This is a genomic window from Streptomyces odontomachicola (assembly GCF_039605595.1).
In the GTDB taxonomy this organism is placed as follows: Bacteria; Actinomycetota; Actinomycetes; order Streptomycetales; family Streptomycetaceae; genus Streptomyces.
Map to the genome: position 1 here is coordinate 57156 of NZ_JBCFOK010000013.1, position 56943 is coordinate 114098.

General features: G+C 72.2%; 49 protein-coding genes (1 of these 49 cut by a window edge). 20 read left to right on the forward strand and 29 right to left on the reverse strand.

The window, feature by feature from the left end; all coding sequences use genetic code 11:
- Window positions 1-92: 92 nt before the first annotated feature.
- From ABEE00_RS23220 to sigE, 4 genes are all read right to left on the reverse strand, one after another.
- Window positions 93-671: a hypothetical protein gene (locus ABEE00_RS23220; protein WP_345747559.1), complete on the reverse strand. Its 579-nt coding sequence runs from the start codon at window positions 669-671 to the stop codon at window positions 93-95.
- Window positions 672-1191: 520 nt separating this feature from the next.
- Window positions 1192-1671 carry a sec-independent translocase gene (locus ABEE00_RS23225; protein ID WP_345747560.1) on the reverse strand — a complete coding sequence of 160 codons (480 nt, stop codon included), beginning with the start codon at window positions 1669-1671 and terminating at the stop codon, window positions 1192-1194.
- Window positions 1672-1886: 215 nt separating this feature from the next.
- Window positions 1887-3062 (reverse strand): anti-sigma factor family protein, encoded by a 1176-nt coding sequence (locus ABEE00_RS23230; protein ID WP_345747561.1) that lies wholly within the window; start codon window positions 3060-3062, stop codon window positions 1887-1889.
- Window positions 3059-3832: an RNA polymerase sigma factor SigE gene (sigE, locus tag ABEE00_RS23235; protein ID WP_345747562.1), complete on the reverse strand. Its 774-nt coding sequence runs from the start codon at window positions 3830-3832 to the stop codon at window positions 3059-3061. Before sigE ends, ABEE00_RS23230 begins: the two co-directional genes overlap by 4 nt.
- Before the next feature lie 163 nt (window positions 3833-3995).
- Here sigE and ABEE00_RS23240 point away from each other — a divergent pair, with 163 nt between their 5' ends.
- Complete coding sequence (locus ABEE00_RS23240) at window positions 3996-4700, forward strand: O-methyltransferase (protein ID WP_345747563.1); 705 nt, start codon at window positions 3996-3998, stop codon at window positions 4698-4700.
- Window positions 4701-4920: 220 nt separating this feature from the next.
- Here the strand turns inward: ABEE00_RS23240 and ABEE00_RS23245 are convergent, their stop codons facing one another.
- A complete protein-coding gene (locus tag ABEE00_RS23245; RefSeq protein WP_345747564.1) occupies window positions 4921-5088 on the reverse strand; it encodes a DUF3117 domain-containing protein in 168 nt (55 codons plus the stop codon).
- Between the two features lie 323 nt (window positions 5089-5411).
- Here ABEE00_RS23245 and ABEE00_RS23250 point away from each other — a divergent pair, with 323 nt between their 5' ends.
- The gene (locus ABEE00_RS23250; RefSeq protein ID WP_345747565.1) at window positions 5412-6203 is read left to right on the forward strand and encodes an enoyl-CoA hydratase-related protein; all 792 of its coding nucleotides are present in this window, start codon (window positions 5412-5414) and stop codon (window positions 6201-6203) included.
- A gap of 22 nt (window positions 6204-6225) precedes the next feature.
- Here ABEE00_RS23250 and ABEE00_RS23255 read toward each other — a convergent pair whose 3' ends face one another.
- Both ABEE00_RS23255 and ABEE00_RS35860 read right to left on the reverse strand, forming a co-directional pair.
- Complete coding sequence (locus ABEE00_RS23255; RefSeq protein WP_451918648.1) at window positions 6226-6825, reverse strand: DNA-3-methyladenine glycosylase I; 600 nt, start codon at window positions 6823-6825, stop codon at window positions 6226-6228.
- Window positions 6815-7408 carry a DivIVA domain-containing protein gene (locus tag ABEE00_RS35860; protein WP_451918649.1) on the reverse strand — a complete coding sequence of 198 codons (594 nt, stop codon included), beginning with the start codon at window positions 7406-7408 and terminating at the stop codon, window positions 6815-6817. Before ABEE00_RS35860 ends, ABEE00_RS23255 begins: the two co-directional genes overlap by 11 nt.
- 182 nt (window positions 7409-7590) lie before the next feature.
- Between ABEE00_RS35860 and folP the strand changes: the two genes are divergently transcribed.
- Window positions 7591-8460, forward strand: a complete 870-nt coding sequence (gene folP / locus ABEE00_RS23265; RefSeq protein ID WP_345747720.1) for a dihydropteroate synthase — start codon at window positions 7591-7593, stop codon at window positions 8458-8460.
- A 60-nt stretch (window positions 8461-8520) separates the two neighbouring features.
- Here folP and ABEE00_RS23270 read toward each other — a convergent pair whose 3' ends face one another.
- Both ABEE00_RS23270 and dapE read right to left on the reverse strand, forming a co-directional pair.
- Entirely contained in the window at window positions 8521-9270 is a 750-nt protein-coding gene (locus ABEE00_RS23270) for an LOG family protein (RefSeq protein WP_345747566.1), read from the reverse strand.
- Window positions 9271-9434: 164 nt separating this feature from the next.
- The gene (gene dapE / locus ABEE00_RS23275; RefSeq protein ID WP_345747567.1) at window positions 9435-10514 is read right to left on the reverse strand and encodes a succinyl-diaminopimelate desuccinylase; all 1080 of its coding nucleotides are present in this window, start codon (window positions 10512-10514) and stop codon (window positions 9435-9437) included.
- Between dapE and ABEE00_RS23280 the strand changes: the two genes are divergently transcribed.
- Window positions 10513-11499, forward strand: coding sequence for a hypothetical protein (locus tag ABEE00_RS23280; RefSeq protein WP_451918650.1), 987 nt, complete (start codon window positions 10513-10515; stop codon window positions 11497-11499). The two genes, dapE and ABEE00_RS23280, sit on opposite strands and share 2 nt — an antisense overlap.
- 351 nt (window positions 11500-11850) lie before the next feature.
- A complete protein-coding gene (locus ABEE00_RS23285; protein WP_345747569.1) occupies window positions 11851-12312 on the forward strand; it encodes an ATP-binding protein in 462 nt (153 codons plus the stop codon).
- 182 nt (window positions 12313-12494) lie between these two features.
- On the opposite strand, the gene dapC is transcribed toward ABEE00_RS23285, so the two are convergent.
- The gene (gene dapC, locus ABEE00_RS23290; RefSeq protein WP_345747570.1) at window positions 12495-13613 is read right to left on the reverse strand and encodes a succinyldiaminopimelate transaminase; all 1119 of its coding nucleotides are present in this window, start codon (window positions 13611-13613) and stop codon (window positions 12495-12497) included.
- A 163-nt stretch (window positions 13614-13776) separates the two neighbouring features.
- The gene (fdxA, locus tag ABEE00_RS23295; protein ID WP_345747571.1) at window positions 13777-14103 is read right to left on the reverse strand and encodes a ferredoxin; all 327 of its coding nucleotides are present in this window, start codon (window positions 14101-14103) and stop codon (window positions 13777-13779) included.
- A 139-nt stretch (window positions 14104-14242) separates the two neighbouring features.
- On the opposite strand from fdxA, the gene ABEE00_RS23300 reads away from it, so the two are divergent.
- A complete protein-coding gene (locus ABEE00_RS23300) occupies window positions 14243-15373 on the forward strand; it encodes a GNAT family N-acetyltransferase (RefSeq protein ID WP_345747572.1) in 1131 nt (376 codons plus the stop codon).
- A 1-nt stretch (window position 15374) separates the two neighbouring features.
- Window positions 15375-16313 carry a transglutaminase-like domain-containing protein gene (locus ABEE00_RS23305; RefSeq protein ID WP_345747573.1) on the forward strand — a complete coding sequence of 313 codons (939 nt, stop codon included), beginning with the start codon at window positions 15375-15377 and terminating at the stop codon, window positions 16311-16313.
- Window positions 16314-16401: 88 nt separating this feature from the next.
- On the opposite strand, the gene ABEE00_RS23310 is transcribed toward ABEE00_RS23305, so the two are convergent.
- The 4 genes from ABEE00_RS23310 to ABEE00_RS23325 form a co-directional block, all read right to left on the reverse strand.
- Window positions 16402-18459, reverse strand: a complete 2058-nt coding sequence (locus tag ABEE00_RS23310; protein WP_345747574.1) for a peptidoglycan binding domain-containing protein — start codon at window positions 18457-18459, stop codon at window positions 16402-16404.
- Between the two features lie 367 nt (window positions 18460-18826).
- Window positions 18827-19327, reverse strand: a complete 501-nt coding sequence (locus tag ABEE00_RS23315; protein WP_345747575.1) for a DUF6113 family protein — start codon at window positions 19325-19327, stop codon at window positions 18827-18829.
- A complete protein-coding gene (gene mshB / locus ABEE00_RS23320; RefSeq protein ID WP_345747576.1) occupies window positions 19324-20262 on the reverse strand; it encodes an N-acetyl-1-D-myo-inositol-2-amino-2-deoxy-alpha-D-glucopyranoside deacetylase in 939 nt (312 codons plus the stop codon). Before mshB ends, ABEE00_RS23315 begins: the two co-directional genes overlap by 4 nt.
- Window positions 20263-20293: 31 nt before the next feature.
- Window positions 20294-20488 carry a hypothetical protein gene (locus tag ABEE00_RS23325; RefSeq protein ID WP_345747577.1) on the reverse strand — a complete coding sequence of 65 codons (195 nt, stop codon included), beginning with the start codon at window positions 20486-20488 and terminating at the stop codon, window positions 20294-20296.
- Between the two features lie 278 nt (window positions 20489-20766).
- Here ABEE00_RS23325 and ABEE00_RS23330 point away from each other — a divergent pair, with 278 nt between their 5' ends.
- A complete protein-coding gene (locus tag ABEE00_RS23330) occupies window positions 20767-23034 on the forward strand; it encodes a S9 family peptidase (protein WP_345747578.1) in 2268 nt (755 codons plus the stop codon).
- An 88-nt stretch (window positions 23035-23122) separates the two neighbouring features.
- On the opposite strand, the gene ABEE00_RS23335 is transcribed toward ABEE00_RS23330, so the two are convergent.
- Window positions 23123-24190, reverse strand: a complete 1068-nt coding sequence (locus tag ABEE00_RS23335) for a hypothetical protein (protein ID WP_345747579.1) — start codon at window positions 24188-24190, stop codon at window positions 23123-23125.
- Window positions 24191-24640: 450 nt separating this feature from the next.
- On the opposite strand from ABEE00_RS23335, the gene ABEE00_RS23340 reads away from it, so the two are divergent.
- The 5 genes from ABEE00_RS23340 to ABEE00_RS23360 all read left to right on the forward strand — a co-directional run bounded on the left by ABEE00_RS23340 (window position 24641) and on the right by ABEE00_RS23360 (window position 30933).
- Window positions 24641-25675 carry an ABC transporter permease gene (locus tag ABEE00_RS23340; protein WP_345747580.1) on the forward strand — a complete coding sequence of 345 codons (1035 nt, stop codon included), beginning with the start codon at window positions 24641-24643 and terminating at the stop codon, window positions 25673-25675.
- An 85-nt stretch (window positions 25676-25760) separates the two neighbouring features.
- Complete coding sequence (locus ABEE00_RS23345; protein ID WP_345747581.1) at window positions 25761-27560, forward strand: ABC transporter substrate-binding protein; 1800 nt, start codon at window positions 25761-25763, stop codon at window positions 27558-27560.
- A 132-nt stretch (window positions 27561-27692) separates the two neighbouring features.
- Entirely contained in the window at window positions 27693-28670 is a 978-nt protein-coding gene (locus ABEE00_RS23350) for an ABC transporter permease (protein ID WP_345747582.1), read from the forward strand.
- A gap of 16 nt (window positions 28671-28686) precedes the next feature.
- Entirely contained in the window at window positions 28687-29760 is a 1074-nt protein-coding gene (locus tag ABEE00_RS23355) for an ABC transporter ATP-binding protein (protein ID WP_345747583.1), read from the forward strand.
- A 24-nt stretch (window positions 29761-29784) separates the two neighbouring features.
- The gene (locus ABEE00_RS23360) at window positions 29785-30933 is read left to right on the forward strand and encodes an ABC transporter ATP-binding protein (RefSeq protein WP_345747584.1); all 1149 of its coding nucleotides are present in this window, start codon (window positions 29785-29787) and stop codon (window positions 30931-30933) included.
- A gap of 60 nt (window positions 30934-30993) precedes the next feature.
- Here ABEE00_RS23360 and ABEE00_RS23365 read toward each other — a convergent pair whose 3' ends face one another.
- The 7 genes from ABEE00_RS23365 to ABEE00_RS23395 all read right to left on the reverse strand — a co-directional run bounded on the left by ABEE00_RS23365 (window position 30994) and on the right by ABEE00_RS23395 (window position 41163).
- A complete protein-coding gene (locus ABEE00_RS23365; RefSeq protein WP_345747585.1) occupies window positions 30994-32160 on the reverse strand; it encodes an ABC transporter ATP-binding protein in 1167 nt (388 codons plus the stop codon).
- A complete protein-coding gene (locus ABEE00_RS23370) occupies window positions 32147-33124 on the reverse strand; it encodes an ABC transporter ATP-binding protein (protein WP_451918657.1) in 978 nt (325 codons plus the stop codon). The genes ABEE00_RS23365 and ABEE00_RS23370 overlap by 14 nt, the downstream gene beginning before the upstream one ends.
- Window positions 33125-33211: 87 nt before the next feature.
- On the reverse strand, window positions 33212-34141 hold the full coding sequence (locus ABEE00_RS23375; protein ID WP_345747586.1) for an ABC transporter permease: 930 nt from the start codon (window positions 34139-34141) through the stop codon (window positions 33212-33214).
- Complete coding sequence (locus tag ABEE00_RS23380; RefSeq protein ID WP_345747587.1) at window positions 34134-35057, reverse strand: ABC transporter permease; 924 nt, start codon at window positions 35055-35057, stop codon at window positions 34134-34136. Before ABEE00_RS23380 ends, ABEE00_RS23375 begins: the two co-directional genes overlap by 8 nt.
- Window positions 35057-36661, reverse strand: coding sequence for a peptide ABC transporter substrate-binding protein (locus tag ABEE00_RS23385; RefSeq protein WP_345747588.1), 1605 nt, complete (start codon window positions 36659-36661; stop codon window positions 35057-35059). Before ABEE00_RS23385 ends, ABEE00_RS23380 begins: the two co-directional genes overlap by 1 nt.
- Before the next feature lie 281 nt (window positions 36662-36942).
- Window positions 36943-38814: a translational GTPase TypA gene (typA, locus tag ABEE00_RS23390; protein ID WP_345747589.1), complete on the reverse strand. Its 1872-nt coding sequence runs from the start codon at window positions 38812-38814 to the stop codon at window positions 36943-36945.
- A gap of 168 nt (window positions 38815-38982) precedes the next feature.
- Entirely contained in the window at window positions 38983-41163 is a 2181-nt protein-coding gene (locus tag ABEE00_RS23395) for an ABC transporter family substrate-binding protein (protein ID WP_451918651.1), read from the reverse strand.
- 544 nt (window positions 41164-41707) lie between these two features.
- On the opposite strand from ABEE00_RS23395, the gene ABEE00_RS23400 reads away from it, so the two are divergent.
- The 4 genes from ABEE00_RS23400 (at window position 41708) to ABEE00_RS23415 (ending at window position 45719) form a co-directional block, all read left to right on the forward strand.
- On the forward strand, window positions 41708-42013 hold the full coding sequence (locus ABEE00_RS23400) for a hypothetical protein (protein ID WP_345747591.1): 306 nt from the start codon (window positions 41708-41710) through the stop codon (window positions 42011-42013).
- A 56-nt stretch (window positions 42014-42069) separates the two neighbouring features.
- Entirely contained in the window at window positions 42070-42909 is an 840-nt protein-coding gene (locus ABEE00_RS23405) for a hypothetical protein (protein ID WP_345747592.1), read from the forward strand.
- Between the two features lie 72 nt (window positions 42910-42981).
- Window positions 42982-44901, forward strand: coding sequence for a fumarate reductase/succinate dehydrogenase flavoprotein subunit (locus ABEE00_RS23410; protein WP_345747593.1), 1920 nt, complete (start codon window positions 42982-42984; stop codon window positions 44899-44901).
- Window positions 44898-45719 (forward strand): succinate dehydrogenase/fumarate reductase iron-sulfur subunit, encoded by an 822-nt coding sequence (locus ABEE00_RS23415; RefSeq protein ID WP_451918652.1) that lies wholly within the window; start codon window positions 44898-44900, stop codon window positions 45717-45719. Before ABEE00_RS23410 ends, ABEE00_RS23415 begins: the two co-directional genes overlap by 4 nt.
- A gap of 42 nt (window positions 45720-45761) precedes the next feature.
- Here the strand turns inward: ABEE00_RS23415 and ABEE00_RS23420 are convergent, their stop codons facing one another.
- The 4 genes from ABEE00_RS23420 to ABEE00_RS23435 all read right to left on the reverse strand — a co-directional run bounded on the left by ABEE00_RS23420 (window position 45762) and on the right by ABEE00_RS23435 (window position 51688).
- Window positions 45762-47588, reverse strand: a complete 1827-nt coding sequence (locus tag ABEE00_RS23420; protein WP_345747594.1) for a SpoIIE family protein phosphatase — start codon at window positions 47586-47588, stop codon at window positions 45762-45764.
- Between the two features lie 313 nt (window positions 47589-47901).
- The gene (locus ABEE00_RS23425; RefSeq protein WP_345747595.1) at window positions 47902-50355 is read right to left on the reverse strand and encodes a SpoIIE family protein phosphatase; all 2454 of its coding nucleotides are present in this window, start codon (window positions 50353-50355) and stop codon (window positions 47902-47904) included.
- Window positions 50356-50465: 110 nt separating this feature from the next.
- Window positions 50466-50678: an SPOR domain-containing protein gene (locus ABEE00_RS23430; protein ID WP_345747596.1), complete on the reverse strand. Its 213-nt coding sequence runs from the start codon at window positions 50676-50678 to the stop codon at window positions 50466-50468.
- 257 nt (window positions 50679-50935) lie between these two features.
- On the reverse strand, window positions 50936-51688 hold the full coding sequence (locus ABEE00_RS23435; RefSeq protein WP_345747597.1) for a GntR family transcriptional regulator: 753 nt from the start codon (window positions 51686-51688) through the stop codon (window positions 50936-50938).
- Between the two features lie 694 nt (window positions 51689-52382).
- Here ABEE00_RS23435 and ABEE00_RS23440 point away from each other — a divergent pair.
- Complete coding sequence (locus ABEE00_RS23440) at window positions 52383-53648, forward strand: MFS transporter (RefSeq protein ID WP_345747598.1); 1266 nt, start codon at window positions 52383-52385, stop codon at window positions 53646-53648.
- Between the two features lie 41 nt (window positions 53649-53689).
- Here the strand turns inward: ABEE00_RS23440 and ABEE00_RS23445 are convergent, their stop codons facing one another.
- Window positions 53690-55129, reverse strand: a complete 1440-nt coding sequence (locus ABEE00_RS23445) for an MFS transporter (RefSeq protein WP_345747599.1) — start codon at window positions 55127-55129, stop codon at window positions 53690-53692.
- A 99-nt stretch (window positions 55130-55228) separates the two neighbouring features.
- Between ABEE00_RS23445 and ABEE00_RS23450 the strand changes: the two genes are divergently transcribed.
- A complete protein-coding gene (locus tag ABEE00_RS23450; protein WP_345747600.1) occupies window positions 55229-55759 on the forward strand; it encodes a winged helix-turn-helix transcriptional regulator in 531 nt (176 codons plus the stop codon).
- 93 nt (window positions 55760-55852) lie between these two features.
- Here the strand turns inward: ABEE00_RS23450 and ABEE00_RS23455 are convergent, their stop codons facing one another.
- Window positions 55853-55996, reverse strand: coding sequence for a hypothetical protein (locus tag ABEE00_RS23455; RefSeq protein ID WP_345747601.1), 144 nt, complete (start codon window positions 55994-55996; stop codon window positions 55853-55855).
- A gap of 339 nt (window positions 55997-56335) precedes the next feature.
- On the opposite strand from ABEE00_RS23455, the gene ABEE00_RS23460 reads away from it, so the two are divergent.
- Window positions 56336-56943, forward strand: the 5' portion of a protein-coding gene (locus ABEE00_RS23460) for a hypothetical protein (RefSeq protein WP_345747602.1). Its footprint extends 202 nt past the window's final position; 608 of the gene's 810 nt are visible here — the first part of the coding sequence; the start codon lies at window positions 56336-56338; its stop codon lies off the right edge, out of view.

Genomic DNA, 56943 nt, shown 5'->3' on the forward strand with positions numbered 1-56943 from the left:
GGGCCGCTCGCGGCCTCGCGCCACGGAAGCCACGAGGGGCGCCCTCCGACACGGAGGGCGCCCCTCGGCTGTCTGTGCGCGCCGCCGTGTGGCTAGGCGGTGCCGCGCTGCTCGTAGCCCGTGATGTCCTTGACCACGGAGAAGCCCAGCCCGTACGCGCTCATGCCGCGCCCGTACGCGCCGATGTGCACGCCCTCCGAGGCCGAGCCCGCGAGCACCCAGCCGTACTCGGACTCGCGGTAGTGGAAGTCGGCCGGCTCGCCGTCCACCGGCAGCGAGAGGCTGGACCAGCCCTGGCCGCCCACGTCGTCCGCCAGCTCCCAGGCGACGCCGGTCTGCTGGTCGAGCCAGTCCTGGCGCAGGCTGCGCTCCATGTCCAGGGGCCAGGTACACGACAACAGACCGGAGCCCGCGAGCCAGGCTGCCGTCGAGACCGAGGTGGCCTCCAGCACGCCCGTGCCGTCGGCGCTGCGCCGCACCGGGCGGCTGGCGACCGTCACCACCACGGCGAACCGCTGCTCGTCCGGGCTGGTCTCGTCCTTGAGCGAGGGCTCCTCCCCGTGCCCCGTCGAACCGTGCTCGACGGTGCCGTCGGCCGCGGCGCCGACCCTCAGCAGCCAACGCGGCCCGGTGAACGCCTCGTCGAGGCCGTACCAGGGGAAAGCGGCCATCAGAAAGCCGTCAACGGTCCGCCGTGCACCAGGAACGCCCGCGGGTCCGGGGGCTGCCCCCGGGGGGACCGCAGCGCTGGCCACCCGACTCGTCTCCATCTGTGCGACGCCTCCTCAGTGCCCTTGCCATGGGAAGCCTGCCCCGCAGAGCGGCGACCCCGGACACAGGGAGGATAGCCATCGAGGTCGGCTGTGTCGGGCATGACAGGAGATCGGGGGGCGTCAAGAGACGTGAAATGGGCCTCACATGGCGTAGAACACCGCTGCTGCGCTCGGCTTATGCGAACCGGTACGGCACGGCCCTTGCGAAGCCGGATGATGCGGAGAAGCGGCGCGTCGGCGGGGTGCGGGAGCCGCACGCGCGGGCGCCGGGAGGCACACACGGGGCGCGCCGGCCTGCGGTGACCGACGGGGGACGCGCCGGGCGGAAGCGCAGGTCGAGAGCCACCGCCGACGGCTGCGGCTTACGGCTTGCGGCTTACGGCTTACGCGGCGGAGGCCGGCGGGCGAGGGGCGAACGTTACGTCGCGTCCGCGTCGAAGGGCGGCGGCTCCGCCTTGGCCTGCGCGCCACGGTCGGAGGAGCCCGCGCCCTCGTCGCTCTCCTTGCTGAGGCTCAGCTTCGCGCCGCCGCCCGCCGCTGCCGCCGCGCCGGCCGAGGTGCCGGCGCGCTCGGTGCCGTTCACGGCGTCGCCGACCTCGTCCAGCTCCTTGCGCAGGTCGAAGCCGTTCCGGATCTCCTTGAGACCCAGGTCGTCCTTGCCGTCCAGCAGGTGCTTGCGCGCGAAGTTCTTGGGGTTGAGGTCCTCGAACTCGAAGTCCTTGAACTCGGGGCCGAGTTCGGAGCGGATGTCGTCCTTGGCGTTGTCCGAGAACTGCCGCACCTTGCGGATGAATCCGGCGACGTCCTGGATCACCTTGGGGAGCTTCTCCGGGCCGAAGACGAGGACGGCCAGGACGACGAGCGCGACCAGCTCCAGGGGTCCTATATCGAAGAACACCTTGCTCCCTCATCCCTCACGACGGTCCCGGGCCCAGTGGCCCGGTGTCACGGTACCCGGAGAGCGGCCCCGGGTGGGAGCCCGGCCGCCCTTCGCGTCCCGGGCCGGGGGCCTACGCGGCCTGCCGCTCCACCGTAAGCCGCGCCGCACCGCCCTCGGGCGCGCTGGGCCGGGGCGGTGCGGTGCGGCGGTCGCCGTGTCGGGGCCGGCCGGTCCTACGGGCTCGGCGAACCGCTCGCGCGCCCGCGCTCCGGCGCCGCTCCGACCAGGGTGCTGCCATACCCGGACGCGCCGTATCCCGGAGGGGTCACCGCTGCCGGAGTGCCGGGGCCGCTCCCCGAGGAGAGCAGCGAGGGCGAGGGCGCGCGGGACGTCGACGCCGAGGGCGACGGCGCGGCCGCGGCGGAGGGGGCGGGTCGCATCACGGGCGAGGTGAACGGCGAGTTGTACCGCGCGCTGTGCAGCAGCGGATAGACGCCGGCGGGCTGCGTGCTGGTGGCCGGGGCCATGGGCGCGGCCGACGCCGAGGCGGTCAGGGTGCTCAGCGGTCCGCGGCCCGCGCTGGAGCGCTGGGCGGGGAACTTCTTCTCGCCGCCGCGGCGCCTGCCGTCCGAGGAGGTGCCCGAGTTGGCCGAACGGGCCGGGCCCGCCGCGGCGTTGTCGCCCGCCGCGCTGGTCAGGCCGCCTCCGGCCGAACCGAGCGCGCCGCCGCCCAGCGCGAGGGCCGCCAGCGAGAAGGCCCCGGCTGCGGCGAAGGCGAACCGGCGCCCGCGCGAGGCGGAGCCGTGCGGAGCGGCCGGCCCGTGCGGGGTCACGGCGCCCTGCGGAGTGGCGGATGTCACGGACGAAGCGGCGCCGGAAGCCGTGGCCCCGGGAGAGCTGATTCCCGAACGGGTGGCCCCGGGGGCGGAGCCGGACGCGCGGACGTCCCGCTCCCTGCCGTGTATCCGGAAGCCGCCGTCGGGGGACAGCGCGCTGCGTCCGCCGCTGCCGCCCGGCAGATACTCGAAGTCCCAGGGCGAGGACCCTGTGGCACCCACGGCCGCCGCGGCGGGGGCCAGGCCGCCGCCCGGCCCGCCTCTGGCGCCGTCACCCGGGCCGTCGTCGCCTGGAAGGGACGGTCCGGCGGGCAGCCCCTGCAGCCGCGCCAGCAGCCCGTCCGAGGGCGCGGGCGGCGGGGAGTCCGCGAAGACGTTCTTCAACCGTCGCTGGGCGTCCGCCTCGGCCTTGCAGTTCTGACAGGTCGCCAGGTGGGCCAGGACGCGCTCGCGCGCGTCGTGCCCCAGCTCCCCGTCGACGAGGGCCGCCAGGCGGTCCCCGAGATGGTGCTCGGCGGGCGTCGGGTCACCGGCCTCCTTCGGTGCCCTGGCGCCCCAGCCTGTGCCGCTCACTCGGCTCCGACCTCCCCACTCCGGGCAGCGGGGATCGCCGCGCTCAGCGCGCGCTGCTGCTCGGCCCTCGCCTCGGGCGAGCGGTGCTGCAGCGCCTTGCGCAGGTGCGAGCGTCCCCGGTGGATGCGGCTGCGCACGGTGCCGAGCTTCACGCCCAAGGTGGCCGCGATCTCTTCGTACGACAGCCCTTCGATGTCGCAGAGCACCACGGCGGCGCGGAACTCCGGCGCGAGGGTGTCCAGCGCCTGCTGGACGTCCGCGTCGAAGTGCGTGTCGTTGAAATGCTGCTGCGGGGTGGGCTCCCGGCTCGGCAGGCGCTCGGCCGCGTCATCGGCCAGCGCGTCGAACCGGATGCGCTGCTTCCGCCGCACCGTGTCCAGGAACAGGTTGGTGGTGATGCGGTGCAGCCAGCCCTCGAAGGTGCCCGGCGTGTAGGTGGAGAGCGAGCGGAAGACCCGGACGAAGACCTCCTGGGTCAGGTCCTCCGCGTCGTGCTGATTGCCCGTCAGGCGATAGGCGAGGCGGTACACCCGTGCGCTGTGTGTGCTGACGATCTCCTCCCAGGACGGAGGAGTCCACGCCTGGGCGTCCGCGTCGGTGTCGAAAGTCGCCGTCGGCGCGGAGTCGGCGGTGTGGACGTGGTCAGCGGTGTTGCTCACGGATTTCGGCTCGCCCGCCGGCCTGCGGAAACGCTCTCGCATTCCGCGGACCCGGGCTGCAGCCGCACCTCCCCTGTCGGCTCTGGTGGTGTCCAGTGGACCACCCACCATAGCCACATCGACCGTTAGCTCCGGATAAGCATTTTTGACCTGCTTTTGAGCCGGTCGCACGGCTTGCTTCATTGACGCCATCGCTCTCCCCCGGGGCACCTTCCATCCCTGCACAACGTGCGGTCCCATCTCCCGGTTCCCGGGGCAGCGGATACAGTCACGGTTGCGTGGACGACGGGGACAGGAGAAGGCCATTACCGGCAACCGGCTGACCAGCTGGGCGTTCGCCGACGCTTACGGCGCCGAGCTCGTCGGGGACGGCGCGAACGCCGACAGCGCGGAGGGCACCGCGCTGCACTGGGCCCGTGAGCGGGCGCGGGAGGCAGGGCTGCGCGCGGTGTCCCCGGGCACCGGTTCGGCGCTGCGGCTGCTGGCCGCCACCGTCGACGCGAAGGCCGTCGCCGAGATCGGCACCGGCACCGGCGTCTCCGGCATCCACCTGCTGAACGGGATGCGCGCCGACGGCGTGCTCACCACCGTGGACGTCGAGCCGGAGCGGCAGCAGTTCGCCAAGGAGGCGTTCCGCGCCGCCGGCTTCGCGGGCAACAGGGCGCGGTTCATCCCCGGCAACGCGCTGGACGTGCTGCCGCGGCTCGCTGACGGCGGGTACGACCTGGTGTTCTGCGACGGCGACCGGCTGGAGTGCCTGGACTATCTCGGAGAATCGTTGCGGCTGCTGCGCGGCGGCGGGCTGGTCTGCTTCGAGGGCGTCTTCGCCGGGGGCCGCACCGTGGACTCGGCCGCGCAGCCCGACGAGGTGCTGCGGCTGCGCGAGCTGCTGCGCGCGGTGCGCGAGCACGGCGCCCTCGTACCGTCCCTGCTGCCGGTCGGCGACGGACTGCTGTGCGCGGTGAAGCGGGACGGCTGAGGGGCGCACGGAGCGAGGGCGTGCGGAGCCGGGTGGCCGGGCCGCGTACGGGCTGGGCGGCTGAGCGGCGTACGGGCCCGGCGCGGGAGAACCGCGGGAGAACGCAGCCCCGGCGCGGAACCTTTCAGCCCGGCGCGAGAACACGGACCCGGCGGGGAAACGCCGCTGCCCCGGAGCGGGGCTCCGGGGCAGCGGGAGGTTCTCGGAAGGGGCGCGCGGGTCAGCCGCAGATCTTCTTGAGCTCCTCGCCCAGCGCGGTCGCCTCGTCCGGGGTCAGCTCGACGACGAGTCGCCCACCGCCTTCGAGCGGAACGCGCATGATGATGCCCCGCCCCTCCTTGGTCACCTCGAGCGGGCCGTCGCCCGTCCGCGGCTTCATGGCCGCCATGCTCGTTCCCCTTCCTGAAACCAGCTAGCTGATCGCAGCCGTCGGCCCCATCACAGGCGCCGTGTCACCGGCATCGAACACATTGCTTCTCCGTCATTATCCCGCATGGCAGGACCCGATGACCAACATCGGTCCGCATCTCTTCGTCGCCGTCCGCGCACAAAACCCCCCAATTCGCCGATCGCACCGCGATACTCCGCCGCTTTGTGTCCGCCTCGTGCCCGTACCGTGCCCTCCCGGGTTGATGGAGCTCACAGTCGCGGCGGGCGCCCTGCGGGGGCCGCCCCTGTCGGTACGGCGGTGAGCGGGTCATGCTGTGCGCCATGGCTGACACCGTGATCTACGACGTTTCCGAGGGCCTGGCGACCGTCACCCTCAACCGCCCCGACGCGATGAACTCCCTCAACACCGAGCTCAAGGTCGCGCTCCGGGACACCCTCCAGGAGGCGGCCGCCGACCCCGGGGTGCGGGCCGTGCTGCTGACCGGCAGCGGCAAGGCGTTCTGCGTGGGACAGGACCTGAAAGAGCACTCGGAGGCGCTGCGGGAACACGGCGGCGGGGGCGCGCTGAACACCGTGGAGGAGCACTACAACCCCATCACCCTGGCGCTGGCCGGGATGCCGAAGCCGGTCGTCGCGGGAGTCAACGGCGCCGCGGCCGGCGCGGGCGCGGGCTTCGCCTTCGCCGCCGACTACCGGGTGGTGGCGGACACCGCGGCCTTCCACACCGCCTTCGCCGGGGTGGCGCTGTCCACCGACTCCGGCATCTCCTGGACGCTGCCGCGCCTCGTGGGCGCGGGCCGGGCGGCCGAGCTGCTGATGCTGCCGCGCCCCGTGAAGGCGCAGGAGGCGCTGGAGCTGGGCCTCGCCAACAAGGTCGTTCCCGCAGGGGAGTTGGCGGCCGAGGCCGAGGCGGTCGCGCGGCAACTGGCGCAGGGCCCGACGGCGGCGTACGCGGCGATCAAGGAGGCGGTCGCCTACGGCAGCGCGCACTCGCTCGCCGACACGCTCGGCAAGGAGGCCGAACTCCAGACCCGCGCCGGGGACTCGGAGGACCACACCATCGCGGTCGAGTCCTTCCTCAAGAAGGAGCAGCCCCGCTTCACCGGGCGCTGAGCCGCCCGCGGCCCGCGCTCCCTCAAGTGGGCAGGCCGCGGGCCCAGCAGTCCGCGAGATGGTCGTTGACCAGGCCGCACGCCTGCATCATCGCGTACGCCGTGGTGGGGCCGACGAAGCGGAGGCCGCGGCGCTTGAGCTCCTTGGCCAGCGCCGTGGACTCCGGTGTGGTCGCCGGGATGTCGGTGTGCGAGCGGGGAGCCGCGCGTCCCGCGGCCTCCGGTGCGTACGACCAGATCAGGGCGTCCAGCTCGCCGTCCGGCCAGTCGGCGAGGACGCGCGCGTTGGCGGTCGCGGCGCTGATCTTGGCGCGGTTGCGGATGATGCCGGGGTCGGCGAGGAGGCGCTCCTCGTCGGCCCCGGTGAACCCGGCGACCTCCTTGATCCGGAAGCCGGCGAAGGCCGCCCGGAAGCCCTCCCTGCGGCGCAGGATCGTCAGCCAGGACAGACCCGACTGGAACGCCTCCAGGCACAGCCGCTCGAACAGGGCGTCGTCGCCGTGCACCGGGCGGCCCCACTCGGTGTCGTGATACGCCGCGTAGTCCTCGGGGGACACGCCCCAGGGGCAGCGCAGCAGCCCGTCGGCCCCGGCCCGGGCGCCCTCCATCGGCTCAGCGGCCATCGGATCCCTCCTCCTGCTCCCCGCCGTACGACGGCTGCTCGGGGCCGCGGTCGTGACCGGGGCCTCGGACCTGACCGGGGCCCTGAACCTGATCGGGGCTCTGGATCTGACCGGGACCCTGGCCCTGCCCGGGCCCCTGGATCTGACCGGCGCCAGTGCCGTCCTGCTCGGCGCCGTGGCCCGCCGCCGGGTGGCTGCCGTGGCCGCCCTGGCCCGCGGCCTTTCCCTGTGCCGCTTCGCGTACCCGGGTGTCCTGGGCCATCGCCGCCGCCTGTGCGCCCGCCAGCGCGGATTCCAGCTCGGCGATGCGCGCGTCGCGCTCGGCCAGCTCGGCGCCGAGTCTGTCCAGGACGTCGTCGACCTGCTCCATGCGATAGCCGCGCAGGCCGACGGCGAGGCGCAGGCCGTCCACGTCGGCGCGGGCCACCGGGCGGTCCGGCGGCAGCGGCTCGTCGAGCAGGTCGGGCGGCGCCTCGGCGAGGCCGCCGCTCGCGGTGTACCGCGGACCGTCGCCGCTGCCCACCACGGCCAGCGTCACCGCCGCGATGACCACGACGAGCGAGACCAGCAGGAACCAGAACACCGTCAACTCCCGGGAGCGGGCCGTACAGCAGGGGCGTTCCCCCTGCTGCCTGTCGGCCTCGATCGTGCCACGCGGGTACGACAGCTAAGGTCGGCGGCGGGCCCGTGTGCCGGCCACGTATGCGGGGCATGCGGCGGGCGCGCGAGCGGAAGAGGCCCGTGGAGCTGCGAGAGGAATGGCGGATGCTGCGCCTGGGGACGCGCGAGTTCGGCGCGAACGAGCCGGTGATCATGGCGATCGTGAACCGGACGCCGGACTCCTTCTACGACCGGGGCGCCACGTTCGCCGACGAACCGGCGCTGGAGCGGGTCGCGCAGGCCGTGGAGGAGGGCGCGGCCGTCGTCGACATCGGCGGGGTGAAGGCGGGTCCAGGCGAGGAGGTCTCGGCCGAGGAGGAGGCCCGGCGCACGGTGGACTTCGTCGCCGAGGTGCGGCGGCGCCACCCCGACGTGGTGATCAGCGTGGACACCTGGCGGCACGAGGTCGGCGAGGCCGTCTGCGAGGCGGGCGCCGACCTGCTCAACGACGCGTGGGGCGGGGTCGATCCGAAGCTCGCCGAGGTCGCCGCGCGGCACGGCGCGGGCCTGGTGTGCACCCACGCGGGCGGCGCCGAACCGCGTACCAGGCCGCACCGGGTGAGCTACGACGGCGAAGACGGCGTGGTCGGCGACATCCTGCGGGTCACCCTCGGGCTCGCGGAGCGCGCGGTGGAGCTGGGCGTGCGCCGCGACGGCATCCTCATCGACCCGGGGCACGACTTCGGCAAGAACACCCGGCACTCCCTGGAGGCCACCCGGCGCCTGGGCGAGCTCGCCGACACCGGCTGGCCCGTCCTGGTCTCCCTCTCCAACAAGGACTTCGTCGGCGAGACCCTGGACCGCCCCGTCAAGGAGCGGCTGACCGGAACGCTGGCCACCACCGCGGTCTCGGCATGGCTCGGCGCGCAGATGTACCGCGTGCACGAAGTGGCCGAAACCAAGCAGGTGGTGGACATGGTGGCGACCATCGCGGGCCACCGCGAGCCGGCCGTCGCGCGGCGCGGGCTGGCCTGAGACCCCGTACGGGATCTGCACCCCGTACGAGGAAGCGGCGCGGCTCCCGCGGCGCGGGGCTCAGCTCTCGGTCTCCTCCGTGACCAGCTTGACCGCCTCGTCGACGTCGTCGGTAAGGTGGAAGAGGTCCAGGTCCTTCGGCGCGGCCTTGCCCTGCGCGATGAGGGTGTCGCGCACCCAGTCGACCAGGCCCTTCCAGTAGTCGGTGCCGAAGAGCACGATCGGGAAGCGGGTGACCTTCTTCGTCTGCACGAGGGTCATCGCCTCGAACAGCTCGTCCAGGGTGCCGAGCCCGCCGGGCAGCACCACGAAGCCGCGCGCGTACTTCACGAACATGGTCTTCCGCACGAAGAAGTAGCGGAAGTTGACCCCGATGTCGACGAAGTCGTTCAGCCCCTGCTCGAAGGGCAGCTCGATGCCCAGGCCGACCGAGGTGCCGCGCGCCTCCAGGGCGCCCTTGTTGGCGGCCTCCATCGCGCCGGGCCCGCCGCCGGTGATCACCGCGAAGCCCGCCTCGGCCAGGGCTCGCCCGATGCGCACCCCCGCCTCGTACTCCGGCGAGTCGACCGGGGTGCGGGCCGAGCCGAACACGCTGATGGCCGGGCCGAGTTCGGCGAGGGCGCCGAAGCCCTCCACGAACTCCGCCTGGATGCGCAGCACCCGCCACGGGTCCTGGTGCACCCAGTCGGAGGGGCCGGTGGTGTCCAGCAGCCGCTGGTCCGTGGTGCCGGGCTGCACCTGGCCGCGGCGGCGCACCACCGGACCCAGATACTGCTCCTGCGGCTCCCGCTGCTGCTCGGGGCTGCTCATACCGTGCTCCCTCCGCTTGCGATCTTTCCGGTTCAGCCTACGCAGGCACGGGTGACGTACGGAAAAAATCAGGCAGACGGTTCAGTTGCCCCAGCCGTACCACCGCAGGTCAGACGGCCCGGCAGCCCGTATCCCGGCACCAAGGGCACCCGGCGCTCGGGCCCTCACGCGGAGAGCCAGGCGCGCAGCCGCTCCTCGCAGTGCAGCACCTTCGCCGTCTCCACCCGCTCGTCCCGCTTGTGCGCCAGGTTCGGGTCGCCGGGGCCGTAGTTGACCGCGGGGACGCCCAGCGCGCTGAAGCGCGAGACGTCGGTCCAGCCGTACTTGGGCTGCGGCTCGCCGCCCACCGCCTCGATGAAGGCGCGCGCCGCAGGGTGCGAGAGCCCCGGGAGCGCGCCGCCCGAGCTGTCGTCCACGGTCAGCTCGAAGTCGCCGCAGTCCGCGAAGACCTCGCGCACGTGCGCGAGGGCCTCCTCCTCGCTCTTGTCCGGCGCGTAGCGGTAGTTGACCGTGACCACGCACTCGTCCGGGATCACGTTGCCCGCGACGCTGCCCTCGACCCGCACGGCGTTCAGGCCCTCGCGGTACTCCAGACCGTCGATGACCACCCGCCGCGGCTCGTACGAGGCGAGGCGCCGGAGGATCGGCGCGGCGTGGTGGATGGCGTTGTCCCCCAGCCACGAGCGCGCGGAGTGCGCGCGCTGTCCGCCGGTGCGCAGCAGCACGCGCAGGGTGCCCTGGCAGCCGCCCTCGACCTGGCCGCTGGAGGGCTCCAGGAGCACCGCGAAGTCGCCGGCCAGCCAGTCGGGGTGGGCCTCGGCGACGTGCCCGAGGCCGTTGAGGTGCGCGGCGACCTCCTCGTTGTCGTAGAAGACGAAGGTGAGGTCGCGGTTCGGCTCGGGCAGGGTCGCGGCCGTCCTGAGCTGCACGGCGACCCCCGCCTTCATGTCGCTGGTGCCGCAGCCCCACAGCAGCCCGTCCTCATCGAGCCTGGACGGCACGTTGTCCGCGATCGGCACGGTGTCGATGTGCCCGGCGAGGATCACGCGCTCGGACCGCCCCAACTGTGTGCGCGCGATCACGTTGTTGCCGTGCCGGTCGACCGTGAGGTGCGGCAGCGCGCGCAGTGCCTCCTCGATCGCGTCGGCCAGCTCCTTCTCGCTCCCGCTCTCCGAGGGGAAGTCCACGAGCTCCGCCGTGAGCCGGGCGGCATCCTGTTGCAGGTCGAGTCCGGTGTGCGCCATGGGGCAACCCTACGGCTGGGCTACCTTTGGGCGCGTGCCCCGCTCCGCTTCCCCCGACCGCCGCGGACGCAGCCGGCTCCTCCGGTTCTCCGCGGCCCTGCTGGCCCTGCTCTGCATAGCCGGCTATGCCCTCGTCCAGTACGTCACGAGCAGGCTCGACGTGGCCCGCTGCACCGTGCGCGCGGCCGACGGACACGGCGAGGACTACCGCCTCGAGCCCCGCCAGGCGGCGAACGCGGCGACCATCGCCGCCGTCGCCTCCCGGCACGACCTGTCCGAGCGCGCGGTGACCATAGCCCTGGCCACCGCCATGCAGGAGTCGGCGCTGCGCAACATCGACCACGGCGACCGCGATTCGCTCGGCCTCTTCCAGCAGCGCCCCTCGCAGGGCTGGGGCACGGCCGACCAGATCCAGGACCCGGTGTATGCGGCGGAGAAGTTCTACGAGCACCTGGCGAAGGTCCCCGGCTACTCCCGGCTCCCGCTGACCGTGGCCGCGCAGCGCGTGCAGCGCAGCGGCTTCCCGCAGGCGTACGCCAAGCACGAGTCCCAGGCGGTGCTGCTCACCGCGGCCCTCACCGGCCGCCGCGCCGCCTCCTTCACCTGCACGACGGGTACGGGGCAGGGCGCGGCCGACACCAGGGCGGGCAGCGCGTCCGAGGTGCGCGAGCGGCTGGTGCGGGAGTTCGGCTCCGGCGTGCTGCCGGACGGCGGCTCCTCCCCCGCCGCCGCGGGCGGCGGCGGGCGCAGGGCGGCACCCGAGTCCCAGGTGGTGATCCCGCCCTCCGGCGCGCAGCGCGAGTGGGAGCTGGCGCACTGGGCGGTGGCGCACGCGACCGAGCTGCGCATCGACCGGGTCGCGGTGCGCGGCCACGTCTGGACCGCCGAGCGCTCCGAGGCCGGCTGGCGGCGCGTCGGCGCGAGCACCCGCGCGGCCGGTGTCGGCGGCTCCCCCGTGACCCTGGGGCTCAAGTCCGGGCAGTAGTACGGAAGTTTCCCCGAACGAGGGAATGCGGCGCCGCGCCCCACCGGAGCGGCGCCGCTTTCGTATGCACGGAACACCTTTCCCAACGCCCCAGCACGCCGGGCGAATTGACGTTTCTGCCCGCGCTGCGGGACCGCGCGGATTCGCCGGATCTGTCCCCGGCGCGACCCCCTTCGCGTTGCGAATCCTTTACCTGGGCGGGCCGCAACCTTCCCCCTCTCCGGCGCGATATGCAGACCGTCCGACCGGCCGCCCCGTGGCGGTCCGTCGGCGCGGAGCCACCCCGAGTCAGTGAAGACCAGTCCCGAAGTCCGAAGTCCCTCAGCGGACTTCCCCCGTCAAAGGAGCAACATGTCCCTCTCGCGCCGGATCGCCAAGACCGCGCTGCTCTCCGCCGCGGGCGCCGCCTCCGTCCTGGGCGCCGCGGCCTCAGCAAGCGCAGCCGAGCTGCCGTCCACCGCCGACGTCGGCGGTCTGACCAAGCTGGACGGCGCGGGCCTCGGCGACTCCGTCGACGGCGCCGCGCAGGGCACCACCGACATGGCAGGCAAGACCGGCGGCCGCGCCGTGGAGTCCGGCGTCCCCGCGGCGGGCGACGCGGTGGGCGCAGCGGGCAAGACCGCAGCCCCGGCCGCGCAGGACCTGCTCGGCAGCACCGCGGGCCACACCGGCGAGATCGTCGGCGACGCCGGCAAGGTCACCGGTGACCTCCCGGCCGGCGCGGGCGCGCTGGGCAAGCTCGGCAAGACCGGCGGCGCCCTGCCCGGCGGTCTCCCCGGCGGCCTGCCCGCCACCGGCGCGCTGGGCGGCTGACGCCCGGGCCGCACGCGGCCCGCACCGGCCCGTACGGCTGCGGCACCCGTACGACGTGGTCCGTACGACGTGTGCGCCGCGGCTTGCACACCGCGGCGCACGCACAACGGCCGGGCCCCGGAGGGACGTTCCTCCGGGGCCCGGCCGTCTGTCGTATGCCCTCTGCCGTCCGGTGCCGCGGGTCAGGCGTCCGGCAGCTCGGCGAGGCGGCGCACCGCCGCCTCGACCCGCTCGTCGGTCGCCGTGAAGGCGACCCGCACGAAGCGCTCGCCCGCCGGACCGTAGAAGTCGCCGGGCGCGACCAGGATGCCGCTCTTGGACAGGTCGCCGACGGTGTCCCAGCAGGACTCGTCGCGCGTCGCCCACAGATACAGCGAGGCCTCGCTGTGCTCCACGCGGAACCCGCGTGCCTCCAGCGCTCCGCGCAGCGCCCGGCGCCGCGCGGCGTACCGCTCCCGCTGCTCCGCCACATGCGCGTCGTCGCCGAGCGCCGCCACCGTCGCCGCCTGCACGGGGGCGGGCACCATCATTCCCCCGTGCTTGCGGATCTGGAGCAGCTCGCCCAGCACCGCCGCGTCACCCGCGACGAACGCTGACCGGTAACCGGCCAGGTTGGAGCGCTTGGAGAGGGAGTGCACCGCGAGCAGCCCGGTGAAGTCGCCGCCGCACACCTCGGGGTGCAGCACCGACACCGGCTCTGCCTCCCAGCCCAGCTCCAGGTAGCACTCGTCGCTGGCGATCAGCACGCCGTGCTCCCTGGCCCACGCCACGGCGCGGGTCAGCTCGGCCTGGGAGAGCACCCGGCCCGTGGGGTTCGACGGGGAGTTGAGCCACAGGAGCCGCAGCCCCTGGGGGTCCAGCTCCCACGGGTCGTCGTAGACCACGGGCTCGGCCCCTGCCAGCCGCGCGCCCACCTCGTACGTCGGGTAGGCCAGCCGCGGGAAGGCCACCTTGTCGCCGTGGCCCAGGCCGAGCTGGGTCGGCAGCCAGGCCACCAGCTCCTTGGAGCCGACCACGGGGAGCACGTTGCGGTGGTCCACCGCGCGTGCGCCCAGGCGGCGTTCGCACCATCCGGCGAGGGCGTCCCGCAGCGCGGGCGTGCCCCACACGGTCGGATAGCCGGGGCTGTCCGCCGCGTCGGCCAGCGCGCTCCGCACGACCTCGGGGACCGGGTCGACGGGCGTGCCGACGGAGAGGTCCACGATGCCGTCGGGATGTGCGGCCGCTGTCGCCTTGTGCGGCTCGAGGCGGTCCCAGGGGAAGGCCGGGAGCCGCCCGGAGACGGGAGAGGCTGGTGGCACGTGCTGCTCGCTTTCGGCTTCGCCCGCAGCGCGGAGGGCACACCGCGCGGCGGGGGCGTTCTACTGAGGTCCGGGGAAGGCCGGAAAGGCAGCGGTCCCGCACGGCGACGGTGGGCCGTACGGGACCGCGGCCCCGGGACTCAGGGCCCGCAGGGCCCCTGGGTCACTCGTCGTGCTGCTGCGGCGGAAGCGCGGCGATCACCGGGTGGTCGCGCTCGATCAGGCCGAGCTTGCTGGCACCGCCGGGCGAACCGAGCTCGTCGAAGAACTCGACGTTCGCCTTGTAGTAGTCCTTCCACTCCTCGGGAGTGTCGTCCTCGTAGAAGATCGCCTCGACCGGGCACACCGGTTCGCAGGCCCCGCAGTCGACGCATTCGTCCGGGTGGATGTACAAGGACCGCTGGCCCTCGTAGATGCAGTCGACGGGGCACTCCTCGATGCAGGCCTTGTCCTTCAGGTCGACACAAGGCTCCGCGATGACGTAGGTCACGCTGTCGTTCCTCCTCGATAGGGCTGGCGGACCGATGTGCGGCTCCGCCGCGGGGCGCGCGGGAGCGCGGCGTCGTCGATGCCCGCACCTAGTATCTCCGTTCCCGGGCACGAGACGAACAGGAGGGGCGGGTAGAGCTGTGGAATTCACCACGGGCGGACGCCTTGAGGTCCGAATTACCGCTTCTGACGTGGGGAAACGCGTATCGGTACGGTCTTTGACCGGGTTTGGCGAACGCGCCGGGGATCCCTCCCCCAAGTTCACCGACACGGTGGGGGTTCTCACATCCTGGACCGGAGGTGTGCTGATGATCACTCGCCGCGGCGGTGAGACGGTGCGCCTCGCGGAGGGCGATCTGGTCGCGGCCAAGGTGATCCCCGCCGCTCCGGCCAGGCGGCGTGGGGTTCCGGCCGCCACCGTGCGCGAGCTCCAGGAGACCGCGGCGCGCGGCTGGCCGGCACCCGAGACCGCGCGGCTCGGGGAGTGGACGCTGCGGGCCGCCGTGGCGGAGGGGCCGGGCGACGGCGGGACCGGGCACGGAGAACCCCCGTACGGAGAAGCGCGCGAGGGATTCACCCGGCGCGCCAACTCCGTACTCCCGCTGGGCGGTCCGGGGCTGCCGCTGCCGCAGGCGCTGGAGGCCGTCGAGCGCTGGTACGCGGAGCGCGGGCTGCCCCCGTTGGTGCAGGTGGCGACAGGTGCGGAGGACGAAGAAGAGGAGCCGCGCGTAGCGCGTCCTACAGGGGCGGTGGCCGGGCGACGGGCGGGCCTGCTGGCCGGTGAGCTGGAGTCGCGCGGCTGGACCGCCGAGGGGCACACCCTGATGCGGGTCGGCGCCCTGGCGCCGCTCGCGGACCGGGAGCCCGACGCGCGGGTGGAGCTGAGCCGGGAGCCCGACGAGGGCTGGACGGCGATGTACCGGCGCACCGGTCAACTGGCCGACGTGGCGCGGACGGTGCTGACCGGCGGTCCCTCCGTGTGGTTCGCGACGGTGCGGGACGCGGGGAGCGGGTACCCGGCGGCCATCGGACGGTGCGTGGTGGACGGCAGGTGGGCCGGGTTCGCCGCGGTGGAGACCGCGGCGGAGCGGCGCCGCGAGGGCCTGGCGCGCTCCGTCATGGCCGAGCTCGCCAGGCGCGCGCTGGACGAGGGCGCCTCGGCCGCGTACCTCCAGGTCGAGGCGGACAACGCGGAGGCCCGGGGGCTGTACGACGCGCTCGGGTTCGCGGACCATCACGCGTACCACTACCGCCGGGCACCACGGGACTGAGATGGACGGAGAGCACACGGAAGACGAGGGCGCGCACGGCGGCGGGGACCGGCGCGCCGAGGCCGTGCGGGAGAACCGCCGGCTGTTCGCCGAGGCGGCCCGCGAGGAGCGGCCCGACCTCGCGCGCCTCTGCCTGCTGATCGGCGCGGAGGCGGAGCTGCACGGAGACGTCGGCGAGGCGGCGGACGAGGCCGCACTGGACGAGAAGAGCGGCGAGCGGTCGGTCGATCTCGCGCAGATCGAACTGGACCGGCTCTCGGGGCAGTTGCCGTACGAGCGCGGCCGCTCCCCCGCGCAGTGGGCGCTCGCGCTGGAGCTGCTGCTCGGCGAGGAGTGCGGCTTCCACGGCGCGCAGGCCGACTACCGATGGCTGAAGTCGTCGCTTCTGCAATCGGTGCTGGAGCGCCGCAGGGGCCTGCCGATCCTGCTGTCCGTGGTGTGGACGGAGGTCGCGCGCCGCGCGGGCGCCCCGGTGTACGGGGTCGCGCTGCCCGGGCACTACGTGGTCGGCTTCGGCGATCCCGCGGGCGACCACGTGCTGGCCGACCCCTTCGCGGGCGGCAGGATCCTCGCGGGCAACGAGGTGGACGTGCTGGTCGCGAGCGCCACGGGCAACCAGGGCCGGGTCCCCGAGGCGCTGCTGCGGCCCGCTTCGCCGCTGGAGACGGTGCTGCGGGTGCTCAACAACATCCGCGCCTGGGCCGCCGCCAGGCCCGAGCGCTCCCGCGTACAACTCTGGGCGCTGGACCTCTCGCTGCTGCTCCCGCACCACCCGGCGCGGCTGCGGCACGAGCGGGCGCGGCTGCTGGTGGAGCGCGGGGAGTTCACCGCGGGGGCGCGGGAGCTGGAGGAGTACGCCGAGGTGATCTCGGCGATGGAGCCCGCGGCCGCCGACGCGGTGCGCAAGGAGGCGCGGGCAGCACGCGCGCGGCTCAACTGAGCCGCACACACCGCACACACCGCACACGACGACGGAGGGCCGGGGCGTGTGCCCCGGCCCTCCGTACGTCCTCGCGCGGCGGCGGACCTCAGCTCGGGTTGAGCGGGATCTCGGCGACGCGCTTGGCCGGGTCGGTCTGCTTGAGCGCGGGGCGCAGCGCCTGGACCACGTCCTGCGGCATCACCGGCGTACGGCTGCCGTTGCCGCGAGCGATCTTCACGTTCGCGAACGTCGTGCCGTAGAGCTTCTGCAGGACCGGCAGCTTGTAGGAGTCCATCAGCTTGCCGTTCACCGGCTTCATCGACAGGAACTTCGGCAGCGACTTCTCCGGACTGAACTTGATCTCGGCGTTGCCCGCCTTGACCGTCACCATCCCGGACATCGCGGGCTTGGCGAACTCCCGCATGGCCCGGTCCAGTTCCGCCTTGCCCACCTCGGGCTGCTGCATGCTGACGGGCAGCGCGACGGGGCTGTTCCTGCCGGTGATGGCGCGGTCCCGGTACGCCTTCTGGAGGCGGTCGCTCGCCTTGTCCGGGTCGATGCCCTTGTGCGGCTTGCCCGGTACGGCGACGGCGCGGCCGGCCACGAACTTGATCTCCCCGTCGGTGGGGGCCCCGCCGCCGCTCTGCCGGCTGATCCGCGCCAGGGCCGACTTCATCTTCTCCCTGTCGACGCTGATCGCGGGCTGCGCCTCGCGGTCCACGCCGAACAGCGAGCCGATCACCGAGACCGGGTTGTAGTCCCGGCCAGCGGCCTTGCGGACGGTCTCCTCGGTGTCCAGGGTCAGCCCCGCGACGCTGGGCCGCAGCGAGGACTTGTGGTCGGCCGCGGTGACCGTGAACGCCTGGTTCTTGTTGTCGCCGAGCGCGGTGTCGAGCTTGTTGACCGCCTCGTGCTTGCTGGTGCCGCCGATGTCCACGCCGAGCACGGTGGTGCCGTTGGGCACGTCGCTGTGGTCGAGCAGCAGCCCGGCCCCGTACGCGATGCCGATCAGGCCCACCAGGCCCGCGCCGGCCAGCATCAGCTTCGAACGGCCGCCGCCCGAGCCGCCGTCGGACCCGCCGGAGCCCGCGGGCGAGGCCGCCGGGGCCGGTTCGGACGCCGGGGTGGAGACGTCAGGGCGCTCCGGCACGGGCGGACTGCCGAGTCCGGGGGCGCCGGGGATTCCCGTGCCCCCCGTGCTCTCGGCGCCGGAGCCCGAGGGCACCCGCGGGATGCCGCTCACCAGGGTGTCGCTGGCGATCCGGTCGTCACCGGGCGGGTTCGGTCCTGGCGGTGCGGATCCCGGCGCGTCCGTGCCGGGTGCGCCGGTGCCGGGGCCCCCGGTGCCGGGCGGCATGCCGAGCCCCGACTCGTTCAGCAGCTCCTCGCCCACGCCGCCGGGCGCGAACGGTGCGGGCCCTGCGCCGAGCCCGAGCGTCGAGTCCGGCGCGGGGTCGGCGGCGTACGGACCCGCGTACGGCGGCGGCTCCGGCAGCGCGTTCTCCTGCGTGCCGTACGGGTCCGAGTGCGGGCCCGTGGGCGCGCCGCCCGCGATCCCGCCGCCGAGCGTCCCGTGCCCGCCGGTCTGCTCGCCCGGCTTGGAGAACGGCATGTCGCCCGTCCCCGGGCCCGAGGTCGGTCCTGCGGGGCCCGTGGAGCCCGCGGCCGGGGTCTCGCCCGTGCCGTCCATCAGGTTGTGGATGGCGCTGCGCGGGGTGCCGTCGGCCGGGGTGTCCGGGGGGCTGGGGTGCCCCGCGGGGATCGGGCCCGTGTCGTAGGCGTCGGGCCGCGCGTCCTGCCCGCCCGAGAAGTACGGCAGGTCGGTGCGGCCGCCGGACGTCTGGCCCGCTGCCGCCGCACCGGACGCACCGGTCGCACCAGAAGCACCGGACGCCGCGCCGCCGCCCGAAGTGGGCGGATTCTTGGCGCCCTTCCTGCGCGGCGCGAACCAGTCGCTGGTCTCCTGGGTGAACTCACCGCTGCCGCCGCCCTGTTCGCGGCCCGGGTCGCCGGGCTGCGGCTCCTCGGCCGCAGGGCCGGCGGGCGCGGGCGGCGGCACCGTGCCGTGCTGCCCGGTGGTCTCGGCGGGCGAGGCGGGGGCGCCGGGGGCTTCGCCGCCCCGCTCCGCGGCGCCCGCGGAGTCCGGCTCCTCGCTCTCGCTCACCGGAGTGCGCATCACGACGGGCGGAATCGGCCGGGACCCGGGGATGTTGATCCGGATCCGGGTCGTCAGCGTGGTCTCGGTTTTCGGCTCGTCAGCGGGGGCGGCGGAGTCCGTACTGTGCGGGTCTGCGCCCGCGGACTCCTCTCCACCGCCGTACGGTTCGGTTCCCGGCGGGTACGCCGAACCGCCACGGCCGCCCTGGGGCCCGGAGGACGAACTGTCAGTTTCACGGCTCAAAGCAGGTACTCCCGGTTGGATTCGCCGCCCCATTGTGCTTGTACGCGGACGGCTCGCCGGCGCGCACCACCATACTTCCAGGCACCACGGGGCACGGGCGTACCGCTCAAACGCCCCGACTGCGGCCTCATCAGCGGTACTTGCCCCGCAGCACGGGCGGAGCGGGGAGGGCGATCGTGGCGCACATCACAGCGGCGAGCATGCCACCCCATACGTACACAAAGGTGCTGATGCTGCCACCGAACATGAAGTCGCCCTCGGGCCGGGACACCATCAGCAGCGCCACGGCGAGCGTCCAGCCGACGCCCGGCGCGATCGCCCCCACCTTCGTACGGGAGAGCTTGGAGCCGCCCCAGAAGACGCCGACCGAGGCGGCCATCGCCAGCACCAGGCCCACGGGGGTCCAGCCGGCCTGCACCAGCGCGCCGGCAGCGCCGACCAGCAGGCCCAGCACGCCGAGCCCGATGTACAGCAGCACGCGCAGCCGCGGGGTGCCCGGCGGCATCGCCTCGCGCTCGGCCTCGGTCGCCGGCGCGTCGGACGCGGCGCCCTTCGCGTTCTGAGCGCCCTGGGCACCGCCCGCGCCCTTGGCGCCCTTCGCGTCCCCGGCTCCGCCGGCTCCACCGCTCACGCCGTCTCCTCCGCCTGCACGTCGAGGCCCGCGAACAGGTCGTCCTGCACGCTCCTGTCACAGCCGCCGCCGGTGCGCGCCGCGGCGTCGGCTTCGGCTCCCGCAGCCAGACGGTAGTACTCGGTGGCGAAGAGCGGCTGCCCCAAGTCGTTCGAAAGGGCGAAAAAGGGGCCGTCCACGACAATTTGCGTCTCGTGTCTGCGCATGGCGGCGGCCTTCGCGAGCGCGGAATGCTCGCCGCCGTCCACCGCGACGGTCACCTCGGCGTCGTCCACCACGCCCGGCACGTCCTCGGCGTGCGCGACGCCGGGGAACGGGTTCTCCTCGCCGAGCTTCTCCAGCAGCGCGAAACCGGCGTCCACGGCGGAGCGCGGCACGCAGTTCCAGTAGATGCGGGTCACCGCGTGCGGCTCGCCGGTGCCGGGGACGGCATCGGGGTCGGCGGCCAGCTCGGCCGCGCGCATCGCGACGCGGTGCGCCTTGATGTGGTCGGGGTGCCCGTAGCCCCCGTCGGGGTCATAGGTCACGAGCACCTGCGGGCGCACCTCGCGGATCACCGCCACGAGGTGGGCCGCCGCCTCGTCCAGCGGCGCCTGCCAGAAGCTGCCGGGGCGCGCGTTGGTGGCCGCGCCCATCATCCCGGAGTCGCGGTAGCGCCCGGGGCCGCCGAGGAAGCGGTGGTCCTCGACGCCCAGCTCGCGCATGGCCGCGTCGAGTTCGCCGATGCGGTGCGGACCGAGCGCGTCGTCCCGGTCCGCCGCCAGATGTGCGAGCGAGGGCGGGATGACCTCGCCCTCCTCGCCCAGGGTGCACGTCACCAGGGTGACGTGCGCGCCCTCCGCCGCGTACTTGGCCATGGTGGCCCCGTTGTTGATCGACTCGTCGTCCGGGTGCGCGTGCACCAGGAGAAGGCGGCGGCCTTGGGCGTTGCTCATGTTCCGACCCTACGACGGGACGGGCGGGCTCCTAGAACTTGATGCCGCTGAGCATCCCCGCGACGTTGGTGGTCAGCTTGTTGATCGTGGGCGCGATGGACGAACTGGCCAGATAGAAGCCCAACAGCACGCACACCAGGGCGTGTCCGGCCTTCAACCCTGATTTCTTGACCAGCAGGAAGACGACGATCGCCAGCAGCACCACCGCCGAAATCGAGAGTGCCACGGCGGTTCACCTCCAAGTACACGGTCGTTACAGGTACATCATTCAGCAGGACAAGCCCGGGCCGCCACGGACCCGCGGCACGGTCGAGCCACGGGCTGTATACCCAGTGCCCACCATGCGCAACGGATCATAACTATCCGTGAGACTGCACGGCTCGGTGCACGGGAGCAGAGGAGGGGCGCATATTCGGTTCAAGCCACCTCGCGCGTCGGACGACGCCACCGGCGGACGGAACCTCGGCACCCCTGATGTCAGCGCACTGACCTACCCTCTGCCGCATGGCTACGACCTTCCCGCAGCAGTATGCCCGCACGCAGCGGTTCACCCTCGGCGCCCCCCGCGCCGTGACCGTGTCGCCCGACGGCGCACGGGCCGTCTTCCTCCGCTCCCGGGCCGGAGACGACCGCGGCACGATGCTGTGGGTACGCGAGACCGGCGCCCCCGACGGCGCCCCGGGGGACACCGGCGGTGAACGCGCCGACGGCGGCCGGGAGTTCGCAGCCGCCGACCCGCGGGAGCTGCTCGGCGGCGCCGAGGAGGACCTCTCGCCCGAGGAGCGGGCGCGCAGGGAGCGCGCCAGGGAGGGGGCGGGCGGCATCGTCGGATATGCCACCGACACGGCCGTGGAGTTGGCCTCCTTCGCCCTCTCCGGACGCCTGTTCGCGGCGGATCTGCGGACCGGCGAGGCGCGCGAGATCGGCGTGCACGGGCCCGTCGTGGACCCCCGCCCCTCGCCGGACGGGAGCCGCATCGCGTACGTCCACGAGGGCTCGCTCCGGGCCGTCGAGGCGGACGGCACCGGGGACCGCGCACTGGCCAGGCCCGATCAACCGGGCGTGACCTTCGGATTGGCTGAATTCATCGCTGCGGAGGAAATGGCACGCAGCCGTGGATTCTGGTGGTCACCGGACAGCCGGCAGGTGCTCGCCGCGCGCGCCGACGACTCCGCCGTACACCGCTGGTGGATCGCGGATCCGGCCAATCCCGACCAGGGGCCCACGGAGACCGCGTATCCGGCGGCCGGCACGCCGAACGCGGACGTGACCCTGCACCTGATCGACGCCGCGCCCCGCTCCGAGGACGAGGGCGAGGGCGAGGCCGGCGGCGAGTCCAAGGGGAGCGCTGACGGCAACACTTCGCGCAGGGCGATCATCTGGGACCGCATCCGCTATCCGTACCTGGCCCGCGTGCACTGGTCATCCGGCGGCCCGCCGCTGCTGCTCGTGCAGTCCAGGGACCAGCGCAGCCAGCTCGTGCTCGCGGTCGACACGGACAGCGGCACCACCACGCCGCTGCACGCCGAGGACGACCCGGACTGGCTGGAGCTGTTCCCCGGGGTGCCGGCCTGGACCCCCGACGGGCGGCTGGTGCGCATGGAGGACAAGGGCGGGGTGCGCTCCCTCGTCGTGGGCGACCGGGTGCTGACCACGGGTGCGCTCCATGTGCGCGGCGTGCTCGACGTGGGCGAGGAGGACGTGCTGTTCTCGGCGTCCCCCGGGGCCGAGGCGGAGGACGCGCCGGTGGGCGACATCGGGGTGTACCGCGCGCACTTCGCCGGCAGCGGCGACAAGGGCGGCTGGGAGCGGCTGGCCGTCGAGGACGCGCCGCACGTGGCCTCGGCTGCGCGCGGCGGCGACGTCCTGGCCCTCGCCACCAGCACGCTGGACTCCCCCGGCTCCCGCATCACGCTGCTGCGCCTGGACGGCGACGGCGGCTTGAGCGGCGGCACGACGCTGCCCTCGTACGCGCAGGAGCCCCGACTGACCGCGGCGCCGCGCCTGGTGCGCGCGGGCGAGCGGGAGATCCCGAGCGCGGTGCTGCTGCCGCGGGAGTACGAGGAGGGACAGGGCCCGCTGCCGGTGCTGCTCGACCCGTACGGGGGCCCGCACGGCGCCCGGGTGGTCGCGGCGCACAACGCGTATCTGACGTCCCAGTGGTTCGCCGACCAGGGCTTCGCCGTGGTGATCGCGGACGGCCGGGGCACCCCGGGGCGCTCGCCGGGCTGGGAGAAGGCGATCTCCCGCGACATGGCGCCGGTCGTGCTCCAGGACCAGGTGGACGCGCTGCACGCGCTGGCCGAGAGCTTTCCGCTGGATCTCGGGCGGGTGGGCATCCGCGGCTGGTCGTTCGGCGGCTATCTGGCGGCGCTGGCCGTGCTGCGGCGGCCCGACGTGTTCCACTCCGCGGTGGCGGGCGCGCCGGTCACCGACTGGCGGCTGTACGACACCCACTACACCGAGCGCTATTGCGGCACCCCCGCCGAGGACCCCGGGGTGTACGCGGACACCTCGCTGGTCACCGACGAGGGGCTGTCGGGCGCCGCGGAGCAGCACAGGCCGCTGATGCTGATCCACGGGCTCGCCGACGACAACGTGGCGGCGGCGCACACGCTGCGGCTCTCCTCCGCGCTGCTGGCCGAGGGCCGGCCGCACGAGGTGCTGCCGCTGTCCGGGGTGACCCACATGACCCCGCAGGAGCAGGTCGCGGAGAATCTGCTGCTGCTCCAGGTGGCCTTCCTGAAGCGGACGCTGGGGGTGCGGGACTGAGCGGCTGAGGGGCCGCGCGCCACCACGGGCCCCGGGCCTCAGAGCGACCGCGCACTCCACGCGTCGCCCGCGGACCCTCCGGCCGGCCTCACCAGTTGGCCGGCGGATTCGCGGGCGGCGGCGGGGCGTAGCCGGGGCCTGTGCCGGGGCCGTAGTCGCGGCGCAGGGTCGGCGGGCCGTCCTCGTCCGCGCCCTCGCCGCCGTCCCCGCCCTCGGCCTCCTGCCGCCGCTCGCCGGGCGAGAGGGCGCACAGCACGCCGACCGCCGCGCCGATCTCCAACACGGCGAGCGCGAGCCGAAGTTGCTCCTGCACACTTCGCTCGCCGAGTTCGTGGAAGAGCCCCATGCGGGCCGCGTACGAGAGGTAGAAGACGCCGAGCCCGGCGAGCAGCGCGCTGACCGCCATGCCCAGCGGCCGCGCGAAGGAGGCGCGGCCGGCGGCGGCGAAGGCGGCGGCGGCCGACAGCAGCGCGGCCGTCCAGGCGGCCCAGCTACCCGGCACCGACAGCAGCCCCACGAGCACGTCCTCCCCGGTCAGCGCCCTGCGGTAGAGGGCCCAGCCCTGGTCGAGCGCGGCGTGCGCCTCCCACGCGAGGAGCCCGGCCGCCGTGGCGCCCAGGAGCAGCGCGGCGAGCGGGCCGCCGCGCCGGGTGGGCAGCGCGGGCGGGGTGTCGTCCTCCCACGCGTAATACGGCACGGCCCCTCCCCCGGCCACGGGGCGGCGGCCGAGCGCGGCCGTGAGGACCAGGACGGCGCCGAGCACCACGGTGGTGATCACCGTGGCGAGGGCCCAGCTCTTGGTGGTGCTGTCGACGACCGTCATCCAGTCGGAGTTGAGGTTCCACAGGCTGGGGACGCGCAGCAGCACGGTGAGCACTCCCGTGCTCGCCAGCACCCCCGCGGCGGCCGAGGAGCGCGGGACGGTGACCGCGCAGACCGCGTACAGGATCACCAGCGTCGGCTCGACGAAGGAGGTGGCCCACAGGCCGTCGGTGGCGCGCGGCGGCATGCCGGACCAGGTCCACCACACGTCGACGACCTCGTCGGCCGCCACGAAGTCCCGGACGATCCAGCAGAGTCCGCAGACCGCGAGCACGGCCGTCGCGGCGGCGCCGAGCACGCGCGCGCCGCGGGTGAGTGTCTTGTCCTGGCCCATGGAACCCAGCCCTACCCGGGCAGGGCGGTACACAACAAGTTTCCGGGGCACACGTTACGAAACCGGGTCCGTTCGCAGCAGTGCGCGAGGAGTGAAGGCGGTGCGAGGGGCCACGGGGATCCGTACGGCGGAGGGGGCGGATGCCGTACGGAGTTCAGGCCGGGGACTCCGTATATCGGAGCCGCGACGGCCGAGTTGCGGGATTGTTAAGGCGTTTGTTGCCGTATTTTGCTGATATGTGCAGTTGTCTCGGACGCTGTCAAGCACGTACGAACCTCAATCTGCAAAACCTTCGCTCAAGATGCACAGCGACCGGACGGACCGCTCCCAACACCCCTTGACTGCGCGCTAATTCGCTTGCAAAAGTCCATCAACCCATTCACACAACGCACGCACCGCTGCCAACTCAGCGGGATCCGGCGAGAATTGAGCGCGGGGGCGTAAAAAGCGATGACCAGTGCATCCCAGGCTGCGGCTGCCGGGTCGGGCATACCCGACCCCGAGGAGACGGGCCTTCCGGCGTCGGGCGACGCCGGCCCCTCACACGTTGCCGGGCGGTCGCCGGGCAAGCTGATGTGGACCCGCTTCAAGCGCGACCGGGTCGGCGTGATCTCCGCCTGCGTCGTGGTTTTCTTCTTCGCGATCGCACTCCTCGCGCCGCTGATCTCCAAGCTGTACGGCAAGGACCCGTACACGCGATACGACGCCGTGATGCCCGGAATCCTGAACGAGAACGGCTATCCGGTGAAGCCGAACGGCGGCATCTCCAGCGACTTCTGGTTCGGCGTCGAGCCGACGACCGGCAAGGACGTCTTCACGCTGCTGATCTACGGCATGCGCACCTCGCTGAGCGTCGCCATCGCGGTCACGGTGCTGTCCGTCCTCACGGCCATCGTCATCGGGGTCACCGCCGGCTACCTCGGCGGCCGGACCGACTACTTCCTGGGCCGGTTCACGGACCTGATGATGTCCTTCCCGAACCAGCTCTTCTTCGTGGCCTTCGTCCCGGTCATCGGGGCGCTGTTCGTCGCCCCGACGGACGCGATGCCCACCTGGATGCGCGCCTGTGTGCTGATCTTCGTGATGTGGCTGCTGGGCTGGATGACCCTCGCGCGGCTGCTGCGCGGACAGGTCCTCTCGCTGCGCGAGCGGGAGTTCATCGAGGCCGCCAAGGTCACGGGCACCCCGCCCTGGCGCATCGTCCGCAGGGAACTGCTGCCGAACGTGGTCACGCCGATCCTCGTGCAGTCCACCTACATGCTGCCGAACTTCGTGACCGCCATCGCCGGTCTCTCGTTCCTCGGCGTCGGGTTCCAGGACCCCACGCCCGACTGGGGGCGGATGTTCGACATGGGCGCTCAGGTCTACCAGAGCGACATCACCTACATGTTCTTCCCGGGCGGCGCGATGGTGATCTTCATCGTGGCCTTCAACCTGCTCGGGGACTCGGTCAGGGACGCCTTCGACCCGAAGTCGGGTCGGTGACGACCGAGCGGAGGGGGGTGCTGCCACCCCGGCACCGCATCAGTCAGGCAGCGCAGTCCAAACGACAGGCAGGTGCAAGGACCTCATGAGCAGAGTCAGTATGCGCAGGACGCGCGCCTCCGTTGTGGCCCTCGCCGCGGGCGCGCTCGTGCTCTCGGCGTGCAGCAGCGGTGGCGGCGGGGGCGGCGCCGAGAGCGGCGTCGACCAGGCGGACGCCAAGAAGCAGCAGCTCCAGTTCGCCATGGGCGACGACGCGGCCTCCAAGGGGCCCGCGACCCCGGTCAAGGGCTCCCGCCAGGGCGGCTCGATCACCATGTACCAGCGGGACACCCCCGCGCACCTGGACCCCGCGCAGATCTACGTCAGCGACCAGGGCGCGATCTCCACGCTGATGACCCGTCGCCTCACCTCGTACAAGAAGGACGCCTCCGGGAAGTACACGGTGGTCGGCGACCTCGCGACCAACAGCGGCAAGTCCTCGGACGGCGGCAAGACCTGGACCTACAAGCTCAAGGACGGGGTCAAGTGGGAGGACGGTTCGCCGATCACCTCCACCGACCTGCGGCACACCTTCGAGCGGCAGTTCGCCGACTTCATCGGCGAGGGCCCGATCTACGTACAGCAGTGGCTGGCCGACACCTCGGGCACCAAGTACCGCCAGCTCCTCAAGGGCGGCCCGTACGGGGGCAAGCACCTGCCGAGCAGCCTGCTGGAGACCCCGGACAAGAAGACGATCAAGTTCCACTTCAAGTCCGCGCACCCCGACCTGCCGTACGCGCTCGGCATGGCCGGGTACGGCATCGTCCAGAAGTCGAAGGACACCAAGCAGAAGTACGACCAGAAGCCGTCGAGCTCGGGTCCGTACAAGGTCGCCTACTTCAAGCCGGGCAAGGGTATGAAGTTCGTCCGCAACAAGGAGTGGGACGCCAAGACCGACCCGGTCAGGCACCAGTTCGTGGACGCCTACAACGTGCAGTTCGGCGTCTCCTACGAGTCCACGACCAAGCGCCTGATGTCCGACAGCGGGCAGAACAAGACGGCCGCCACCTTCACCAACCAGGTGGACGCGTCCAGCATCCAGGCGGTGCTGAGCGACAAGAAGGTGAAGGAGCGCACGGTCGGCTCGTACCAGCCGTACGTGGCGCGGATCGTCTTCAACATGTCGCGCCTGAAGGACAAGAAGGTCCGTGAGGCCATCACCGCGGCGCTGCCCCCGAAGGCCCTCGTGCAGGCCATGGGCGGCAGCAGCGGCGGCGAGATCGCCAGCAACTACGTGAGCCCGACGGTCGCCGGCCACACCGAGTCCGACCCGTACGGCATGAAGAAGCACCCGCAGGGCGACGTCCCGAAGGCGAAGAAGCTGCTCAAGGAGGCCGGCAAGACCGGCATGAAGCTGACCTTCGCGCACCGCAACTCGCCGGAGTGGCAGAAGTTCTCCGCCGCGGCTTCCGACAACCTGCGCAAGGCGGGCTTCAACGTCCAGAGCAAGGACCTGGTCACCGACACCTACTACGACCAGATCTCCAAGGTGAAGAACACCTACGACATGTATGACGCCTCGTGGGGCGCCGACTGGCCGAGCGCGAGCACCGTCGTGCCGCCGACCCTGGACGGCCGCCAGATCCAGGACGGCTCCTCGAACTACGCGCACTACAACAACCCGAAGATGAACAAGGAGATGGACCGCATCTCCAAGATCACCAACAAGGAGGAGTCGGCCAAGGAGTGGGCCAAGCTCGCCGACAAGATCCAGCGGGAGGATCTGCCGGAAGCGCCGCTCATGTACTACAAGCAGCTCCAGCTCCACGGCTCCAAGATCGGCGGGGTCACGGTCAACGACGTGCTCAGCGCCATCGACCCGACCCAGCTGTACGTGAAGAAGTAACCCCGACGGGCCGCGCACCCGCGGCCGTCGAGGAGGCCCCGGCCTCCGCGGCGCCCCCTCGCCGGGCGCCGCGGAGGCGGGCGCAACCGGACCATCCCCGAATCCGCCGCCCCACGAGAGCAGCGTTCCGCCATGCTTCGCTTCCTGATCCGCCGGTCACTCGGCGCGCTGGTGATCCTGTTGATCATCAGCGCGGTCACCTTCTTCCTCTTCTACGCCATCCCCCGGGACCCGGCGGCGCTGGCCTGCGGCAAGAACTGCACGCCGGACGCGCTCGCGGTGATCCGCAAGAACCTCGGCACCGACAAGCCGATCCCGGTGCAGTACTGGCTGTTCATGGTCGGCATCTTCGCCGGCCGGGACTTCGCCATCGGGCACTGCCCGGCGCCCTGCTTCGGCTACTCCTTCGCCAACCAGCAGCCGGTCTGGGGCACCATCCAGGACCGCTTCCCGACCACCGTGTCGCTGGCGATCGGCGGCGCCGTGGTGTTCCTGATCGTGGGCCTCGGGGCCGGGATGATCGCCGCCTGGCGCAAGGGCACGATGACCGACAAGATCTTCAGCACCGGTTCTCTGGTGCTGAGTTCGATGCAGATCTACTTCATCGGCCCGCTGGTGCTGGCCCTGGTGGTCTACAACTGGAATCTGCTGGACCAGCCCAAATACGTGCCGATCACGCAGGATCCGACGGGCTGGTTCCTGGGGCTGCTGATCCCCTGGGTGGTGATCCAGATCATCTTCACCGCCAACTACACGCGTCTGTCCCGCTCCTCGCTGATCGAGCAGTTGCAGGAGGACCATGTCCGCACGGCGCGGGCCAAGGGCATGTCGGGGCGCACGGTGTTCTTCCGCTACGCGTGGCGCGGCTCGCTGATCCCGATCGTCACCATCCTCGGCGTGGACATGGGGTCGCTGCTGGGCGGCGCGATGATCACCGAGTGGACGTTCTCGCTGCCGGGGCTCGGACAGCTCGCCGTCGACTCCGTGAACAAGGGCGACCTGCCCATGGTGATGGGCGTGATGCTCTTCTCGGCGACCTTCATCGTGCTCTTCAACATCGTGGTGGACGCCTGCTACGCGTTCATCGACCCGCGCGTGCGCCTCGGCTAGGAGAACGGACCTTCCCATGACCACGACCACCAAGGAAGCGGACGTCCCGGCGCCCCGCGAGGGCTCGGCGGGGGACGCGTTCCTCTCGGTGCGCGATCTGTACGTGCACTTCTCCACCGAGGACGGCACCGTGAAGGCCGTCGACGGGCTCTCCTTCGACCTGGAGCGCGGCAGCACGCTCGGCATCGTCGGCGAGTCGGGCTCCGGCAAGTCGGTGACCAACCTGTCGATCCTGGGCCTGCACAACCCGCGCACCACCGACATCTCCGGCGAGATCCTGCTGGAGGGCCAGGAACTGACCGGGGCGCGGCAGAAGACCCTGGAGTCGCTGCGCGGCAACAAGATGGCGATGATCTTCCAGGACCCGCTGACCGCGCTCTCGCCGTACTACACGGTGGGCCGGCAGATCGCCGAGCCGTACCGCAAGCACACCGGCGCCTCCAAGCGCGACGCGCACCTGCGCGCCGTGGAGATGCTGGACAAGGTCGGCATCCCCAACCCGAAGATGCGGGTGAACGACTACCCGCACCAGTTCAGCGGCGGCATGCGGCAGCGCGCCATGATCGCGATGGCCCTGGTGTGCAACCCGGACCTGCTCATCGCCGACGAGCCGACCACCGCGCTCGATGTGACCGTGCAGGCGCAGATCCTCGACCTGCTCAAGGACCTCCAGCAGGAGTTCGGCTCGGCGATCATCTTCATCACCCACGACCTGGGCGTGATCGCCAACGTCGCCGACGACATCCTGGTGATGTACGGCGGCCGCGCGGTGGAGCGCGGCACGGTCGGCGAGGTGCTGCGGGCGCCCCAGCACCCGTACACCTGGGGCCTGTTGAGCTCCATGCCGCGGCTGGCCGGCGACGTCAACGAGGAGCTGACGCCCATCAAGGGCACTCCGCCCAGCCTCCTCGCGCCGCCTCCGGGCTGCCCCTTCCACCCGCGCTGCGGCTTCACGGGCGAGGTCGGGGGCGGGCTGTCCTGCTCGTCCGACCGTCCCGCGCTGCCCGCCGGCCGGGGCGCCGCGTGCCATCTGACGGCCGAGCAGAAACGCACCTTCTTCATCGAGCAGATCAAGCCCCGGCTGGGCTAGGAAGACCGAGGACCGATGAGCCCCATGAGCGACGAGCAGACGCTGAGCAAGGCGCAGGACTCCGCGCCGCGGTCCGGCGAGCCCCTGCTGACGGCCGAAGGACTGACCAAGCACTTCCCGATCATGGGCGGCTTCCCGTTCAAGCGGCAGGTCGGCGCCGTGCAGGCGGTGGACGGCATCGATCTGTCAGTGTACCCGGGCGAGAGCTTCGGGCTGGTCGGCGAGTCAGGATGCGGCAAGTCCACCACCGGCCGGCTGCTGACCCGGCTGCTGGAGCCGACCGGCGGCTCCATCGCGTACCGGGGTCAGGAGATCTCGCACGCGTCCAGGAAGCAGCTGGCGCCGATCCGCTCCGAGATCCAGATGATCTTCCAGGACCCGTACTCCTCGCTGAACCCGCGGCAGACCGTGGGCAGCATCATCGGCGGGCCGATGGAGGTCAACGGGATCAACCCGCCGGGCGGCAGGGAGGCGCGGATCCGCGAACTGCTGGAGACCGTCGGCCTCAACCCGGAGCACTACAACCGCTTCCCGCACGAGTTCAGCGGCGGCCAGCGGCAGCGCATCGGGGTGGCCCGCGCGCTGGCCCTGGAGCCGAAGATCATCATCGCGGACGAGCCGGTGTCGGCGCTGGACGTCTCCATCCAGGCGCAGGTGGTCAACCTGCTCCAGCACGTGCAGCGCGAACTCGGCATCGCCTTCGTGTTCATCGCGCACGACCTCGCCATCGTGCGGCACTTCTCGCAGCGGCTCGCGGTCATGTACCTCGGCAAGATCGTGGAGGTGGGCGACCGCGAGGACATCTACACCCGCCCCCGCCACCCGTACACCCACGCGCTGCTCTCCGCCGTGCCCGAGGCGGCCCTCGGCGACGAGGACGGCGAGGCCGGCCAGGGCCGCGGGCGCATCCGGCTGGCGGGCGACGTGCCCTCGCCGATCAACCCGCCGTCGGGCTGCCGCTTCCGTACGCGCTGCTGGAAGGCGCAGGACAAGTGCGCGTCCGAGGAGCCGCCGCTGGTGCAGATCCCGGGCAACCGCGCCGGGCACCGTACGGCCTGCCACTTCCCCGAGGAGGGCACCGTCACCGGCCGCACGCAGGACGTCGTGCTGGACGACGCGCTGCGCACCCTGGAGGCCGACGAGGAGCCGTCGCTCAACGGACAGGCGAAGTAGGGAAGAAGCAGGGAAGCAACGGCGTCGGGGCCCGGGCTCACGAGCCGCCGGGCCCCGCCCTCATGCCCCGGCCCCGCTCGGCGCGCCCCCGAGCCCCAGCCCGCTCGGCGCGTCCCCCGGGTCCTCCGAGGCGAAGTGGCAGGCCGAGGGGTGCCTGCCGGGTCCGGCCGCTTCGCCGAACGCCTCCGGCACCTGGAGCAGCGGCTCCTCCCTCGTACACCGGTCGGCCGCCTTCCAGCAGCGCGTACGGAAGCGGCAGCCGGAGGGCGGATGCGCGGGCGAGGGCACGTCGCCCTCCAGCACGATCCGGCCGCGGCCGGCGTCGGCGCCCGGATCGGGTACGGGGACGGCGGAGAGCAGCGCCTGGGTGTACGGGTGCGTGGCGTGCTCGTAGATCTGCTCGCCGGTCCCGGACTCGACGATCTTGCCGAGGTACATGACCGCGATCCGGTCGGAGATGTGCCGCACCACCGACAGGTCGTGCGCGATCACGATGTACGACAGGTGGAACTCGTCCTGCAACTCGGCCAGCAGGTTGACCACTTGGGCCTGTACGGAGACGTCGAGGGCCGACACCGGCTCGTCGGCGACGATGATCTCCGGGCGCAGCGCGAGCCCGCGCGCGATGCCGATCCGCTGCCGCTGGCCCCCGCTGAACTGGTGCGGATACCTGTTGGCGCTGTCCGGGTCGAGCCCGACGGTCTCCAGCAACTCCTTGACCCGGGTGCGCCGTTCGCCCTTCGGCGCGGCCTCCGGGTGGATGTCGAAGGGCTCCTGGACGATGTCGCCGACGGTCATGCGGGGATTGAGCGAGGTGTACGGGTCCTGGAACACCATCTGGATGTTGCGCCGCACCTCCTTCAGCGCCTTGCGCGAGAGCCGCGTGATGTCCTCGCCGCGGTAGAGGATCGCGCCCTCGGTGGGCTCCTCCAGGCTGGTGATCAGCTTCGCCACGGTGGACTTCCCGCAGCCCGACTCGCCGACCACGCCCAGCGTCTCGCCGCGGCGCAGCCCGAAGGACACCCCGTCCACCGCGTGCACGGCGCCGACCTGCCGCTTGACCACCACGCCCTGGGTGAGCGGGAAGTGCTTGACCAGATCGCGCACTTCGAGGACCGGTTCCCCTGCCGCGTACGAGGTCTCCGCGCGGGCCTTCGCCAGCAGCCCGCGGGCGATCCTCCCCTCCTCGCGGGCCTCCTTGCGGCCGCCCTGGTCACGGTGTGCCATCGAGCAGCTCCTTCCAGAAGTGGCATGCGCTGGACCGCCCCGGCCCGACCTCGTGCAGCGGCGGCTCCTCCTGGCGGCAGCGCTCCCTGGCCATCGGGCAGCGCGGGTGGAAGGAGCAGCCGTGCGGTACGGCGAGCGGGCTGGGCGGCATGCCCTTGATGGCGTGCAGGGCCTGGCCCCGACGGTCGAGACGGGGGACGGAATCCAGCAGTCCCTTTGTGTACGGATGCGCGGGTGCCGCATACAACTCCCGTACGGGGGCGTGCTCCACGATCCGGCCCGCGTACATCACCGCGATCCGGTCGGCCACGTCCGCGACCACGCCCAGGTCGTGGGTGATGAGGATCAGCCCCATCCGGTACTCCCGGCGCAGTTCGGCCAGCAGCTCCATCACCTGGGCCTGGACGGTCACGTCCAGCGCGGTGGTCGGCTCGTCCGCGATGATCAGCTCGGGCTCCAGGGCCAGCGCCGTGGCGATCATGATGCGCTGCCGCATGCCGCCGCTGAACTGGTGCGGGTAGTCGTCCACCCGGGAGCGCGCGGCGGGAATGCGTACGCGGTCCATGAGCTCGACCGCGCGCTCCCTGGCCTGCTTGCGGGTGGCGCCGCGGTGCACCCGGAACATCTCGCCGAGCTGATAGCCCACGGTCAGCACGGGGTTGAGGGCCGAGAGCGCGTCCTGGAAGATCATCGCCATCCGGTCGCCGCGGATCCTGCGCCGGCCCTCCTCGGGCAGCTTCAGCAGGTCGGTCCCGCGGAACAGGATCTCCCCCGAGGTGATCCGCCCGGGCGGGCTGTCCAGGATGCCCATCACGGCCTGGGCGGTCACCGACTTGCCGGACCCCGACTCCCCCAGCACCGCGAGGGTCTCGCCGGCGTCCACGCGGTAGCCGACCCCGTCCACGGCGCGCGCCGTGCCGTCCCGGGTTCCGAACTCCACGTGCAGGTCCCGCACTTCGAGCAGGGCGCCGGTCGACGGAGTGCCCTTGGGCGCCACAACGTCCTTCTCCTGTACGGGCTTTCGTACGGGCTCTTGCACGGGGCGCCTCCCTCAGCGCAGCTTCGGGTCGAGGGCGTCCCGCACGGCGTCGCCCAGCATGATGAAGGCCAGCACGGTGAGGCTCAGCGCGGCGGCGGGCCAGAGCAGGATGTGCGGCGCGTTGCGGAACTGCATGCCCTGCGAGGCGGCCGAGATGTCGGCGCCCCAGGACACGGTGGGCGGCTGGAGCCCCACGCCCAGGAAGCTGAGCGTGGCCTCCAGCGCGATGTACGTGCCGAGCGCGACGGTCGCGGTGACGATGACCGGGGCCACCGCGTTCGGCAGGATGTGCCGGAGCAGCACCCGCGAGTCCCCGGCGCCCAGCACCCGCGCGGCCTGCACGTAGTCGTGCTGCTTGGCGGTGATGACGGCGCCGCGCGCGATGCGGGCGATCTGCGGCCAGCCGAGCAGCACGATGAACGCGACGACCGTGCCGATGGAGCGGCTGCCGGTCATGGAGAGGAACACCAGGCCGCCCAGCACGATCGGGATGCCGAAGAAGATGTCGGTGACGCGCGAGAGCACCGCGTCCCACCAGCCGCCGAAGTAGCCGGCAGCGCCGCCCAGCACGCTGCCGAGCACCGCGACGCCCGCGGTCGCGCCGACGCCGACGGTCACCGAGGTCCGTGCCCCGTACACCACCCGCGTGTAGACGTCGCAGCCCTGCGCGTCGAAGCCGAACCAGTGGCCGGGCGCGGAGGGTTCGAGCGCGTTCCGGAGCTGGCAGCTCAGCGGGTCGCGGCTCGCGATCAGCGAGGGCCACAGCGAGATCAGCACCAGGAACAGGATGATCAGCGCCGCGCACAGGAACACCGGGTTGCGCCGCAGGTCGTGCCAGGCGTCCGAGGCGAGGCTGCGGGGCTTGGTTGCGGGCCGTACGCGGGTGGCGGTGCCGGAGCCCGGGGCCTCGGCCGGCTGTGTGCCGGTCTCCGTGTCAGTCATAGCGAATCCTCGGGTCCAGCACGGCGTACAGCAGGTCGACCAGCAGGTTGGCCAGCAGGAAGACGACCACCAGCACGGTCACGAAGCCGACCACCGTGGGCGAGTTCTGCTGCACGATGCCCTGCCAGAGCTGGAAGCCGACCCCGCGGATGTTGAAGATCCGCTCGGTGACCAGCGCCCCGGCCATCAGGTTCCCGACGTCGGTGCCGAGGAAGGTCACCACCGGGATCAGCGAGTTGCGCAGCAGGTGCCGCACCGTGGTCCGGCTGCGCGGCAGCCCCTTGGCCACGGCCGTGCGTACGTAGTCGGCGCGGGCGTTCTCCGCGATGGAGGTCCGCGTCAGCCGGGTCACGTACGCGAGCGAGACCAGGGCCAGCACCAGCCCCGGCACGATCAGTTCGGGCAGCGTCGCCGCAGGGGACACCGCGGGTCTGATCCACTCCAGCTTCACCCCGAGCACGAACTGGAACAGGGTGCCGGTGACGAACGTGGGGATCGAGATGACCAGCAGCGTGAACATCAGCACGCCGGTGTCCACGGGGCGGCCGCGGCGCAGGCCCGTCCACACGCCGAGGGTGATGCCGATGACGATCTCGAAGACGATCGCGACCAGCGCGAGCCGCGCGGTGATCGGGAAGGACAGCGCCAGCAGCTCCGAAACCGGCTGCCCGTTGAAGGAGTTGCCGAAGTCGCCGGTGAAGATGTTCCCGAGATAGAGCAGATACTGCAGCCACACCGGCTTGTCCAGGTTGAACTGCGCGCGCAGCGCCTGGGCGGTCGCCGGGTCCGGCTGGCGGTCGCCGAACATCGCGTTCACCGGGTCGCCGACCGCGTACACCATCACGAAGATGAGGAAGGTGGTCCCGATGAACACCGGGATCATCTGGAGCAGCCGCCGCGCGATATAACGCCCCATCAGTCCTCACCGACCCTGATGTCGGTGAACACCGGCACGGAGAACGGGTTGAGCCGCACGTCGTGCACCCGCTCCGAATAGCCCGCGTTGCCGTTCTGATACCAGAGGGGGATCGCCGGGAAGTCCCGCAGCACCTGGCGCTCGGCCTGCTGGAAGGTGCTGATGGCCTGCTTCTCGGGGGCCGAATTCGCCTTGTTCATCAGCGCGTCGACGCGCTTGTCGCCGTAGCCCGAGTCGTTGGAGGATCCCCCGCTGGAGAACAGCGGCTGGAGGAAGTTCTGGATGAGCGGGTAGTCCATCTGCCAGCCCGCCCTGAACATGCTGGTCATCCTGTTCCCCTGCACGTCCCCGCGGAATTCCCCGAAGGTCGGCACGGGATTCACGCTGCACGCGTCGCTGCGCCGCAGCGTGGCGTTGATGCTGTTGCACACCGCCTCCATCCAGAGCTGGTGCGACCCGGTGTCCACGTTCGAGGAGACGGTGACCTTGCCGCCGGGCAGCCCGCCGCCGCGCTTGATGAGCTTCCGCGCCTTGTCCGGGTGGTATTCGCAGATCTCGCCGCACATATGGGGTGCGTAGCCGCCGCGTTCGCGCAGGACCGGCGAGGTGTAGTCGCCCGCCGGCTTCCGCGTCCCGCTGTAGATGACCTTCGAGACCTCGTCCCGGTTGATCGCCATGGAGAGCCCGCGCCGCACCTGGAGCGCCTGCTTCCAGTCCTTCCTGTACATCGGGAAGGAGAGCGTCTGGAGAATGCCCGCCGGCTGGTTGATGTAGCGCCCCTCCAGATCCTTGGAGGCGTTCTTGAGCTGGGCGGCCGGCAGCTCGTCGATGATGTCGAGGTTGTCGGCCTGGAGATCCGTGTACGCGGTGTTCTGGTCGGTGTAGACGCGGAGTTCGACGCCCTTGTTCTTCGGCTTGTCCTCGCCCGCGTAGTACGGATTGCGGGACAGCTTCATCGCCTGCCCCTTGGCGTACGAGTCGACCTTGTAGGGCCCGTTGCCCACCGGCTTCTTCATCCAGTGCGCGTGGTCGGTGAAGAACACCTCGGGCAGCGGCGCGTACGCGCTGTAGCCGAGGGTCTGCGGCCACAGCGAGAACTTCTGCTTGAGCCGCACGGTGAAGCTGCGGGGCCCGGTCACTTTCAACCCCGACATCGTCTTCGCCTTCGGCTTCCCGCTCTCCGGGTGCACGTCCGCGTACCCCTCGATGTATTCGAAGAAGTACGAGGCGACCTGCTTGTTGGTGACCAGCGCTCCGTAATTCCAGGCGTCCACGAAGGACTTGGCGGTGACGGGGCTGCCGTCGGAGAACCTCCACCCCTTCTTCAGCTTCACCTTGAAGGTCCGCTGGTCCTCGGTGTCGACGCTCTCCGCGACCGCGTTCACGGCCTTGCCGGTCTCCGGGTCGTACCGCTTGAGCCCGCGGAAGGCCATGTCGAGCACCTTGCCGCCCTGCACCTCATTGGTGTTGGCGGGCTCGATGGGCTTCGGCGGATCCGTCCAGAAGGCACGCACCACACCGGGTTCGGTCTGCGCATACGGCCCCCCGCCGCCGCACCCGGCGACGAGCACGAGCCCCAGGCAACACGCCACCCGCCTCCACATGCGGCGCCTCCTTCGCCCGGGAACCCAGTAGAAGCACCACATAAGCCCCTTAAGCGACGGAATGCCACGAAGCACGCCGACCAACTCTCGCGCGGTGTGGGCGATCGGTCTGCCGGGCTACGCCCACCCAGGTGTGGGCAATCGTTCCGCGGGGCGGAACGGGTGGGCACACCGGAACCGCCAGCCGCGAGGCCAACGCCCCCACGCACCCAGCGCACGCGAAAGGGGCGCCCCACGAGGGGGCGCCCCTTCACACACGGCTCAGCTCATGGAGCCGACAATCACCGCTTAGCACGCGCAGCCGCACGCGCCCGCTCCTTGTGATCCAGATTCACCTTCCGAATCCGAATCACCTCGGGAGTGACCTCCATGCACTCGTCCTCCCGGCAGAACTCCAGCGACTGCTCGAGGGACAGCTTCCGCGGCGGCACGATCGACTCCGCGATCTCGGAGGTCGCCGACCGCATGTTGGTCAGCTTCTTCTCCTTGGTGATGTTCACGTCCATGTCGTCGGCGCGCGAGTTCTCACCGACGATCATGCCCTCGTACACCTCGGTGCCCGGCTCGACGAAGAGCGTGCCGCGCTCCTGCAGGTTGGTCATCGCGAACGCGGTCACCGAACCGGCGCGGTCGGCCACCAGCGAGCCGCTGTTGCGGGTGCGCAGGTCGCCGAACCACGGCTCGTGCCCCTCGAAGATCGAGTGCCCGATGCCGGTGCCCCGGGTCTCGGTCAGGAACTCCGTACGGAAGCCGATGAGGCCGCGGGCCGGGATGATGTACTCCATCTTGACCCAGCCGGAGCCGTGGTTGCTCATGGTCTCCATGCGGCCCTTGCGGCCGGCCATGAGCTGCGTGATCGCGCCCATGTACTCCTCCGGCGCGTCCACCGTCATGCGCTCGACCGGCTCGTGCACCTTGCCGTCGATCGTCTTGGTGACGACCTCCGGCTTGCCGACGGTCAGCTCGAAGCCCTCCCGGCGCATGGTCTCCACCAGGATGGCCAGCGCCAGCTCGCCGCGGCCCTGCACCTCCCAGGTGTCGGGGCGCTCGGTCGGCAGCACGCGGAGCGAGACGTTGCCGATCAGCTCGCGGTCCAGCCGGTCCTTGACCAGGCGCGCGGTGACCTTGTGGCCCTTGCCGCCCTTGCCGACCAGCGGCGAGTTGTTCGTACCGATCGTCATGGAGATCGCCGGCTCGTCCACCGTGATCAGCGGGAGCGCGACCGGGTTCTCCGGGTCGGCGAGGGTCTCGCCGATCATGATGTCGGGGATGCCCGCGACGGCGCAGATGTCACCGGGCCCGGCCTCCTCGGCGGGCTTGCGGGTCAGCGCGTCGGTCATCAGCAGCTCGGTGAGCCGGACGTTCTGCACGGTGCCGTCGCGCTTCATCCAGGCGACGGTCTGCCCCTTCTTGAGCTTGCCCGCCTTGACGCGCAGCAGCGCGATGCGGCCGAGGAAGTTGTCCGCGTCGAGGTTGGTGACGTGCGCCTGGAGCGGCGCGTCCTCCTCGTACGTCGGGGCCGGGACGGTCTCCAGGAGCGTGGTGAAGAACGGCTCCAGGTTGGTGCTGTCAGCGGGCGGCGTGCCGTCGGCCGGCTGCGTCAGCGAGGCGATGCCGTCGCGGGCGCAGGCGTAGACGATCGGGAACTCGATCTGGTCCTCGTCCGCGTCCAGGTCGAGGAACAGCTCGTAGGTGTCGTTGACGACCTCGTCGATGCGGGCGTCGGAGCGGTCCGTCTTGTTGATGCACAGGATGACGGGGAGCCGCGCGTCCAGCGCCTTGCGCAGCACGAACCTGGTCTGCGGCAGCGGGCCCTCGGACGCGTCCACCAGCAGCACGACGGCGTCCACCATCGACAGACCGCGCTCGACCTCGCCGCCGAAGTCGGCGTGGCCGGGGGTGTCGATGATGTTGATCGTGATCGGGTCGCCACCGTCCTTGGGGTGGTACTTGACCGCGGTGTTCTTGGCGAGAATGGTGATGCCCTTCTCGCGCTCCAGGTCGTTGGAGTCCATCACGCGGTCGTCGACCGACTCGAGCTGGTGCGCCCCGAAGGCGCCGCCCTGCCGGAGCATGGCGTCGACGAGGGTGGTCTTGCCGTGGTCGACGTGCGCGACCATGGCGACATTGCGGATGTCGTTGCGCGTGGGCATGGCTAGCTGCGCTTCTCCCGAACTAGTGGGTGGGGCGCGCGGTGTCTCGATGCTTTCCGCGCCCTGCCGGGCGGGTCATCTCGCCGCGGCCTCGTCAACCATGGTAAGGGCCCGGGAGGGAAGTTCCCTGCCCGGGCCCTCGGCGCCCCGCCGCGAAACTGCCGCGGATCAGCTCTTGCGGTAGCCGATGTCCTGGTAGCGCGGCGTCCGGAATCCGAACGCTCCGGCGTTGACCAGCCGGTCCTTGGCGGCCACCAGCTCCGGCTTCTGGTAGAGCGGCACCGATCCCGCCGCCGCCCAGATCCGCGCGTCGGCCCGCTGGATCAGCTCGTCCCTGTTCTCCTGGTCCAGCTCGCCGGCGGCCCGGTCGAAGAGCTGGTCGATCTGGTCGGTGCCGACCCGGGTGAAGTTCTGCTCCACCATCAGCGACCCGTCGGCCGCCGGGCGCGGCTTGGCGAACAGCGGCCGCCCGTCGGTCGCCGGGTACGCGGAGGAGGGCCACGAGTAGAGCGCCAGGTCGTAGTCGCCGGACGCGATGTGGTCGCTGAAGTACGCGCTGTCGGGCGCCTTGATCATCTTGGTGCGGATGCCGAGCCCGGACAGCGCCTTGGAGATCCGCTCCCCGGTGGCCCGCACCTCCGCGTGGTCCTGGCCCTCGGGTACGACGAAGCGCAGCGTGAGGGACTGCCCGTCCTTCGTACGCACCGGCGTCCCCGCGTTGGCCGCGCCCTTGTGCTCGGCGCCGCCCTGCTCGCCGCGGACCTTCCCGCTGGTGTCCTCGGCACCGGCGTTCCGGCCGTCGGCGCTCTTGCCGTCGGCTTCGGCCGCCGGCTTACCCGCCTCGGCCTGCGGCTTCCCGTCCGCCTTGGCGTCCGTGCCGCCGACGGCCGCGCCGCTCTGCCCCTTCCAGCCGGAGTCGGCGAGCAGCTCCTGAGCGGCCTGTACGTCCTCACCGCCCAGCGCGGCGCTGTTGTCGCTGTAGCCCTCCTGGTCGGGCATCCGCAGGTGGCTGCCGAGCGGCTTCGCCGGGAGGCCCACCGCGCCGAGCACCTTCTCCGCGATGCCGGGCCTGTCGATCGCGCGGGCCACGGCGCGCCGCACCCGCTCGTCCTGAAGAGGCCCGCTCTCGCCGTTGAGGGCGAGCTGCGTGTACCCGGTGCCGAGCGCCTTGTCCACGGTGTAGCCGCGGAGCTGCCGGTTCTCGGCCGCCCGCTGGCGCGCCGCCTCCCGCTCGGCCTTCTGCCGCGCCTTCTCCTCCTTCACGGCCCGCCGCACATCGCGCTTCGCCATGTGCGCCTCGGCCCAGTCCCGCATGGAGGCGGCAGCGGGCTGGAGCGGCGCGGTGCCCTGCGCATCGGCGGGTTCGGCCGCGCCGCCCGCGGGGGCGCCCCGCTCGCCGTTCTTGCCGCCGCCCGTGCCGGTCCCCTGGGAGGCCGCGCCGTCGATCCGGTGCAGCGTGGACGCCTCGACCTCGGCGATGTCCAGCTTCCCCGCGCCGAGCGCCTTCGTACGCGCCGCCTTCGGCACCGGCTTCAGCTCGATGCGGTCCAGCTTGGCCTTGTCGCCCCACCACGCGGGGTTCCGGACCAGCACCACGGTGTCCTTCTCGCCCTTGTCCTTCTTCACCCGCGCGCCGGAGCTCGGCTGCTGGACCTCGAAGGGGCCGGCCGAGGTGGGCAGGCCGCCCTTGCTCTTGGTGTTGAAGGACTGCGGGCTGGAGGTCGCCGACGCCGGGTAGAGCGGCGTGAACAGCGACTGCCAGTCCGCGTACGGCCGCTCGAAGGTGACCTTGACCTCGTGCGGGCCGCCGCCCCTGGTGATGCTCCTGATGCGGTCGTAACCGTCGTTCCGCGCGCTGGCGTACGAGCGGTTCTTGCCGTTCAGCGCCTTCCACTGGGCCTTGAAGTCCGCGACGCCGAGCGGCCGCCCGTCGCTCCAGCGCGCCTTCGGATTGAGCTTGTAGACCACGGTCTGCCGCGGCTCGGTGCCGGTGACCTCGGCGGATTCCACGTAGTCCGGATTGGCCTGCGGGCGCGCCTTCTCGTCCAGGGTGAAGAGCGAGGGCAGCGTCGCCCCGGCGATCCTGTCGGTGACGGGCCCCGCCTCCGACTGGAAGGTGTTGTACGTCTTCGGCGCGCTGTCCACGGCCCACCGCACGGTGCCGCCGTAGGCGACGCGGTCGCGGGCGGCCTCCGGGGCGTCCTGGGCCGCCTTGCCGGCGCTCGCCGGTTCGTCGTCGTCCGGCGCCGAGGAGCAGCCGGCGAGCGGCAGCATCACACCGGCGGCGAGGACCAGGGCCAGCACGGGACTGCGCCGCTGGAAGGTTGCGTTTACGGGCACGGCTGGCATGGCGAACCCCTTCGGGCTGTTTTACGGCTTGTCATATCGCTCGCTCCACGAAAGGCGAGCGCACCCCGCACATGGGGAAGGCACGACGAAACCCCCCACACAAGCCACCCGAGCGGCCCACACGACCACTCCCACACCCCTTTTCCAGCCGAGCCGCCAGCCCCTTCGCCGCCGCCCAACCCCTCTTCCGCCGCAGCGGAAAACCCCCAAGCGGTACGGATCGGCGGTGACAGCGACATCCGGCCCCCGGAAACGGCCGCAGGCCGGAAAGGCACACGGCCGCAGGCCGAAAAGCCATGGCCGCAGGCCGAAGAAAGGCGACCGGGAGCGGAACCGCACCACTCAACGGAAAGGCCGCACAGGCGCGGCCCCCTTCAAGGCGCGGTGACAACACCGCGCCGCATACGCACACTCGTTGGACGTAAAGGCGTGCAGTGCCCTTCCCAAGCGGGAGTGTGACGCGCAACACTCGCCACGCGCCACGCACATGGCCGCGCGCCGACCCGCTCGGCCACCACCACTCCCCGCGGAGGTGGGCACACGCATGTCCTCGACTTCCCGCACCCGTCTTCACGACGAGATCGCCGCAGCGCAGCGCAGCCTCGATGAGCTCACCCGCAGCGTCTCCAGGATCGAGCAGCACGCCGGCTCGGGGCTGGAGATCCGGCGGGTGCGCAGCGACACGGAGCACCTGCGCGAATCGCTCTCGCTGCTGCGCGCCGCCTCGCCCGAGGGCCCGGCCGCGCCGCAGCCGGAGATCGTGAGCATCTCCGACGCGCCCTACGACTCCGGCCTGTGGAGCGACGTCGACGACGAGGGCCTCGGGGCGAGGGACCGGCGCGCGCCCTGAGTGCGGCGGCGCTCAGCACCCCCACCTCAGTCGCCCGAGCCTGACCGGAGAAACCGTTGGCCACTGGCACCGAACCCCGACCGACCAGCCCGGCGACGACGCCGGACACCGGCGTACGCGAGAGAAGCCGGGCCGCCATCGCGCAGCGCCATCTGCGCAAGGACCGCTGGTGGCTGACGCCGGCCGCCACCGCGGTCGGCCTGTTCGCGTTCGTCGTCTATTCGACCTGGCGCGCCTTCGCGAACGACGACTATTACGCGGCGCCCTATGTCTCGCCGTTCTACTCGCCCTGCCTCGCGGAGAACTGCCACGAGATGCGCGGCGGCCCCAACTTCCCCATCTTCGGGGACTGGTGGGGCCTCTCGCCCGCGCTGATCATCCTGATCTTCCCACTGGGCTTCCGGCTCACCTGCTACTACTACCGCAAGGCGTACTACCGCGGTTTCTGGGCCTCTCCCCCGGCCTGCGCCGTGGCCGAGCCGCACAAGCGGTATTCGGGAGAGACCCGCTTCCCGCTGATCCTGCAGAACATCCACCGGTATTTCTTCTACGCCGCGGTGCCCGTCGCCGCGATCCTCACGTACGACGCGGTGCTCGGCTTCCGCAACTCCCACTACGAGTGGGGGCACATGGGGCTCGGCACGCTCGTGCTGCTCGCCAACGTCGTTCTCATCTGGGCGTACACCCTCTCCTGCCACTCCTGCCGGCACATCGTCGGCGGGAGGCTCAAGCACTTCTCCAAGCACCCGGTGCGGTATCGCATGTGGGGCCTCGTCGGCCGGCTCAACGGGCGCCACGCGCAGCTCGCCTGGGCCTCGCTGGTGAGCGTCGCCGTGGCCGATCTCTACGTCTATCTGCTGGCGACCGGGGCGTTCACCGACCCGGTGCTGTTCTGAGCGGCGTCCGAGTGCTGATCAGGCGGCCGCTCCGACCGGCCGCGGGAACGTTCTGAGAGGGATCACAGAGAGATGACGCAAGTGCAGCGGCAGCAGTGGGACGTGGTGGTGGTCGGCGCGGGCGGCGCCGGGCTGCGGGCCGCCATCGAGGCACGCGAGCAGGGTCTTCGTACGGCGGTGATCTGCAAATCGCTGTTCGGCAAGGCGCACACGGTGATGGCCGAGGGCGGCATCGCGGCCAGCATGGGCAACGCCAACGAGCACGACGACTGGCAGGTCCACTTCCGGGACACCATGCGCGGCGGCAAGTTCCTCAACCAGTGGCGGATGGCGGAGCTGCACGCCAAGGAGGCCCCGGACCGGGTCTGGGAGCTGGAGACCTGGGGCGCGCTCTTCGACCGCACCGCCGACGGCCGGATCTCGCAGCGCAATTTCGGCGGCCACGAGTACCCGAGGCTGGCGCACGTCGGCGACCGTACGGGCCTCGAACTCATCCGCACGCTCCAGCAGAAGACCGTCGCGCTCCAGCAGGAGGACTTCAAGGAGAGCGGGGACTACGAGTCCCGGCTTAAGGTCTTCCAGGAGTGCACGGTCACCCGCATCCTCAAGACGCCGGACGGCAGGGTGTCCGGCGTCTTCTGCTATGAGCGGGAGAGCGGCCGGTTCTTCGTGATCGAGGCGCCCTCGGTGATCCTCGCGACCGGCGGCATCGGCAAGTCCTTCAAGGTGACGTCGAACTCGTGGGAGTACACCGGGGACGGCCACGCGCTGGCGCTGCTCGCCGGGGCCTCGCTGATCAACATGGAGTTCGTGCAGTTCCACCCGACGGGCATGGTCTGGCCGCCGTCGGTGAAGGGGATCCTGGTCACCGAGTCGGTGCGCGGCGACGGCGGTGTGCTGCGCAATTCCGAGGGCAAGCGCTTCATGTTCGACTACATCCCGGACGTCTTCAAGGAGAAGTACGCGGAGTCCGAGCAGGAGGCCGACGGCTGGTACGAGGCCCCGGACAAGAACCGCCGCCCGCCCGAGCTGCTGCCGCGCGACGAGGTGGCCCGGGCCATCAACTCCGAGGTCAAGGCGGGCCGCGGCACCCCGCACGGCGGTGTCTACCTGGATGTCTCCTCGCGGATGCCCGCCGAGGTCATCAAGCGCCGGCTGCCGTCCATGCACCACCAGTTCAAGGAGCTGGCGGACGTGGACATCACCGCCGAGGCCATGGAGGTCGGCCCCACCTGCCACTACGTGATGGGCGGCGTCGACGTGGACCCGGACACCGCGGCGGCCACCGGAGTGCCGGGGCTGTACGCGGCGGGCGAGGTCGCGGGCGGCATGCACGGCTCCAACAGGCTGGGCGGCAACTCCCTCTCCGACCTGCTGGTGTTCGGCCGCCGGGCCGGACTGCACGCGGCGGAGTACGCCGCGGCGCTGAACGCGCAGGACCGGCCCGCGGTGGGCGAGGAGCAGATCGACACGGCGGCGGCCGAGGCGCTGCGCCCGTTCAGTGCGGAGGAGCTGCCCGCCGATTCGCCGGTGGAGAATCCGTACGGCATCCACCAGGAGCTCCAGCAGTCGATGAACGACCTGGTCGGCATCATCCGCCGCGAGGAGGAGATGGCGCAGGCGCTGGACCGGCTGGCCGAGCTGCGGCGGCGTGCGCGCCGCGCGGGCGTGGAGGGGCACAGGCAGTTCAACCCGGGCTGGCACCTCGCCCTCGACCTGCGGAACATGCTGCTGGTCAGCGAGTGCGTGGCACGTGCCGCGCTGAACCGCACGGAGTCCCGCGGCGGTCACACCCGCGACGACTACCCGGACATGGACCGCGAGTGGCGGCGCGCCAACCTGGTCTGCACGCTCGCCGACGACCCCGACGGCATGGCCAGGATCAGCCTGCGGCGCCGCGACATGCCGCCGGTCAGGCCGGACCTGTTGCAGCTCTTCGAGAAGGAGGAGCTGGTCAAGTACCTGACGGACGAGGAGCTGACGAGCGAGTGAGCACGGACGTGAACGCCCCCGGCGACAGTGAGGCGGCCGCCTCGGACGGCAGTTACGACGCGCACTTTCGGGTGTGGCGGGGCGATGTGGACGGCGGCGGTCTGGAGGACTTCACCGTCGAGGTGAACGAGGGCGAGGTCGTCCTCGACATCATCCACAGGCTCCAGGCCACCCAGGCCCCGGACCTCGCGGTGCGCTGGAACTGCAAGGCGGGCAAGTGCGGTTCGTGCAGCGCGGAGATCAACGGCAGGCCGCGGCTGCTGTGCATGACGCGGATGTCGGTGTTCTCGCGCGAGGAGACGATCACGGTCACCCCGCTGCGCGCCTTCCCCGTCGTACGCGACCTCGTGACGAACGTGGGCTACAACTACACCAAGGCGCGCGAGGTCCCCGCCTTCGTGCCGCCGCAGGACCTGGGGCCCGGCGAGTACCGGATGCAGCAGGAGGACGTGGGGCGCTCGCAGGAGTTCCGCAAGTGCATCGAGTGCTTCCTGTGCCAGGACACCTGCCACGTGGTCCGCGACCACGAGGAGAACAAGGAGTCCTTCGCCGGGCCGCGCTTCCTCATGCGGGTGGCCGAGCTGGACATGCACCCGCTGGACGCGGCGTCGGACCAGGGCCTGGACCGCAAGACCGCGGCGCAGGAGGACCACGGCCTCGGCTACTGCAACATCACCAAGTGCTGCACCGAGGTCTGCCCCGAGGGGATCAAGATCACCGACAATGCGCTGATCCCCATGAAGGAGCGCGCGGCCGACCGCAAGTACGACCCACTGGTGTGGCTGGGCAACAAGATCCGGCGGCGCAGCGGGAGTTGAGGTCCGAGTCCTCGCGGGGTCATCCACCCCGCGAGGCTCGCTTCACCACAGGCTGAGCAGCGCCTCCGTCGGATCGACCGGCTTCGTGTCGCCGTCGGGCAGGGCGAGTTCACACCAGACGGCCTTGCCCCGCGGCGTACGCCTGCTGCCCCATCCGGTGCTGAGCAGGCCGACGAGCTGGAGGCCGCGGCCGCCCTCGTCGGTGTCGTGCGCGCGGCGGCGCCGCGGCTGCACCAGGCCCGCGTCCCACACCTCGCACACCAGCGTCCGGTCCAGCAGCAGCCGGAGCCTGATCTCGCCCTCGCCGTGCCGCAGCGCGTTCGTGACCAGCTCGCTGACCAGGAGCTCGGCGGTGTCGGCGAGTTCGTCCAGGTCCCAGTCGCCGAGCTGTTCGCGGGCCAGCTCGCGGGCGCGGGCCACCGACTGCGGCTCGGGCGGCAGCCGCCAGTCGCCCACGGCGGATTCCGGGAGCCCGTGCACACGGGCCATCAGCAGGGCGATGTCGTCCTCGCCGTGGTGCACGTTGAGCGTGCTGAGCACCCGGTCGGCGACGTCCTCCAGCTCCTCGTCGGCCTCGTTGAGGACCGAGCGGAAGGCGTTCAGGCCCTCGTCGATGGGGTGGTCGCGGGACTCGACCAGGCCGTCGGTGTAGAGCGCGAGCATCGCGCCGTCCGGCAGCTCGACCTCGATCTCCTCGAAGGGCTCGCCGCCCACGCCGAGCGGCACGCCCTTGGGGACCTCCAGCAGCAGGGCGCTGTCGTCCGGTTCGACCAGGACCGGCGGCAGGTGGCCCGCGTTGGCGAACGTACAGCGCCGGGACACCGGGTCGTACACGGCGAAGATGCAGGTGGCCAGGTAGACCTCGGAGAGGTCGTCTGCGCCGCGCCCGGTCCTGCCGTTGGCGCTCTGGCCGTGCTGGGAGCGCGGGCTGCTGCCGAGGCCGCGCGCGATCTCGTCCAGCGCGCCCATCACCTCGGCCGGCTCCATGTCGGTGGTCTGCGCCAATGTCCGCACGGCCGTACGCAGTTCGCCCATGGCGACCGCTGCGCGCAGGCCGCGGCCCATCACGTCGCCGACCACTATGGCGGTGCGGTGGCCAGGCAGCTCGATGACGTCGAACCAGTCGCCGCCGACCTCGGTCGCCGGATTGCCCGGCAGATAGCGGCAGGCGATGTCCATCCCGGCCGCCTCGGGGTCGCCCGGCGGCAGCAGGCTGCGCTGGAGGATCAGCGCGCGCTCGTGCTCGCGGCGGTAGAGCCGGGCGTTGTCGATGCAGACGGCGGCGCGCGCGGCGAGCTCCGCGGCCAGCGCGGCGTCCCGCTCGCCGAACGGCTCGCTGCCCTTCGTACGGGAGAACTGCACCAGCCCCAGCACCCGGTCGCGGGCGACCATCGGCACCGCGAGGGTGCACTGCACCACGGCGCCGAACTGCGCCGGCACGGTGCCGTCCTGGCCGTTGATGTGCTGAACGCGCCCGGTGCGCAGGGCCGTCGCGCACGCGGAGCGCGCCGCGTAGCAGTGGTGCGAGCCGAGGTCGACGGGGCTGGCCTCCTCCTCGCCGGCCCCCGCGTCGCCGCGCGGCAGCGCGGGCGGCGCCTCGGACACGGCGCTGGCGAACGCGACCCGGCGCAGCTCCCCGCTGCCGTCGGCAGGACCGGCGGGGCGAGGGGTGTCGCCCGCGAGCACGTCCTGATACAGATCGACGGAGGCGAGGTCGCAGAACTGCGGAACGGCCACATCCAGCAGCTCGCGCGCGGTGGTCTCCAGATCGAGGCTGTTGCCGATGCGGGCGCCCGCCGCGTTGAGGAGCGCGAGGGCCCGGCGCACGTCGTCCGGTTTGCCCGCCGCCTCCACTGGGATGTCGCTCAACGCCTCCCCTTCCCGTCACCGGTGTGTGTGCCCCCGGCCGGAGCAGTCTCGCAGGTACGCGCCTTACGGAACATGCTCTTCCCGATCGCTGCACGCTTTCTGTCGGATACGACTGAAATCTGTGCGGGACGGTTTGCTCACACCGCCGCTTGCGCGTCGCCTTCTCATCGCTTTTCGCCGGTCACGCCGCCGTTCGTTCCTGCGTGCCCCTGAAGCCCCTCCAGGGTCACGCTTCTCTCCTAACCCGTGCGACCGCCCCTGAACCTCTTCGATGCAGCTCGCACCGGTCGCCCGCGCTCACAGGGCCGGACCGTCAGGAGAGCGGGATCTCGAACCAGACGGTCTTGCCCATCGGGCCGTGCCGGGTACCCCAGCGCCGGGATTCCTGCGCGACGAGCTGAATCCCCCGTCCCCCCTCGTCGGCCGTGGTCGCGTTGCGCTCGCGGGGCGGGTCGGGCAGCGGGTCGGAGACCTCCACGAGCAGCGAGCTGCCGCGCACCATGCGTACGCCGATGGGACCGTGCGCGTACATGAGCGAGTTGGTGACCAGCTCACTCACCAGCAGCACCGCGGTGTCCTCCAGCGGTTCCAGGCGCCACTCGCGCAGGGTCGCGCGCACCGCCTCGCGTGCCCGGCGCACCGCGGTGCGCTCCGCCTCGAACGCCCAGGCCGCCGCGCTGCCTTCGGGCAGTCCGCCCAGCTCGGCGAGGAGCAGCGCCACGTCGTCCGCCGTGTCCGCGCTGCTGTCCCCTGCGTGGTCGAGCCCCGCGAGCAGCTCGTCGCACACGGCCTCCAGGCGCCGCGGGTCCTCCACCGCCGCGAAGCGGTCGCGCAGCCGCTCCAGGCCGCGCCCGATGTCCTCGTCGCGGCGCTCGACCAGTCCGTCGGTGTAGAGCAGCATCCCGGCGCCCTCGGGCACCTCGACCTCGTACGTCTCGAAGGGGACGCCCCCGATGCCGAGCGGCGCCCCGGAGGGGAGTTCGAGGAGGCGTACGCCCTCGGCGGTGCGCAGCAGCGGCGGTACGTGGCCCGCGTTGCTCAGCAGGCAGCGCCGGGTTGAGGGGTCGTAGACGGCGTACACGCAGGTGGAGATGACCGGCTCGATGGGCGATTCGGCGAGGTCGTCGGTCAAGTCGTTGACCCGGCGCAGGAGTTCGTCGGGCGGAAGGTCGAGCCCGGCGAGGGTGCGCACGGCGGTGCGCAGCCGCCCCATCGTCGCGGCGGCCCGCAGCCCGTGCCCCATCACGTCGCCGATCACGAACGCGACCCGCCCGCCGGCCAGCGGGATCACGTCGAACCAGTCGCCGCCCGCCTCGGCCCCCGTACTGCCCGGCACATAGCGGGAGGCCACGCGCACGCCCGGCGGTTCGGGCACCCGCCGGGGCAGCAGGCTGCGCTGGAGCATCAGCGCGCCCTCCCGCTCCCTGCCGTACAGCCGCGCGTTGTCCAGCGAGGTGCCGGCCCGGTCGGCGAGTTCCATGGCGAGGGCCAGGTCGTCGTGGCCGAAGGGCTCGCGCTTCCCGGCGCGGCTGATGACGAGCAGGCCCAGCACGATGCCGCGGGCGCGCAGCGGCACCGCGAGCAGCGAGTGGATGTCCAGGTCGAGCGCGGCCTGCACCTTGGGGTCGCCGGGATAGGTGGCGGCCAGCAACTCCCGCTGCGAGGACACGACATGGGGCGACCCGGTGGCGAGCGTCCGCCCGAAGAGGGAGCCGCGGTCGTACGGGATCTCCTGGCCGATCGTGAGCATCCGGTCGACGGCCGTCCCGGTGTAGCGCGCCGCCGCGCCGAGCTGCCGCAGCGGGGTACCGGTCAGCGGCTCGTACTCGTGCAGCTCCCCCGACCGCGCCACGTTGTCGAGGAGCAGCACGCCGGAGTAGTCCGCGAAGCGCGGCACCAGCGCGGAGGCCAGGGCCTGCGAGACGGCCCGCACATCGAGCAGGTCGCCGAGCGCCACGCCCACGTCGTCGAGCAGCGCGAGCCGCTGCCGCGCGGCCTCGACCTTGCGCAGCGCGTCCCGCCGCTCGGTCACGTCCATGATCGTGCAGCTCACGCCGAGCACCTGCCCGGTGCGGTCGGTGAGCCGCGCGTACGAGACCGAGCGCGCCCCCTCGCCGTGCGGCGCCTCGGTCATCTTGTCCACGACGGGGCGCCCGGTGCGCAGCACGGCGGCCTGCATCCTGGACACCTCGTCGGCCATCCTGCCGGGCAGCACCTCGTGCACGGTCTTGCCCAGGTGCTGGGTGCGCGAGGACCCGTGCAGCCGCGCCAGCGCGTCGTTGACCCGTACGAAGTGCTGCTCGGTGTCGAAGAGCGCGATACCCAGCGGCGAGGAGGCGAACAGCGCGTCCAGCGCGGCCAGATCCCGTTCCACGGCCCGCAGCCTGTCCGTCTCCACGACGCTGACCAGCACGAAGGGGTGCTGCTCCGTGTCGTACAGGAGGGAGGCGCGCACCTCGGCCTCCACCGCGTGGCCCCGCTTGTGGAGGATGCGCAGGATGCCGCGCCAGCGCCCCTCCCTGCGGAACGCCGCGCGGCGCTCCTCCTCGGTCGCGGCGTCCTCCTCCGCGAGGAAGTGGCGCACGTCGACGCCCACCACCTCGTCGGTGCTCCAGCCGAGCAGGTCCTCGGTGAGCGGGCCCCACAGCAGCACCCGGCCGGACGAGTCGAGCATCACGATGCCGATGCTGAGGGTGTCGAGGAGCGGGACCTGCTCGGGGCGCCGGCCGCCGGCGCCGCCGTCCTGCTCGGAGGGTCCTGTGCTCACACCGCCCACGCCCCTGATCGGGTATCTGCTCCGCCGGCCCCGGCACCGCCCCGAAGTTGGCGGTTTCCGGACATTCCGGACCAGTTGCCTATACCCGATTCTGCACGCGGTCAGCCCTCCCGGCCGCCCCCGAGGTCCATCCGCTCGACCAGATAGCTGTCCGGGTCGTGGTCCCCGTTCTTGGTGAGCCGGTCGGCGACGAGCTGGGCCTCGGCGCGCGTGGCGTAACTCCCGACGCGATAGCGGTTGCCGTTGGCCTCCTGGCGTATGACGTGCCAGGGCAGCACCGCGTTGCTGTCGCCGTCGCCGCGCACACTTCGCATATGCCGGAGCTTACGCCCGACCTTCACTCAGCGCATTCAACTTTGCACAAGGAGGCAGGGTTTTCGGCCATGGGGGCGCTGAAGCCCGCGCGGGCGCACACGGGACCGCCGGGCACGGTGCGCCCCTCCTCCGGCACCCTAACGGCGCACGGCGAACTCCCGCCGGGAGAAGGCGAATTGAGCGGGGCGGCCGGGCGGCCGCACCGAAAGGATTCGCCGGGCGGCACAGCGACAGGCGCCCGGCGCGGCGGCCGGGGCTACTTCACCGGCAGGTGGTACGAGATGCGGAAGCGGTCGGCGGGGATGACCACGTCGGCGGTCTCCACCGGGCGCCCGCCCGCATAGAAGGTGCGGCACACGGCCAGCACGGAGCGCCCGGGAACGGTGCCCAGCGCCAGGGTCTCCTCGGCGAGGCCGGGCCGGGAGGCGACCTCCTCGGTGACGTTGTCCACGATCAGGTCGATCGCGGCCATCCGCTCCACCACGCCGCGGCCGCCGAGCGGCCCCTCCTCGGGCAGCATCACCGGCGTACGCCCGGTCAGCGCGAGCGGCTCCCAGGAGGTGGAGAGCATCGCGGGGTCACCCTCGACGCGGAACAGATAGCGCGTCCGCATCACGCGGTCCCCCGGCTCGATGCGCAGCCGCTCCGCGACCGCGGGGCTCGCGTCCTCCTGCTCGCTGTGCGACTCCCAGGTGCCCTTGACCCCCTCGTCGGACTGCTCCTGGCGGAAGGGGGTGGACTCGCCGATGGTGCGATACCCCGTGCGCACCACGCGGCGTGGGCGCGGCACTTCGCGCACATAGGTGCCGGAGCCCGAGCGCCCCTCGACCAGCCCCTCGGCCATCAGCACCTTGCGGGCCTCCAGCGCGACGGTGTCCGAGACGCCGTACTCCTGGCGGATGCGGGCCTGCGAGGGAAGCCGGGTGCGCGGCGGTAGATCACCGTCGATGATCCGCTGCCGCAGGTCGCCGGCGACGCGCAGATACGCGGGCTGCTCACCGAATGGCACGTGTGCCCTCCCCGTTCCCGTCCATGAACCGCGGGGCCCGCCGTCCTGCCATCACGGCGCCCTGGTTGACACTGAGCAACAGCTTGGCAACCGGCCGTGGCGAGCCGCAATGCCCGGCCAAAGTTTCACCCGATGTGATGAGTTGCTGCTCAGCGGCCCGTGGAAGCCGGGGAAACGGTGTCTCGGTGGCGGCTGTTACGGTGTGCGCCGCAATAGCTGTGTGTACTGCTGCAAGTACACCTGCACGTACCGCTGCATGTACAGCGGTGTGACCCCTGTGTGTACCGAGGACTGAGGGACATGCGGATCTCCCGGAGCTTCCCGTGCCGCGCCGTGGCGCCGGGCACCCCGCTCTGCGGTTCGCGCATCCCGCGTACCGCACGGACGCTGCGTACTCCCCGCTCGGCGCATGATCCCGTGACCGCCTGGACGCTGCGCGGCATCCGCTCCAGGCGCTGACGCGGCGCGCCCGGCGCCGGTCTCCCGGCTCCGGTTCCCGCACCGTCCGTCCCGCTCCGCCCGTACGGCGGGGTCCCGCCACGCGCGTGCCCCTCGGGGCGCCGCTCCGCGCGGCCGCGGCCGGTGCTCATCCCGTACCCCACCCACCCCTGCCGTCAGCGAAGAAGGGGAACGGCCCAGTCGCCGCCGCTACCCCTGCCCGAGCTGTGGCCCGTCATGCATGGAGCGGCTCACCTTGTCCGCACGGGTTCTCCTCCTGGCGTTCGCCGCCTTCGTCATCAACACCGGGATGTTCCTGCTCAACGGCCTGCTGCCGGTGATCTCCGAGCGCACGGGCAGCACCGTGTCCGGCGCGGGACAGCTCGTCACGCTGCAGGCCGTGGCGTACGCGGTCAGCGCGCCCGTCCTCACCGCGCTCGCCGGGCGGCGCATGACCCGGCGCGCGATGCTCTCCACCGCGCTGCTCTGCTACACGGCCGGCAGCCTGGTCAGCGGCCTCGCCATGGACTATCCGCTGCTCGCGGCGGCGCGCGTGCTCACCGCCGTCAGCACGGGGCTGTTCACGCCGACCGCCATCGCCGCCGTCGCCGACATGGCGCCCGCGGCGCGCAAGGGCCGCGCCGTCGGCGTGGTCGCCGCCGGGGTCACCCTCTCCACCGCCGTGGGCACCCCCGCGGGGCTCGCGCTCCAGGAAGTGCTGGGATTCGGCGGCCTGTTCGCGGCCGTCGGCGGGATCACGCTGCTGACCTGGGCGGCCGTGACCGGCGCGCTGCCCAGCGGACAGGCGCCGGCCGCCGCGGGGCAGGACTCGGCGCCGCGGTCGGGCTCCTTCCTCCGTACCCTCCCCACCCCGCTGCGCGATCACGGGATCCGCTGGATGCTGCTGGTCTCGCTGCTGACCTCGGTCGCGGACTACACGGCGTACGCATACGTCGTACCGCTGCTGCACGGAACCGGCGTCGGCGACCCGGGCACGGTCACCTCGCTGCTGCTCGCCTACGGGGTCGCCGCCGTGGTGGGCAGCCAGCTCAGCGCGCTGGCCTGCGACCGCTGGGGCGCGGCCCGCCCGGTCGCGGTCTCGCTGGTGCTGATCGCGGCGGGCCTCGCGCTGCTGCCGCTCGCGGGCGGCTCGGCGGGCGCGCTGTTCTGCCTGATGGCCGTGTGGGGCCTGGGCGGCTGGGGCTTCGTACCGGCGATCCAGCACTACCTGGTCACCCGCGCGACCTCGGCCACCGCCGTGGCGGTCTCGCTGAACACCGCCGCCATGCACTTCGGCATGGCGGGCGGCGGCGCCCTCGGCGGCGCCACCCTCGCCTTCGCCCCGACCGCCGCACTGGGCCCGCTCGCCGCGGCCCTGGCCCTCCTCACCCTGCTCCCGCTGGCCCGCGCGGCGGGCTTCCGGGTGCGGGGGCGGAGCGGCCGCACGACCGTCGCGGCCGGGGGAACGGGGACCCCGAAGCCCGACCGGGCCCCCGAGCCCGAGCTCACGGCAGCGCACTGAGTACGGAGGCCCCGCACAACTGCCAGCCGGTGCGGGGCCATTCACCTCCCGGGCTCCCGCTCCGCGCCCCTCCCCCACCACACGATCAGCGCGCCGACGACGCACAGCGCGGCGGACACGAGCACCGCCGCGTTGCCGCCCTCCGCCACCGACTCGGGGCCGCCCTCCCCCGCGGAAGCCCGCCCCACCAGGGTCAACGTCACGGCCGCGCCCAGCGACGAACCCGCGTACCGCGCCGTGTTGTTGGCGCCCGAGCCCATCGCGGCGCTGCCCTCGGGGACGGCGGAGACGGAGAGGCGGGCGAGCGCCGCGTTCAGTACGCCGGTGCCCGCGCCGGCGAGGGCCAGGCCGGGGACGGCCCGCGCCCAGGAGTCGCCCGCGTGCATCCCGTACAGCGCCGCCTCGCCCACGGCGCAGGCCAGCAGTGCGGCCGCCACCTGCCCGTACGCCGACATCCGCGCGGCGAGGCGGCGCGCCTGGAGCGCGGTCGCGAAGGACAGCCCTGACCAGACCGCCAGCACGCCGGCGGCACCCAACGGCGAGAGGCCGAGGGCCCGTTGGAGCACCATCGGCAGGCAGCTCATCAGGCCCACCACGGCGAGCCCGGCGAACAGCGCGCCGCAGCACGCCACCACGAACCCGCGCGACCGCAGCAGCGCCAGATCCAGCATCGGCGCCGGGCTCCGCCGTTCGACCAGCACGAACGCGGCCAGGAGTACGGAGCCGAGCGCGAGCAGCACCAGCACCCCGCCCCGCGCCCAGCCGTCCCGGCCCTCGCTCAGCCCGGCGATCAGGCAGGCGGTGCCCGCGCCGAGGGTGAGCACGCCCAGCGGATCGAGTCCGCGCGGCCGGTCGCCGCGCGACTCCTCCAGCCCGAGGACGGCCGCGAGCAGCAGCGCGGCGGAGAACGCCGCGAGCCCCCAGTGCACCGCCCGCCATCCGGCCGCGCGTTCCACCAGCGCCGCGTACACGGGGCCGACGGCGATCCCGAGCCCGACCGCCGCGCCCCACACCCCGGTGGCCCGCACCCGCCCGGGACCCGGCGGGTGCACGTGGCCGATCAGCCCCAGCCCCGGCGCGAGCAGCGCGGCCCCGGCCACGCCCTGGAGCACCCGTCCCGCGAGGAAGAACCCCGCGGTCGGCGCCGCGGCGGAGAGCGCCGTGGCCAGCAGCATCAGCGCCGCCCCCGCCCCGAACACCCGCTTCCGGCCGAAGGAGTCGGCCGCGCTGCCCATGCTCAGCAGCAGCGCGGCGAGCCCGAGCGGGGTGGCGGTCAGGGCCCAGGTACGGAACGCGGCCCCCGCGCCGAGGTCCACCGCCGTGGGTTCCACGGTGCTCAGCGGAACGGTGTAGCCGAGCAGCACGAGGAGGGTGCCGGCGGCGGCAATGGGGACGGTGCCGCGGGAGCGGGGGCCTGGTCGTGCGGGTGGCTGGGCGGGGCCCCTCGCATCGGCTGCTTCGGCACATGCGGGTGCGGGCATGACGGCATCCCCCTCGGGTCTGTTCACTGAACTCACTGAGACCGGGCAGACGGTAGCACCTTGAGTCTGTTCACCGAACCCACTGCTACGCTGGGCCGCATGGCGCTGGGAACGGACTACGCACAGCAGGACTGCTCACTGGCGCGCGCCCTGGAGGTCGTCGGCGAGCGGTGGAGCCTGCTCATCGTGCGGGACGCCTTCTACGGGGTGCGCAGGTTCAACGACTTCCTCGCGCACCTCGACATCCCCCGCGCCGTCCTCACCGCCCGGCTGAATCTGCTGGTCAGCGCCGGTGTCCTGCGCAAGGACGCGTACCAGCACTCCCCCGTCCGCTACAGCTACGTCCTCACCGACGCCGGGCGCGAACTCTGGCTCCCCGTCTACGGCTTGGCGCTCTGGGGCGGCAGGCACGCATCGGAGAAGGGGGCCTCACGGCTGTTCAGCCACGCGGAATGCGGGGCGGAGCTGGACGCGGGCGGCGGGTGCCCGCGCTGCGGAGGGGCCGTTCCGCCGGAGGATGTGACGATGCGTCCGGGGCCCGGCGCCGACGAGCAGCGCCGGGACGCCGTCTCCCGCGCCTTGGCCGGCCCGCATCGGCTGCTGACGCCACTGCCGCCGGAGAGCGCGTAAAGCGCGTAGAGCCCGTAGAACGCGTAGAGCACGTAGAGCACGTAGAGCCCGTACGTACGCCAACTCCCCTTCTGTGAGCGGGAGTTGGCGGCGCTACAGCACCCGGTGGTAGTCCGACGCGTGGGCGTCCAGGGCCGGTGGGGCCAGGGTGTCGGCCGAGGCGGTCGAGGCGGCGGTGGCGCCCAGCACGGCGAGGACGGCGAGGCCGAGGGCGGCGAGCGCGGCACGCACAGCCATGGGGTTCTCCTTGCGGGGGCGGGGAGCGAGGGCCCGTACGCCGGGTCCTGCCGCCAACTCTCGGGCCGGACCGGCGGCCACGCACCCCCGGGACGCCAGAACGAAGGACACCGCTCGACCTGCGCACTCCTCACCGCGCGCGACTCCGTGATCACCACGGGGTGGCACGCGTGTTCCGGGAGTGCCGCCATTGTCACGGGGGAGCGACAGCGGAGTCCCCCTCCGACGACACGGGTTCTTTTCCGCGATCAAGCCTGTGCAGGATGAATGCAGTTCGGGCGGAACGACGCCCGCAACGCAATCGACCGCTTTTCCTGGTTCGTTCGGGGAGGACCCACCATGTTCACGCACCGCACTCGCAAGACCGTTCTCGCCGGTGTTTCTCTGGTCGCCGCCGGAATGATGGTTTCGGCCTGCGGCCCCGACGGCGGCTCGTCCGACGCGAGCGGCAGCAAGGACGGTGCGTCCAGCGCGCAGTCCCCGAAGGAGAGCGCGTCCGGCGGCTCGGACTCCGCCGCCCCGGACTCCGGCTCGGGCGGCGGCACCGAGAACAAGGACGGCGCCGCCGGCACCGCGGCCCCGGCGGGCAAGGCCCCCCAGGGCACCTTCCAGGGCAGCCTGACGTACATGGCGCCGGGCAAGTTCATGGTCGAGGGCGGCGGCAAGAGAATCGCCTTCTACGTCCAGAAGGGCGCCAAGATCACCGGTTACGGCACCCTGTGCGGCAACCCCGGCCAGGAGTCGAGCTGCACCGAGTCCCAGCTCGAGGCCGCCACCAAGAAGAAGGCGGTCCCCGGCAAGGTCACGCTGCACAACGGCGCCGCCTCCGCGATCACCGAGCGCAAGCCCGGCACGGCGGGCGGCGACGCGGACGAGGAGGCCCCGTCCCCCATCGAGGGCAGCCTGAGGGGCGTCGTGAAGTACCTGGCGCCGCAGAAGTTCACCGT

Coding starts and splice junctions, on each gene's coding strand:
- ABEE00_RS23220 (WP_345747559.1), bottom strand. CDS start 671: ATGGCCGCTTTCCCCTGGTACGGCCTCGACGAGGCGTTCACCGGGCCG.
- sigE (WP_345747562.1), bottom strand. CDS start 3,832: ATGGTGGGTGGTCCACTGGACACCACCAGAGCCGACAGGGGAGGTGCG.
- ABEE00_RS23245 (WP_345747564.1), bottom strand. CDS start 5,088: ATGGCGGCCATGAAGCCGCGGACGGGCGACGGCCCGCTCGAGGTGACC.
- ABEE00_RS23250 (WP_345747565.1), top strand. CDS start 5,412: ATGGCTGACACCGTGATCTACGACGTTTCCGAGGGCCTGGCGACCGTC.
- ABEE00_RS23255 (WP_451918648.1), bottom strand. CDS start 6,825: ATGGCCGCTGAGCCGATGGAGGGCGCCCGGGCCGGGGCCGACGGGCTG.
- folP (WP_345747720.1), top strand. CDS start 7,591: ATGCTGCGCCTGGGGACGCGCGAGTTCGGCGCGAACGAGCCGGTGATC.
- ABEE00_RS23270 (WP_345747566.1), bottom strand. CDS start 9,270: ATGAGCAGCCCCGAGCAGCAGCGGGAGCCGCAGGAGCAGTATCTGGGT.
- ABEE00_RS23280 (WP_451918650.1), top strand. CDS start 10,513: ATGGGGCAACCCTACGGCTGGGCTACCTTTGGGCGCGTGCCCCGCTCC.
- dapE (WP_345747567.1), bottom strand. CDS start 10,514: ATGGCGCACACCGGACTCGACCTGCAACAGGATGCCGCCCGGCTCACG.
- ABEE00_RS23285 (WP_345747569.1), top strand. CDS start 11,851: ATGTCCCTCTCGCGCCGGATCGCCAAGACCGCGCTGCTCTCCGCCGCG.
- ABEE00_RS23305 (WP_345747573.1), top strand. CDS start 15,375: ATGGACGGAGAGCACACGGAAGACGAGGGCGCGCACGGCGGCGGGGAC.
- mshB (WP_345747576.1), bottom strand. CDS start 20,262: ATGAGCAACGCCCAAGGCCGCCGCCTTCTCCTGGTGCACGCGCACCCG.
- ABEE00_RS23330 (WP_345747578.1), top strand. CDS start 20,767: ATGGCTACGACCTTCCCGCAGCAGTATGCCCGCACGCAGCGGTTCACC.
- ABEE00_RS23335 (WP_345747579.1), bottom strand. CDS start 24,190: ATGGGCCAGGACAAGACACTCACCCGCGGCGCGCGCGTGCTCGGCGCC.
- ABEE00_RS23340 (WP_345747580.1), top strand. CDS start 24,641: ATGACCAGTGCATCCCAGGCTGCGGCTGCCGGGTCGGGCATACCCGAC.
- ABEE00_RS23345 (WP_345747581.1), top strand. CDS start 25,761: ATGAGCAGAGTCAGTATGCGCAGGACGCGCGCCTCCGTTGTGGCCCTC.
- ABEE00_RS23350 (WP_345747582.1), top strand. CDS start 27,693: ATGCTTCGCTTCCTGATCCGCCGGTCACTCGGCGCGCTGGTGATCCTG.
- ABEE00_RS23355 (WP_345747583.1), top strand. CDS start 28,687: ATGACCACGACCACCAAGGAAGCGGACGTCCCGGCGCCCCGCGAGGGC.
- ABEE00_RS23360 (WP_345747584.1), top strand. CDS start 29,785: ATGAGCGACGAGCAGACGCTGAGCAAGGCGCAGGACTCCGCGCCGCGG.
- ABEE00_RS23365 (WP_345747585.1), bottom strand. CDS start 32,160: ATGGCACACCGTGACCAGGGCGGCCGCAAGGAGGCCCGCGAGGAGGGG.
- ABEE00_RS23375 (WP_345747586.1), bottom strand. CDS start 34,141: ATGACTGACACGGAGACCGGCACACAGCCGGCCGAGGCCCCGGGCTCC.
- ABEE00_RS23380 (WP_345747587.1), bottom strand. CDS start 35,057: ATGGGGCGTTATATCGCGCGGCGGCTGCTCCAGATGATCCCGGTGTTC.
- ABEE00_RS23385 (WP_345747588.1), bottom strand. CDS start 36,661: ATGTGGAGGCGGGTGGCGTGTTGCCTGGGGCTCGTGCTCGTCGCCGGG.
- typA (WP_345747589.1), bottom strand. CDS start 38,814: ATGCCCACGCGCAACGACATCCGCAATGTCGCCATGGTCGCGCACGTC.
- ABEE00_RS23395 (WP_451918651.1), bottom strand. CDS start 41,163: ATGCCAGCCGTGCCCGTAAACGCAACCTTCCAGCGGCGCAGTCCCGTG.
- ABEE00_RS23400 (WP_345747591.1), top strand. CDS start 41,708: ATGTCCTCGACTTCCCGCACCCGTCTTCACGACGAGATCGCCGCAGCG.
- ABEE00_RS23410 (WP_345747593.1), top strand. CDS start 42,982: ATGACGCAAGTGCAGCGGCAGCAGTGGGACGTGGTGGTGGTCGGCGCG.
- ABEE00_RS23430 (WP_345747596.1), bottom strand. CDS start 50,678: ATGCGAAGTGTGCGCGGCGACGGCGACAGCAACGCGGTGCTGCCCTGG.
- ABEE00_RS23445 (WP_345747599.1), bottom strand. CDS start 55,129: ATGCCCGCACCCGCATGTGCCGAAGCAGCCGATGCGAGGGGCCCCGCC.
- ABEE00_RS23450 (WP_345747600.1), top strand. CDS start 55,229: ATGGCGCTGGGAACGGACTACGCACAGCAGGACTGCTCACTGGCGCGC.
- ABEE00_RS23455 (WP_345747601.1), bottom strand. CDS start 55,996: ATGGCTGTGCGTGCCGCGCTCGCCGCCCTCGGCCTCGCCGTCCTCGCC.